The organism is Streptomyces avidinii, from assembly GCF_014650695.1.
GTDB lineage: Bacteria > Actinomycetota > Actinomycetes > Streptomycetales > Streptomycetaceae > Streptomyces > Streptomyces avidinii.
This window is the reverse complement of record NZ_BMVL01000011.1, coordinates 113,490-170,631: the sequence shown is the minus strand read 5'-3', so window position 1 is coordinate 170,631 and position 57,142 is coordinate 113,490. Positions and strand designations below refer to the sequence as shown.

Annotated in this window: 48 protein-coding genes and 1 pseudogene (2 of these 49 only partly in view); 21 read left to right on the top strand and 28 right to left on the bottom strand. The window is 70.9% G+C overall.

Features of this window, described 5'->3' with window-relative positions:
* The 3 genes from IE257_RS26935 to IE257_RS26925 form a co-directional block, all read right to left on the bottom strand.
* A protein-coding gene (locus IE257_RS26935) for a hypothetical protein (protein WP_189972495.1) crosses the window boundary here: on the bottom strand, positions 1-611 show its 5' portion. It extends 208 nt beyond the left edge of the window; the window shows 611 of its 819 coding nt (coding positions 1-611); its start codon is at positions 609-611; its stop codon lies off the left edge, out of view.
* 148 nt (positions 612-759) lie between these two features.
* A complete protein-coding gene (locus IE257_RS26930; protein WP_189972494.1) occupies positions 760-2,025 on the bottom strand; it encodes a metallophosphoesterase in 1,266 nt (421 codons plus the stop codon).
* Positions 2,026-2,289: 264 nt separating this feature from the next.
* The gene (locus IE257_RS26925) at positions 2,290-3,405 is read right to left on the bottom strand and encodes a LacI family DNA-binding transcriptional regulator (protein ID WP_189972493.1); all 1,116 of its coding nucleotides are present in this window, start codon (positions 3,403-3,405) and stop codon (positions 2,290-2,292) included.
* 361 nt (positions 3,406-3,766) lie between these two features.
* Between IE257_RS26925 and hisC the strand changes: the two genes are divergently transcribed.
* Positions 3,767-4,846, top strand: coding sequence for a histidinol-phosphate transaminase (gene hisC / locus IE257_RS26920; RefSeq protein WP_189972492.1), 1,080 nt, complete (start codon positions 3,767-3,769; stop codon positions 4,844-4,846).
* 154 nt (positions 4,847-5,000) lie between these two features.
* On the opposite strand, the gene IE257_RS26915 is transcribed toward hisC, so the two are convergent.
* Positions 5,001-5,369, bottom strand: coding sequence for a cyclophilin-like fold protein (locus IE257_RS26915; protein ID WP_229920678.1), 369 nt, complete (start codon positions 5,367-5,369; stop codon positions 5,001-5,003).
* Between the two features lie 191 nt (positions 5,370-5,560).
* Between IE257_RS26915 and IE257_RS26910 the strand changes: the two genes are divergently transcribed.
* The 4 genes from IE257_RS26910 to IE257_RS26895 are packed head-to-tail and all read left to right on the top strand — an operon-like array spanning position 5,561 to position 13,596.
* Positions 5,561-7,066 carry a cytochrome ubiquinol oxidase subunit I gene (locus tag IE257_RS26910; protein ID WP_189972490.1) on the top strand — a complete coding sequence of 502 codons (1,506 nt, stop codon included), beginning with the start codon at positions 5,561-5,563 and terminating at the stop codon, positions 7,064-7,066.
* An 18-nt stretch (positions 7,067-7,084) separates the two neighbouring features.
* Positions 7,085-8,086, top strand: coding sequence for a cytochrome d ubiquinol oxidase subunit II (gene cydB / locus IE257_RS26905; RefSeq protein WP_189972489.1), 1,002 nt, complete (start codon positions 7,085-7,087; stop codon positions 8,084-8,086).
* Between the two features lie 53 nt (positions 8,087-8,139).
* On the top strand, positions 8,140-11,775 hold the full coding sequence (gene cydD / locus IE257_RS26900) for a thiol reductant ABC exporter subunit CydD (RefSeq protein WP_189972488.1): 3,636 nt from the start codon (positions 8,140-8,142) through the stop codon (positions 11,773-11,775).
* 21 nt (positions 11,776-11,796) lie between these two features.
* Positions 11,797-13,596, top strand: coding sequence for a sensor histidine kinase (locus IE257_RS26895; RefSeq protein ID WP_229920677.1), 1,800 nt, complete (start codon positions 11,797-11,799; stop codon positions 13,594-13,596).
* Positions 13,597-13,617: 21 nt separating this feature from the next.
* On the opposite strand, the gene IE257_RS26890 is transcribed toward IE257_RS26895, so the two are convergent.
* Positions 13,618-14,505: a Cof-type HAD-IIB family hydrolase gene (locus tag IE257_RS26890; RefSeq protein WP_189972486.1), complete on the bottom strand. Its 888-nt coding sequence runs from the start codon at positions 14,503-14,505 to the stop codon at positions 13,618-13,620.
* A 106-nt stretch (positions 14,506-14,611) separates the two neighbouring features.
* Between IE257_RS26890 and IE257_RS26885 the strand changes: the two genes are divergently transcribed.
* Positions 14,612-15,517: an LLM class flavin-dependent oxidoreductase gene (locus tag IE257_RS26885; protein ID WP_189972485.1), complete on the top strand. Its 906-nt coding sequence runs from the start codon at positions 14,612-14,614 to the stop codon at positions 15,515-15,517.
* 52 nt (positions 15,518-15,569) lie between these two features.
* Here IE257_RS26885 and IE257_RS26880 read toward each other — a convergent pair whose 3' ends face one another.
* From IE257_RS26880 to IE257_RS26870, 3 genes are all read right to left on the bottom strand, one after another.
* Positions 15,570-18,578, bottom strand: coding sequence for a tetratricopeptide repeat protein (locus tag IE257_RS26880; protein ID WP_189972484.1), 3,009 nt, complete (start codon positions 18,576-18,578; stop codon positions 15,570-15,572).
* Positions 18,575-20,446 carry an HSP90 family protein gene (locus IE257_RS26875; RefSeq protein ID WP_189972483.1) on the bottom strand — a complete coding sequence of 624 codons (1,872 nt, stop codon included), beginning with the start codon at positions 20,444-20,446 and terminating at the stop codon, positions 18,575-18,577. Before IE257_RS26875 ends, IE257_RS26880 begins: the two co-directional genes overlap by 4 nt.
* A 185-nt stretch (positions 20,447-20,631) precedes the next feature.
* The gene (locus tag IE257_RS26870; RefSeq protein WP_189972482.1) at positions 20,632-21,171 is read right to left on the bottom strand and encodes an RNA 2'-phosphotransferase; all 540 of its coding nucleotides are present in this window, start codon (positions 21,169-21,171) and stop codon (positions 20,632-20,634) included.
* Positions 21,172-21,305: 134 nt separating this feature from the next.
* Between IE257_RS26870 and IE257_RS26865 the strand changes: the two genes are divergently transcribed.
* Complete coding sequence (locus IE257_RS26865; RefSeq protein WP_189972481.1) at positions 21,306-22,118, top strand: aquaporin; 813 nt, start codon at positions 21,306-21,308, stop codon at positions 22,116-22,118.
* Between the two features lie 153 nt (positions 22,119-22,271).
* On the opposite strand, the gene IE257_RS26860 is transcribed toward IE257_RS26865, so the two are convergent.
* Genes IE257_RS26860 through IE257_RS26845 form a run of 4 tightly spaced genes read right to left on the bottom strand, consistent with a single transcriptional unit; the run spans position 22,272 to position 26,788 of the window.
* Complete coding sequence (locus IE257_RS26860) at positions 22,272-23,186, bottom strand: MerR family transcriptional regulator (RefSeq protein WP_189972480.1); 915 nt, start codon at positions 23,184-23,186, stop codon at positions 22,272-22,274.
* 10 nt (positions 23,187-23,196) lie between these two features.
* Positions 23,197-24,132 (bottom strand): metal-dependent hydrolase, encoded by a 936-nt coding sequence (locus tag IE257_RS26855; protein WP_189972479.1) that lies wholly within the window; start codon positions 24,130-24,132, stop codon positions 23,197-23,199.
* The gene (locus IE257_RS26850; protein ID WP_229920676.1) at positions 24,129-25,919 is read right to left on the bottom strand and encodes an SDR family oxidoreductase; all 1,791 of its coding nucleotides are present in this window, start codon (positions 25,917-25,919) and stop codon (positions 24,129-24,131) included. The genes IE257_RS26855 and IE257_RS26850 overlap by 4 nt, the downstream gene beginning before the upstream one ends.
* Entirely contained in the window at positions 25,916-26,788 is an 873-nt protein-coding gene (locus tag IE257_RS26845; RefSeq protein WP_189972478.1) for a M24 family metallopeptidase, read from the bottom strand. Before IE257_RS26845 ends, IE257_RS26850 begins: the two co-directional genes overlap by 4 nt.
* Positions 26,789-27,005: 217 nt before the next feature.
* Between IE257_RS26845 and IE257_RS26840 the strand changes: the two genes are divergently transcribed.
* The 5 genes from IE257_RS26840 to IE257_RS26820 all read left to right on the top strand — a co-directional run bounded on the left by IE257_RS26840 (position 27,006) and on the right by IE257_RS26820 (position 31,232).
* Positions 27,006-27,995: an ABC transporter ATP-binding protein gene (locus IE257_RS26840; RefSeq protein WP_189972477.1), complete on the top strand. Its 990-nt coding sequence runs from the start codon at positions 27,006-27,008 to the stop codon at positions 27,993-27,995.
* On the top strand, positions 27,985-28,872 hold the full coding sequence (locus IE257_RS26835; protein ID WP_189972476.1) for an ABC transporter permease: 888 nt from the start codon (positions 27,985-27,987) through the stop codon (positions 28,870-28,872). Before IE257_RS26840 ends, IE257_RS26835 begins: the two co-directional genes overlap by 11 nt.
* Complete coding sequence (locus tag IE257_RS26830; RefSeq protein WP_189972475.1) at positions 28,869-29,780, top strand: ABC transporter ATP-binding protein; 912 nt, start codon at positions 28,869-28,871, stop codon at positions 29,778-29,780. Before IE257_RS26835 ends, IE257_RS26830 begins: the two co-directional genes overlap by 4 nt.
* Before the next feature lie 15 nt (positions 29,781-29,795).
* Positions 29,796-30,515 carry an ABC transporter permease gene (locus IE257_RS26825; protein ID WP_189972474.1) on the top strand — a complete coding sequence of 240 codons (720 nt, stop codon included), beginning with the start codon at positions 29,796-29,798 and terminating at the stop codon, positions 30,513-30,515.
* A gap of 81 nt (positions 30,516-30,596) precedes the next feature.
* Positions 30,597-31,232 carry a rhomboid-like protein gene (locus IE257_RS26820; RefSeq protein WP_189972473.1) on the top strand — a complete coding sequence of 212 codons (636 nt, stop codon included), beginning with the start codon at positions 30,597-30,599 and terminating at the stop codon, positions 31,230-31,232.
* Between the two features lie 34 nt (positions 31,233-31,266).
* Here IE257_RS26820 and IE257_RS26815 read toward each other — a convergent pair whose 3' ends face one another.
* On the bottom strand, positions 31,267-31,920 hold the full coding sequence (locus IE257_RS26815; protein ID WP_189972472.1) for a response regulator: 654 nt from the start codon (positions 31,918-31,920) through the stop codon (positions 31,267-31,269).
* Positions 31,921-31,930: 10 nt separating this feature from the next.
* Positions 31,931-32,923, bottom strand: a complete 993-nt coding sequence (locus tag IE257_RS26810; protein ID WP_189972471.1) for a sensor histidine kinase — start codon at positions 32,921-32,923, stop codon at positions 31,931-31,933.
* Positions 32,924-33,085: 162 nt separating this feature from the next.
* On the opposite strand from IE257_RS26810, the gene IE257_RS26805 reads away from it, so the two are divergent.
* Positions 33,086-33,631, top strand: coding sequence for a hypothetical protein (locus IE257_RS26805; RefSeq protein ID WP_229920675.1), 546 nt, complete (start codon positions 33,086-33,088; stop codon positions 33,629-33,631).
* Positions 33,632-33,768: 137 nt separating this feature from the next.
* Here IE257_RS26805 and IE257_RS26800 read toward each other — a convergent pair whose 3' ends face one another.
* The 9 genes from IE257_RS26800 to IE257_RS26760 all read right to left on the bottom strand — a co-directional run bounded on the left by IE257_RS26800 (position 33,769) and on the right by IE257_RS26760 (position 43,595).
* Positions 33,769-34,581 (bottom strand): HAD family hydrolase, encoded by an 813-nt coding sequence (locus IE257_RS26800; protein ID WP_189972470.1) that lies wholly within the window; start codon positions 34,579-34,581, stop codon positions 33,769-33,771.
* Entirely contained in the window at positions 34,578-35,855 is a 1,278-nt protein-coding gene (gene serS, locus IE257_RS26795; RefSeq protein ID WP_189972469.1) for a serine--tRNA ligase, read from the bottom strand. Before serS ends, IE257_RS26800 begins: the two co-directional genes overlap by 4 nt.
* A gap of 527 nt (positions 35,856-36,382) precedes the next feature.
* Entirely contained in the window at positions 36,383-37,318 is a 936-nt protein-coding gene (gene pheA, locus IE257_RS26790) for a prephenate dehydratase (protein ID WP_189972468.1), read from the bottom strand.
* Positions 37,319-37,360: 42 nt separating this feature from the next.
* The gene (efeB, locus tag IE257_RS26785; protein WP_245385562.1) at positions 37,361-38,647 is read right to left on the bottom strand and encodes an iron uptake transporter deferrochelatase/peroxidase subunit; all 1,287 of its coding nucleotides are present in this window, start codon (positions 38,645-38,647) and stop codon (positions 37,361-37,363) included.
* Positions 38,644-40,695, bottom strand: a complete 2,052-nt coding sequence (locus tag IE257_RS26780; protein ID WP_189972466.1) for a copper resistance CopC/CopD family protein — start codon at positions 40,693-40,695, stop codon at positions 38,644-38,646. Before IE257_RS26780 ends, efeB begins: the two co-directional genes overlap by 4 nt.
* A 22-nt stretch (positions 40,696-40,717) precedes the next feature.
* A complete protein-coding gene (locus tag IE257_RS26775) occupies positions 40,718-41,197 on the bottom strand; it encodes a copper chaperone PCu(A)C (protein ID WP_189972465.1) in 480 nt (159 codons plus the stop codon).
* Positions 41,194-41,847 carry an SCO family protein gene (locus tag IE257_RS26770; protein ID WP_189972464.1) on the bottom strand — a complete coding sequence of 218 codons (654 nt, stop codon included), beginning with the start codon at positions 41,845-41,847 and terminating at the stop codon, positions 41,194-41,196. Before IE257_RS26770 ends, IE257_RS26775 begins: the two co-directional genes overlap by 4 nt.
* A gap of 70 nt (positions 41,848-41,917) precedes the next feature.
* Complete coding sequence (locus tag IE257_RS26765) at positions 41,918-42,643, bottom strand: YcnI family copper-binding membrane protein (protein ID WP_189972463.1); 726 nt, start codon at positions 42,641-42,643, stop codon at positions 41,918-41,920.
* A gap of 109 nt (positions 42,644-42,752) precedes the next feature.
* Positions 42,753-43,595: a hypothetical protein gene (locus tag IE257_RS26760; protein WP_189972462.1), complete on the bottom strand. Its 843-nt coding sequence runs from the start codon at positions 43,593-43,595 to the stop codon at positions 42,753-42,755.
* 199 nt (positions 43,596-43,794) lie between these two features.
* On the opposite strand from IE257_RS26760, the gene IE257_RS26755 reads away from it, so the two are divergent.
* Positions 43,795-44,238 carry an ATP-binding protein gene (locus IE257_RS26755; protein WP_030383998.1) on the top strand — a complete coding sequence of 148 codons (444 nt, stop codon included), beginning with the start codon at positions 43,795-43,797 and terminating at the stop codon, positions 44,236-44,238.
* Positions 44,239-44,298: 60 nt separating this feature from the next.
* Here the strand turns inward: IE257_RS26755 and IE257_RS26750 are convergent, their stop codons facing one another.
* The gene (locus IE257_RS26750; protein ID WP_189972461.1) at positions 44,299-45,765 is read right to left on the bottom strand and encodes an aminopeptidase P family protein; all 1,467 of its coding nucleotides are present in this window, start codon (positions 45,763-45,765) and stop codon (positions 44,299-44,301) included.
* Between the two features lie 119 nt (positions 45,766-45,884).
* Complete coding sequence (locus tag IE257_RS26745) at positions 45,885-47,438, bottom strand: PP2C family protein-serine/threonine phosphatase (protein ID WP_189972460.1); 1,554 nt, start codon at positions 47,436-47,438, stop codon at positions 45,885-45,887.
* Between the two features lie 396 nt (positions 47,439-47,834).
* On the opposite strand from IE257_RS26745, the gene IE257_RS26740 reads away from it, so the two are divergent.
* Both IE257_RS26740 and IE257_RS26735 read left to right on the top strand, forming a co-directional pair.
* The gene (locus IE257_RS26740; protein WP_189972459.1) at positions 47,835-48,563 is read left to right on the top strand and encodes a bifunctional DNA primase/polymerase; all 729 of its coding nucleotides are present in this window, start codon (positions 47,835-47,837) and stop codon (positions 48,561-48,563) included.
* A 109-nt stretch (positions 48,564-48,672) separates the two neighbouring features.
* The gene (locus IE257_RS26735; protein ID WP_189972458.1) at positions 48,673-49,236 is read left to right on the top strand and encodes a hypothetical protein; all 564 of its coding nucleotides are present in this window, start codon (positions 48,673-48,675) and stop codon (positions 49,234-49,236) included.
* 180 nt (positions 49,237-49,416) lie between these two features.
* Here IE257_RS26735 and IE257_RS26730 read toward each other — a convergent pair whose 3' ends face one another.
* From IE257_RS26730 to IE257_RS26720, 3 genes and pseudogenes are all read right to left on the bottom strand, one after another.
* Complete coding sequence (locus tag IE257_RS26730) at positions 49,417-50,391, bottom strand: DUF5926 family protein (protein WP_189972457.1); 975 nt, start codon at positions 50,389-50,391, stop codon at positions 49,417-49,419.
* A gap of 222 nt (positions 50,392-50,613) precedes the next feature.
* Positions 50,614-51,251, bottom strand: a pseudogene (locus IE257_RS26725) (ATP-binding protein).
* 59 nt (positions 51,252-51,310) lie between these two features.
* Positions 51,311-52,099 carry a glycerophosphodiester phosphodiesterase gene (locus IE257_RS26720; RefSeq protein ID WP_189972563.1) on the bottom strand — a complete coding sequence of 263 codons (789 nt, stop codon included), beginning with the start codon at positions 52,097-52,099 and terminating at the stop codon, positions 51,311-51,313.
* A gap of 251 nt (positions 52,100-52,350) precedes the next feature.
* On the opposite strand from IE257_RS26720, the gene IE257_RS26715 reads away from it, so the two are divergent.
* The 5 genes from IE257_RS26715 to IE257_RS26695 form a co-directional block, all read left to right on the top strand.
* Positions 52,351-53,844 carry a S1C family serine protease gene (locus IE257_RS26715; protein WP_189972456.1) on the top strand — a complete coding sequence of 498 codons (1,494 nt, stop codon included), beginning with the start codon at positions 52,351-52,353 and terminating at the stop codon, positions 53,842-53,844.
* 88 nt (positions 53,845-53,932) lie between these two features.
* Entirely contained in the window at positions 53,933-54,838 is a 906-nt protein-coding gene (locus IE257_RS26710) for a LysR family transcriptional regulator (RefSeq protein ID WP_189972455.1), read from the top strand.
* Positions 54,839-54,917: 79 nt separating this feature from the next.
* On the top strand, positions 54,918-55,466 hold the full coding sequence (locus tag IE257_RS26705) for a cysteine dioxygenase family protein (RefSeq protein WP_189972454.1): 549 nt from the start codon (positions 54,918-54,920) through the stop codon (positions 55,464-55,466).
* Complete coding sequence (locus IE257_RS26700) at positions 55,466-56,512, top strand: YeiH family protein (RefSeq protein WP_189972453.1); 1,047 nt, start codon at positions 55,466-55,468, stop codon at positions 56,510-56,512. Before IE257_RS26705 ends, IE257_RS26700 begins: the two co-directional genes overlap by 1 nt.
* A gap of 212 nt (positions 56,513-56,724) precedes the next feature.
* Positions 56,725-57,142, top strand: partial view of a trypsin-like serine peptidase gene (locus tag IE257_RS26695; protein ID WP_189972452.1) — the beginning only. It continues 530 nt past the right edge of the window; the window shows 418 of its 948 coding nt (coding positions 1-418); its start codon is at positions 56,725-56,727; its stop codon lies off the right edge, out of view.

The window sequence follows — 57,142 nt, the reverse complement described above, 5'->3', positions numbered from 1 at the left end:
GGCATGATGCCGCGCTCCAGAAGGGCGTGCCGCCAGGCCTCACGGGCTCGTGCGACCTCGTCGGGTATCGCCTCGGTCTCGTCCGCGACCACCTCGGTCGCGGAGTTGCGCACAGCCGTCACCAACAGTCCGATCACGGCGAAGAGCAGCGCGGCCGCGGTGAGCCCGCCGAAGAGCCAACCCGCCGTCAGCATGGTTTCGGCGAAAGCCGGTTCGGGCTCGATCATCTTCAGGATGTAGCCGACGAGCAGGAAGATCAGCATGGCGGTGCCCGCGAGGACGGGTGCGAGGACCGCGACCACGGCGCTGACGCCCGCGCCGCCATCGCTGCCCTGCCCGCCGTCCTCGTCCGTCGCCGTGCTGGGCGCGGTCAGTACCTCGTCACGCCGTTCCTCACGGACCTTCACGTAGTGGCCGTACTCGGCGGCGGCTGCGGCCGCCAGCAGGGCGCTGGCCCCCTGGGCCATGGTGCGCAGCTGTTCGGCGTTCAGCCGTTCGCCGAGCGTGGCGAGTTCGGGCCGCTCGTGCGCGGCGCGCAGCGCCTCGTCGACGAGCCGTTCGAACTCCGGCCGGTCTTCGGTCAGCAGGTGCGGAGCGCTGGTCATGTGCATCCCCCGATGCTCCGTAGAAGCCGGTATGCCCGCGTAGACCCGGGCGCCGGCACAAACGGAGGAGAGCCTGCTACGGATAGAGCGATGGTAGAGCGCCCACGCCACGCCGTGACAGGGGCTTTCCGGAAATACCCCTCTCCGTAAGCTCTCAGTCGCTCAGGGGGAGTTGTACGACAAGTAGTTTGCCTGCCATTGTCACGCCGCCGTCCATGGCGATGGCGAGCCCTTCCGCGTACACGTGAGGGCCGTCCACGGCCTCGGGGCCGCGGGACTCGTCGCCGTCCTCCGTGCCCACTTCGCCGAGCAGGTGCGGGATGGGGCTGTGCCCGTGGACGACGCGGCTGCCGCCGTAGGTGTCGAGCAGTTCGCGGACGGCGGCCGGGCCGGTGCCCTCGTCGCGGAAGGCGAAGCGCTTGGTGAACTTCCGGAAGAGGTCCCAGGTGATGTCGGCGTCGCCGCGGTTGAGGAGCTCGTGGATGGTGTCGTTGACGTCCTCGATGGAGTCGCCGTAGTCGAGGTAGGCCGTGGTGTCGGAGTGCAGCAGCAGGTGGCCCTCCTCCAGGACGGCCGCGTCCAGGCGCGACATCCACTGCAGGTGGACGTCCTGCAGGCGCTCCATGTCGGTGCGCTGGCCGCCGTTGAGGAGCCAGGCGGCCTGGAAGGTGGCGGTGCCGGCACCGGAGACGACGGGGGTGTCGCCGAACCGCTTGGCGCCGATGAGCAGCAACTCGTGGTTGCCCATCAGGGCCTTGCAGTAGCCGCCGGCGGCCGCGGCCTCGGCGGACAGCCGCATGACGAGGTCGATGACGCCGATGCCGTCGGGGCCGCGGTCGGTGAAGTCGCCGAGGAACCAGAGCCGGGCGTTGCCCGCGGACCAGCGGCGCTCGGCGTCGATCAGGCTCTGGGCCTGGAGTTCGGTGACGAGCTCGTCGAGGTAGCCGTGGACGTCGCCGACGACGTAGAGCGGTCCGGGGCCGGCGGCCTGGTCCTGGGGCACGTACTGGACCTGGACGGTGTCGCCGGGGCCGCCGAGTGCGCCGCGGCCGATGACGGGCAGGTCCCGGTAGGTCGGTGTGTAGCCCTCCGGCTCCTCCTCGTCGGAGCCCTGGGTCGTCGCGTGCGCGGGTTCGACGTCGGGGCGCACGTGGAGATGCGTGTCGGGGTACGGAGCCTGCGGCGCGGCGGGCTGCTGCGGCGCAGGCAGGTGCGCGGGCGCCTGCGGCGGGTACCCCGGCTGCGGCGGCACGCTCGGCGTGGCGCCGTTCTCGTAGTACGCCGGATACTCGCCGTAGACGGGTGCCTCGCCGGGCAGCCCGGTGGACACGGCGTACACGGCGGGTTCGGTGACTGGAACCCGGAAGTCCCGCAGCGTGTCCGTCCGCATCGCGGGTCCCTGACCGGCCCCCTGAGTCATCGACCCCTCCACCACCGTCGCGCTGCCGTACACCTGCGGACCCTCCTGACCTCCGAGGAGGAGGGTCCGTGATGTCGTGCGCCCATCATAGGAATGCGGCTCGCGCTCTGTGACGCACCAGGGGTGGTGAATCCTGTGCGGAGCCGATCGTTCCTACCGCTTTCTCCCGATATCGGTGTTGCTGAAATCCTCGGCCGGTCCTTGGTCGGTGGTCGGACTGTCCTCGGTCGGCCCTTCGACAGGCCGACCGGACGGTCTGTCGGTCTAGTCCTGTGCTGGAGAACGGGGCGGGCTGACGGTCGTGCGCGGCTGCCTGCGCTGCGACGAGGTACGGATGATGAGTTCGGTCGGGACGACCTGTTCGACGGGATGCCCGGTGTTCACTCCCTCGATCGCGTCGATGAGCAGCTGCACGACGGCGGTGCCGATGCGGCGCGGTTTGAGGGACAGGGTGGTGATCGGCGGTTCGGTGTTGGCGTAGACGGTGGACTCGCTGCAGCACACGAGCAGCAGGTCCTCGGGGACGCGCAGGCCGTAGCGCCGGGCGGCGGCGAGCAGGTCGGTGCCGTTGGGGTCGAAGAGCCCGTAGACCGCGTCGGGCCGGTCGGGGCGGGCGAGGAGCCGGTCGGCGGCCACGGCGCCCGCGCACGGGTCGTGGGCGGGGTAGGACTCGTAGACGGGGTCCTGGCCGACGCGCTCGCACCAGTTGAGGTACGCGGTGGTGGAGAGCCGGGTGTAGGTGTCGGTGGTGGTCCCGGTCAGCAGCCCGATCCGGCGGGCGCCGGCGGCGGCGAGGTGGTCGAGGAGGCCGAGTACGGCGGCCTCGTGGTCGTTGTCGACCCAGGCGGTGACGGGGAGGGAGCCTGCGGGGCGGCCGTCGGAGACCACGGGCAGGCCTTGGCGGACCAGTTCGGTGACGACGGGATCGTGGTCGGAGGGATCGATGACGACGGTGCCGTCGAGGGCGACGTTGGACCACACGTCGTGGCGGGAGGTGGCGGGGAGGATGACCAGGGCGTAGCCGCGGGCGAGCGCGGCGGAGGTGGCGGCCCTGGCCATCTCGGCGAAGTAGGCGAATTCGGTAAAGGTGAAAGGTTCATCCCCGTATGTCGTCACGGTCAGGCCGATGAGGCCCGACTTGCCGGTACGGAGGGTGCGGGCGGCGGCCGACGGGCGGTAGCCCAGGCGATCGGCCACCTCGCGAACGTGGCGGCGGGTGGCGTCGGGCAGCCGTCCCTTGCCATTGAGCGCGTCGGAGACGGTTGTGATGGAGACGCCCGCCGCGGCGGCCACGTCCCTGATGCCGGCCCGGCCCTGTCGGCCGGCGGCCCGCCGGGTGGTCTCGGTCCGGCTCACCTGATGCTTCCCTGCTGCTGTCATGGCGAGCCGATAGTAGGGCTCGGTGGGGAGGGTGGTCCGGGTGCATATGCACGCGTTGACAGGCACGATTCTGCATGGTTCGCCACCCCCAATGACCTTGGAAATGAAGGCATTTGATCGCTCAGAGTGGGGGTGGGGCTTGTCGTCGGGTCCGGGCATGCCAAAACGATGGGATCTCGGGCCGGTCTCAACTCACCTGCACGAGGGATGCGCGCCACGGCGCAGGCCACCGGCGCGCGCATATATGCGCGCGCTCCCCCGCATTCCAGGCGCCCCCATTCTCGGAACGGCGGAATCCTCATAAGGTGAGCAGTATTGAGTCGACGGCGACGTCGTACGGGACGGTCGAGGAGGACCTGCGGTGAGCGAGAAGAGCCCGAAGCTGCGCGCCGAGCTGGACGGCATTCCGACATACAAGCCCGGCAAGCCGGCTGCCGCCGGGGGGCCTGTCGCGTACAAGCTGTCCTCGAACGAGAACCCGTACCCGCCGCTGCCGGGCGTGCTGGAGACCGCGGTCACGGCCGCCGGGAACTTCAACCGGTACCCCGACATGGCCTGCACCGGCCTCGTGAACGAGCTCGCCGAGCGCTTCGGGGTGCCGGTCGAGCACATCGCCACGGGCACCGGCTCGGTCGGTGTGGCGCAGTCGCTGATCCAGGCGACGGCCGGCCCCGGCGACGAGGTGATCTACGCCTGGCGCTCCTTCGAGGCGTACCCGATCCTCACGCAGATCACGGGCGCGACCTCGGTGCAGGTTCCGCTGACCGACGGCGATGTGCACGACCTCGACGCGATGGCCGCCGCGATCACCGACCGCACCCGACTGATCTTCGTCTGCAACCCGAACAACCCCACCGGCACGGCCGTGCGCCGCGCCGAGCTGGAGCGCTTCCTGGACCAGGTGCCCTCGGACGTCCTGGTGGTCCTGGACGAGGCCTACCGCGAGTTCGTGCGCGATGCGGACGTGCCGGACGGCATCGAGCTCTACCGCTCCCGCCCGAACGTCGCCGTGCTGCGTACGTTCTCCAAGGCGTACGGGCTCGCCGGTCTGCGGGTCGGCTTCGCGGTGGCCCACGAGCCGGTGGCGGCGGCCCTGCGCAAGACGGCGGTTCCCTTCGGCGTCAGCCAGCTCGCGCAGGACGCGGCGGTGGCCTCGCTGCGCGCCGAGGACGAGCTGATGGGCCGTGTCGGGGCACTGGTGAGCGAGCGCACTCGGGTCCACGAGACGCTGGTCGCCCAGGGCTGGACCGTGCCGGACACGCAGGCGAATTTCGTGTGGATGCGGCTGGGGGAGCGCACCGCCGAGTTCGCGGGGGCCTGCGAGAAGGCCGGTGTGGTGGTCCGGCCCTTCGCGGGCGAGGGCCTGCGGGTCACGATCGGTGAGACCGAGGCGAACGACCTCTTCCTGCACACGGCGCAGGCGTTCTTCAAGGAGCTCTAGGGGCTGCGTGGGCTCCTGGAGTCCTGCCGGCTCCGGGGGCTGCGCCGGCTCCGGGAGCCTCGGGGCGGGAGCTCCGGCGTGCTCGGAGCTCCGGGCGGTCGCGGAGCCGCTGGGTCCGCCGGGGATGTCCTGCCGGCCTGACCGTTCCGGTGGCTCAGACGAGTTCCACCCGGACGGGATCGCCGTCGCGGACGGTGGACAGCAGGCGGGGGTCGCCGTCGAAGGAGCCGAGCACGTTGCAGGGGCTCGCGAGGCGGCTCTCGCCGCCGCGCGAGATGGGAGTGGGGCCGTAGGGCAGCGCGAGGGCGTCGCCCTCGGTCCAGAACGCGACCGTGCCGGGATCGACGACCTGCCTCGCGTCGTCCTCCAGGGCGACGGAGACGCCGGTGTCGAAGTAGACCTCCTCGCCCCAGGTGTTCGCGGAGGCGGAAATCGGAAGGGCCTCGGCCAGCGCCTTGCTGGCCGGGGTCTCGTCGAGGGTTGCGGTGAGCTGGCCCGCAGGCCACGAGATTCGTATCTGCATGAGCCGCATTCAACAATCTGTTGAATGGATTGGCTAGAGGGGTACCCCGCCCGAAGGTGTCCGAGAGTGGTGCGACATAATGCTTGTGAATGTGAACGCGTTCACAAGCGTGTCCTACTTACTCCCGTATTGCGTGGGACACACCAGGCAGACTGCCGCTGTGACCACGGCGACCCGAAGGAGACGAGGACGTGGACCTAGCTTTGGCGCCGGAGACTCTGGCGCGATGGCAGTTCGGAATCACCACCGTCTATCACTTCCTCTTCGTGCCTTTGACGATCTCGCTCGCCGCGCTCACGGCCGGCCTGCAGACCGCATGGGTGCGTACCGAGAAGGAGAAGTACCTCAGGGCCACGAAGTTCTGGGGCAAGCTTTTCTTGATCAATATCGCGATGGGTGTCGTCACCGGCATCGTGCAGGAGTTCCAGTTCGGCATGAACTGGTCCGACTACTCGCGATTCGTCGGCGACATCTTCGGGGCCCCCCTCGCCTTCGAGGCACTGATCGCCTTCTTCTTCGAGTCGACCTTCATCGGCCTGTGGATCTTCGGCTGGGACAAGCTGCCGAAGAAGATCCACCTCGCCTGCATCTGGATGGTCTCCATCGGCACCGTCCTGTCCGCCTATTTCATCCTGGCGGCCAATTCCTGGATGCAGCACCCGGTCGGGTACCGCATCAACGAGGAGCGGGGTCGCGCCGAGCTCACCGACTTCTGGGTCGTCCTGACCCAGAACACGGCTCTCACCCAGTTCTTCCACACCATCACGGCCGCCTTCCTGGTCGGCGGCGCCTTCATGGCGGGAATCTCCGCCTATCACCTGGCGCGCAAGAAGCACGTGCCCGTGATGCGGAGCTCGCTGCGCCTCGGCCTGATCGTCATGATCATCGCCGGAATGGGCACGGCGATCAGCGGTGACCTGCTGGGCAAGGTGATGTACAAGCAGCAGCCGATGAAGATGGCCGCCGCGGAAGCGCTGTGGGACGGCGAGGCGCCCGCGCCCTTCTCCGTATTCGCCTACGGAGACGTCGACAAGGGCCACAACAAGGTGGCGATAGAGATCCCCGGCCTGCTCTCGTTCCTGGCCAACGACGACTTCACCTCTTTCGTCCCGGGCATCAACGACGTGAACAAGGCCGAGCAGGAGAAGTACGGCCCCGGCGACTACCGGCCCAACATCGCGGTCGCCTACTGGGGCTTCCGCTGGATGATCGGCTTCGGCATGGCCTCCGTCGGCGTCGGAGCACTGGGGTTGTGGCTGACCCGCAAGCGGCTCCTGCTGCCTGCGCAGCTGCGCACGGAGGAGGACGAGGTCCCGCACCTGGTGCTCTTCAAGAAGCCGCTGAGCCCGAAGTTCGCCAACCTGTACTGGATCGTCGCGCTCTGGACGATGGGCTTCCCGCTGATCGCCAACTCCTGGGGATGGATCTTCACCGAGATGGGCCGCCAGCCCTGGGTGGTCTACGGGGTCCTGCGCACCAGGGACGCCGTCTCGCCGCACGTCTCCCAGGGCGAGGTACTCACCTCGATGATCGGCTTCACGCTGCTGTACGCCGTGCTGGCCGTGATCGAGGTCAAGCTCCTCGTCAAGTACGTCAAGGCCGGACCGCCCGAACTCACCGAGGCAGACCTCAACCCGCCCACCAAGATCGGTGGGGACGACAAGAACCCCGACCGGCCGATGGCCTTCTCGTACTGAGGCCGAGGAGCGCACACCATGCAACTCCACGATGTCTGGTTCGTACTCATCGCCGTCCTGTGGACCGGCTACTTCTTCCTGGAGGGCTTCGACTTCGGAGTCGGCGTACTCACCAAGCTGCTCGCTCGCGACCGCACGGAGAAGCGGGTCCTGATCAACACGATCGGGCCCGTGTGGGACGGCAACGAGGTCTGGCTGCTCACCGCGGGCGGGGCCACCTTCGCCGCCTTCCCCGACTGGTACGCCACCCTCTTCTCCGGCTTCTACCTGCCGCTGCTGATCATTCTGATCTGCCTCATCATCCGTGGCGTCGCCTTCGAGTACCGCCACAAGCGCCCCGAGGACCGCTGGCAGACCAACTGGGAACACGCGATCTTCTGGACCTCGCTGATCCCCGCGTTCCTGTGGGGTGTCGCCTTCGCCAACATCGTGCGCGGCGTCAAGATCGACGAGAACATGGAGTACGTCGGCAGCTTCCTCGACCTGCTGAACGTCTACTCGATCCTCGGCGGACTGGTCACCCTCACCCTGTTCACCTTCCACGGCGCGGTCTTCGCCTCGCTCAAGACCGTCGGTGACATCCGGGATCGCTCGCGGAAGCTGGCGACCCGGCTGGGCGTCGTCACCGCCGTCCTGGCCCTGGTCTTCCTGGGCTGGACCCAGGTCTCGCGCGGCGACGGCACGAGTCTGATCGCGATGGTCGTCGCGGTGCTGGCGCTGGTCGCGGCACTCGGCTTCAACCTGGCCGGCCGCGAGGGCTGGTCGTTCGCACTCTCCGGGGTCACCATCGCGGCGGCCGTCGCGATGCTCTTCCTCACGCTCTTCCCGAACGTCATGCCGTCCTCGCTGAACGACGCCTGGAACCTCACGGTCACCAACGCCTCGTCCAGCCCGTACACCCTGAAGATCATGACCTGGTGTGCGGCCGTGGCCACCCCGCTCGTCCTGCTCTACCAGGGCTGGACGTACTGGGTGTTCCGCAAGCGGATCGGGACGCAGCACATCGTCGACGTGCACTGAGTTCCTGCGCATGACCCGCCTGTCCGGCTGACCTCCCCGAGGGGATGTTTCACGTGAAACCGATCGACCCGCGCCTGCTCCGGTACGCCCGTTCCACCCGCCTCTTCCTGGGGGCGGTGGTGGCCCTGGGTCTTGCCGGAGCGGGGTTGGTCGTCGGTCAGGCGATGCTGATCGCCGAGGTCGTGGTCGGTGCCTTCGAGCAGGGGCTCGACGGGCGGGCGCTGCGGACGCCCCTGCTGCTGCTCGCGGCGGTGGCGCTCGGGCGCGGGTTGATCGCCTGGCTGACGGAACTGGCCGCGCACCGGGCCGGCGCGGCGGTCAAGTCGGAGCTGCGGGGCAGGTTGCTGGACCGGGCCGCGGAGCTCGGACCCGGGTGGCTGACCGGGCAGCGCACCGGATCGCTGGTGTCACTGGCCACCCGCGGGGTGGACGCGCTCGACGACTACTTCTCCCGCTACCTGCCCCAGCTGGGGCTCGCGGTGGTCGTTCCGGTGGCAGTGCTCGCCCGCATCGTCACCGAGGACTGGGTGTCGGCGGCCATCATCGTGGTGACGCTGCCGCTGATCCCGGTGTTCATGATCCTCATCGGCATGGCCACCCAGTCCCGGATGGACCGCCAGTGGCGACTGCTGTCCCGGCTGTCGGGGCACTTCCTGGACGTGGTGGCCGGTCTTCCCACCCTGAAGGTCTTCGGCCGGGCCAAGGCGCAGGCCGAGTCGATCCGCAAGATCACCGACGATTACCGGCGCGCGACGATGCGGACCCTGCGCATCGCCTTCCTCTCCTCCTTCGCACTGGAGCTGTTGGCGACCCTGTCCGTGGCCCTGGTGGCCGTCACCATCGGCATGCGGCTGGTCCACGGCGAACTGGACCTCTACACCGGCCTGGTGATCCTGATCCTGGCTCCCGAGGCGTACCTGCCACTGCGCCAGGTCGGGGCCCAGTACCACGCCGCCGCCGAAGGGCTGGCGGCCGCCGAGGAGATCTTCGAGGTCCTGGAGACCCCCGCCACCGGTCCGGCCGGTACGGCCGAGCTGCCGGCCGGCGCTCCCCTGCGGATCGAGATCGACGGGATCGCCGTCCGCTACGAGGGCCGGGGCGAGGACTCCCCGAGGCCGGTCTCCCTGACGGTCGGGCCGGGGGAGTGCGTGGCCCTCACCGGCCCGAGCGGAGCGGGGAAGTCCACCCTCCTCCAAGTACTGCTGGGGTTCGTGACGCCGACCGCCGGGCGGGTACGGGTCGCGGGGGTGGACCTGGCCGAACTGTCTCAGGAGCACTGGCGGGACCGGATCGCCTGGGTGCCGCAGCGCCCGCACCTGTTCGCCGGGACGATCGCCGAGAACGTCCGGCTGGCCCGCCCGGGGGCCTGTGACGACGATGTGGCCGCGGCGTTGAAGGACGCCGGGGCCTGGGACTTCGTGAGCGCCCTGCCGAGGGGGGCGCAGACCCCGCTGGGTGAGGGCGGTGTGGGGCTGTCCGCCGGACAGCGGCAGCGGCTGGCCCTGGCGCGCGCGTTCCTGGCGGACCGGCCCGTGCTGCTGCTGGACGAGCCGACCGCGGCGCTCGACGGCGAGACCGAGGCGGGGATCGTGGACGCGGTCCGGCGGCTTTCCGCGGGACGGACCGTCCTGCTGGTCGTGCACCGGCCGGCACTGCTCGCCGTCGCGGACCGGGTGGTGACGATGGCTGCCGGTGACGGCCCCGGGGCGCTTTCGGGGCCGTCGGCCGGGCGGGCACTCCCCCGCCGCGCCGCGTCCCCGGTCGGCGCCGAGTTCCTGTCCTCCGGTGCGTCCGGCGATCACGCTTCGGATGCCGGCGATCACGCCCCGGACGCCGGGGAGTGGATCCTCGGTACCGCGCCCGAGCGGGCGTGGTCCGGCGGCCCCGGCCCGGTCCCGGCCGGTGTGGGGGCGGCCGGCTCTGTTGCGCCGCACGACCCGTTGCGCCGGGTACGGGCGGTCGCACGAGCCTGGCAAGGACGGTTCCGGCTAGGGCTGTTGCTGGGGGCGCTGGCCGTCGGATGCAGCGTCGGCCTGATGGCCGTGTCGGGCTGGCTGATCTCTCGCGCCTCGGAACAGCCGCCCGTGCTCTACCTGATGGTGGCCGTCACGGCCACCCGCGCCTTCGGCATGGGCCGCGCCGTCTTCCGATACGCCGAGCGGCTCGTCTCCCACGACGCCGTGCTGCGGATGCTCGCCGACCTGCGGGTCTCCGTGTACCGCCGACTGGAGCGCATCGCACCCGCCGGACTGCGCGAACACCGGCGCGGGGACCTGCTGGCCCGGCTGGTGGCCGACGCCGACGCACTTCAGGACTACTGGCTGCGCTGGCTGCTGCCCGTCGGCACCGCCGTGCTCGTCGGAACCGGCTCGGTCGCCTTCACCACCTGGCTGCTTCCCGAGGCCGGAGCCGTGCTCGCCGTCGGACTGCTCGCCGCCGGCATCGGGGTGCCGCTGGTGAGCGGAGCCTGCGCCCGGCACGCCGAGCGCAGGCTCGCGCCCGCCCGGGGCGAACTCGCCACCCAGGTGGCCGATCTGCTCACCGGCACCGCTGAGCTGACGGTGGCCGGCGCCCTGGAGGACCGCAAGGGACGGGCGCGGGAGAGCGACGGTCTGCTGACCCGCATCGCCGCCAGGGGCTCGGCCGCGGCCGGGCTGGGCAGCGGTCTGTCGGCCCTTCTGTGCGGGCTCACCGTCGTGGCCGCCGCGGCTGTCGCCTCCGACGCCGTGCACGACGGACGGCTTTCCGGCGTGGCCATGGCCGTCGCGGTCCTGACACCGCTGGCTGCCTTCGAGGCGGTGAACGGACTCCCGCTCGCCGTCCAGTACCGCCAGCGGGTGCGCCGCAGCGCGGAGCGGGTCTACGAGGTCATCGACGCGACGGTCCCGGTCGCCGAGCCCGAGCAGGCTGCCGCGGCCCCCGCCACGCCGTTCCCGCTGCGGCTGTCGGGACTCACCGCCCGCCACCCCGGCCAGGAACGTGCCGCGCTGCGCGACATGAACCTGACCCTGGAGGCCGGCCGTCGCATCGCCGTCGTCGGGCTCTCGGGGTCCGGCAAGACCACCCTGGCGCAGGTCCTCCTCCGGTTCCTGGATCCGGCCGAGGGCACGTACGACCTGGGCGGGAGCGACGTGCGGACCCTCGACGGCGACGACGTCCGCGCCCTCGTGGGCCTGTGCGCCCAGGACGCCCACATCTTCGACAGCTCGGTACGGGAGAACCTGCGCCTGGCCCGGACCGGTGCGAGCGAGGAGCAGTTGCGGGAAGCGCTCGCCGCGGCCCGGCTGCTGGAGTGGGCGGACGGCCTTCCGGACGGGCTGGACACGCTGGTCGGTGAGCACGGGGAGCGGATCTCGGGTGGCCAGCGCCAGCGGCTGGCCCTGGCGCGGGCGCTGCTCGCCGACTTCCCCGTACTGGTGCTGGACGAGCCGGCCGAGCATCTGGACCTGGCCACGGCGGATGCCCTGACGGCGGACCTGCTGGCCGCGACCGAGGGCCGGACCACCGTGCTGATCACGCACCGGCTGGCCGGCCTGGAGGCGGTCGACGAGGTTCTCGTGCTGGACCGCGGCGAGGTCGTGCAGCGCGGCCCGTACGCGGAGCTGGCCGTTGCCGAGGGACCGCTGCGGCGGCTGCTGGAGCGGGAAAGGGCAACGGACGGGACTTTGGCCAACTTTCCCCGCCAATAGGGACTAACTACTCTCAAGACCATGTCAGCGCAGCAGCCGCAGGAATCGCCGGATCCGTCAGCGGGTTCATCGACGGATCCCTCCACGGATCCGTCGGCGGGGACGGCCGCATCACCGGACCCGCTTGTGGCTGCCACCCGGGCCGCCAGGAGTCTGCACGGCCTGTCCACCGAGCTCACGGCCCGTGTCCCGCAGCTGCTGGAGGCCATGAGGTCGGTCGGGACCGGGCTCGAACTGCACTCCACGCTGGACCGGATCTGCGAGACCGCGGCCGAGCTCGCGGACGCCCGCTACGCGGCGATCGGCGTCGTCGACACGGAGGGCCGCGGGCTCTCGGACTTCGTCACCCACGGAATCAGCCCCGCGGACGCCCGGAAGATCGGACACCGTCCCGACGGGAAACGGGGACTGCTCGGAGCATTGATCTCCCACTCCGACACGGTGCGGCTGGCCGATCTGACGAAGGACCCGCGCTCGGCGGGGTTCCCGCCGCACCACCCGCCCATGAAGACCTTTCTCGGCGTGCCGATCCGGGTGCAGGGAGAGATCTTCGGCAATCTCTACCTCGCCGAGAAGAAGGGCGGCGGCGAGTTCAACGACTACGACCTCCACATGGTCCGCGTGCTGGCCACCGAGGCCGGCATCGCCATCGGCAACGCCCGGCTGTACGAGGCCGCCACCCAGCGCGAGCGGTGGATCGACGGATCGGTGGCCGTCACCACCGCCCTCCTGTCCGGCGGGGACGCCGACGACGCCCTCGCGGTGGTCGCCGAACAGGCCCGCCGACTGGCCGACTCCGCCGCCGGGATCGTCCTGCTGCCGGCCGAGGAGGGCGGGATGGAGATCGTCGCGGTCTCCGCCGAGAACCCGGCCACTTCGCTCGGTGTGGTGATCCCGGCCGAGAGCCCGGTGGTGGACCGGTTGCTGGAGGGCGAGCCGGTGTTCGTGGACGACGCGGCCGCCGACCCTCGCATGATCGGCAAGCTCACCAGCCAGTACGGCCCCTGCATGATGCTGCCCCTGCAGAGCGGCGGGCGGGTGCTGGGCGCGCTGGTCACCCCCCGGGCCCGCGGCGGGCGGCCCTTCACCGAGGCCGAGCGAACGCTGGCCACACAGTTCGCCTCCCAGGCGGCGCTCGCCCTGATGATGGCCGAGGCACAGCGCGACCGCGAACGGCTGGCGGTGTTCGAGGACCGCGACCGGATCGCCCGCGACCTTCACGACCTGGTCATCCAGCGGCTCTTCGCCACCGGGCTGATGCTGGAGGGCGCCCAGCGCCGGTCCATCGTCCCCGAGGTGCGCGACGGCGTGGGCAAGGCCGTGGACGAACTGGACGTGACGATCCAGGAGATCCGCACCGCGATCTTCGCCCTCCAGCAGGGACCGGCAGAGGCCCCCTCCGGGTTGCGCACCCGAGTGCTGCGCGAGATCAACATGGCCGCTGTGCCCCTGGGTTTCAAGCCCGCGCACCGCTTCCTCGGACCGATCGACGCGGCCGTCGGCGAGCTGGTCGGCAAGAACCTGATCGCCGCGCTCCGCGAGGCGCTGTCCAATGCCTTCCGCCATGCCGAGGCGACCCGGATCGAGGTGGTGCTCGACTCGACGGTCACGCTCGCCGACGGCCGGCCCGGGGTCCGGCTGGAGGTCGCCGACAACGGGGTGGGCATCGCCGAGGGCGGCCGCCGCAGCGGACTGCGGAACCTGCGTCGCCGGGCCGAGTCGCTGGGCGGTTCGAGTTCGTACGGCCCGGGCATCGGGGATGACGGCGGCGGGACCACCGTGGTGTGGGAGGCCCCGCTCCAGCCTGCCGTCCAGGCCTGATCCGGCCCGGTCGGCAGGTTCTCAGGCCTGCTGCTGCGCGGTCCGTTCGGCCAGGATGCGCTCGATGACGAGGGCGACCCCGTCCTCGTTGTTGGCGACCGTGCTGCCGGACGCTGCCGCGATCACATCCGGGTGGGCATTGCCCATCGCGTACGAGGTGCCTGCCCAGCTGAGCATTTCCACGTCGTTCGGCATGTCTCCGAAGGCGACGACCTCGGCGGGGGAAATGCCCCGCTCGGCGCAGCACAGGGCGAGGGTGCTGGCCTTGGACACGCCCGGTCCGCTGACTTCGAGCAGGGAGGTGGGACTGGAGCGAGTGATCGACGCATGCTCGCCCGCGGCGGAGCGTGCCAGCGCCAGGAACTCGTCCGGGGCCAGCTCGGCGTGGTGGGCCAGGAGCTTGAGCACGGGCGCGGCGTCTTCGTCCGTGTCCTCGTGGAGCAGCTTCTCGGCGGTCGCGACCCTGGCGCCCGGGTCCTTGAAGAAGGGCGGGTACGCGGGCTCGTAGTTGATGCCGGTGGTCAGTTCGACCGCGAAGGAAGTGCCGGGGGCGGCAGCCCGCAGGGCATCGACGACGGCGAGTGCGGCCACCCGCGGCAGGGCCCTCACCTGTACGAACTCTCGTCCGGCGTGCAGATCGACCACTGCCGCGCCGTTCGCGCAGATCGCGAGGCCATGGCCGTGGACATGGTCGCTGACCACATCCATCCAGCGGGCCGGGCGGCCGGTGACGAAGAAGACCTCGATTCCGGCCTCCTCGGCAGCGGCGAGCGCGGCGATGGTGCGCGGCGAGACGGACTTGTCGTCGCGCAGCAGGGTGCCGTCGAGGTCGGTGGCGATGAGCCGGGGAGTGGGGGTTGGCCCGTCCGGGCGCTGGGGAGCCGAGGTCACGGCTCCATCTTCGCCCATGGCCGATGGCGTCCCGACCATGGGCGGGAGGCCTGCCACCTCGGGCGATGTTTCACGTGAAACACCGTGTTTCACGTGAAACATAGGCTCGCCGTAGGCTCGGAGCATGAGTCTGCGTCTGAGCACGGTGATCCTTCCGGTACGTCGATGGCACGAGGGGGGTCGCGATCAGTGGCTCCGGGCTGAGCAGCTCGGATTCCACACCGCCTACACCTACGACCACCTGTCCTGGCGGACGTTCCGCGACGGCCCGTGGTTCGGTGCGGTACCCACCCTGACCGCGGCGGCCACCGCCACCGAGCGGATGCGCCTGGGCACCCTTGTCACATCGCCGAACTTCCGTCACCCGGTGACCCTCGCCAAGGACCTCATCAGCCTGGACGACATCTCCGGCGGACGCATCACCCTGGGCATCGGCGCAGGCGGCAACGGATTCGACGCGACCGCGCTGGGCCAGGATGCCTGGTCCCCGCGTGAGCGCGCCGACCGCTTCGCCGAGTTCGTACCCCTGCTGGACCAGCTGCTGAGCGAGGCCTCGGTGAGCCACGAGGGCACCTTCTACTCCGCCGAGGAGGCCCGCAACATCCCCGGGTGCGTGCAGCGGCCGCGGCTGCCGTTCGCAGTCGCCGCGAACGGGCCGCGCGGCATGCGGCTCGCCGCCCGGCACGGCCAGGCCTGGGTGACCACGGGCGACCCGAAGCTCTTCGAGGAGGGCACGCCCGAGCAGTCGCGGGAGGCCCTGCGCGGGCAGCTCGAACGACTCGGCAAGACCTTCTTGGAAATCGGGCGGGATCCCGAGTCCGTGGAGAAGATCCTGCTGACCGGCTTCACCCCCGAGGCCAACACCGTGCTGGCGTCGGTGGACGCGTTCGTCGACTTCGCCGGTCGGCACCGCGAGCTGGGCTTCACCGAGCTGGTGATCCACGCTCCGATCCCGGACTCCGACTTCGCCTCAGACGAGGCCGTGTTCGAGAAGATCGCCACCGAGGCCCTGGCCCAGCTCGGCAGCTGATCCACCGGTCGTCGCCACTCCCTTGCGGAAGTGGCGACGACCGGGACGGCGGCTACTCCCCTTCGTTCAACCGGGCGAGCAAACGCTCCGCGGACGGCAGGACCCAGTCGGGCACGTCGTCCTCCGGCAGCGCCCGGACCTCGTCGATCAACGCGGAGACGCGCGCGGCGCCCGCTTGCGCGTCGCCCCGCTCCTGTTCCGTCCAGGCCGCGTTGTTCAGGCACTGGAACCGGTCCCGCAGGTGGTCGGGGCCGAGCTCCGCGTAGCCACGGGCGGCCCGGTCCCACAGCTCGATCTCCTCCAGACGCAGGGCGTCGACCGCCGCCCCGTCCAGCCGTGTCGCCGGCTGGGATCCGCCGTCGCCGAGAGCCCCGACCTCGGCTTCGTCGGACTGCTCGTTCGCGTTGACGTACCGGTCGAGCACCTGCGCCAGCTGGTGCCAGGTCTGGGCGAGTTCGGAGCACAGCTCGGGCACGCCGGGTTGCGTCGCGAGCGCAGCCTCCAGCACCTCGGCCGCCTCCGCCATCCGCTTCCGTGCCCCCGACACCGTCTCGGCGGTGACCTCCTCGCGCAGCCCCAGCCAGGCCACGGAGCGCAGCACCCGTACCTCGGCGACCGGGGCGTCGCCCGTCAGCCGGTGCAGCTCCAGGGCCCGCTCGTACGCGGCGACCGATTCCAGGGCCAGTCCCGCGTCACTGAGGGTGTCGGCTGCCGACTGCGCGAGACCCGCCTGGGGCCGCGGATCCTCCCACCCCTTTGCGATCTCCGCCGCCAGCAGGTACTGCTCCGCCGCCGGCCGGGGCTCGTTCAACCGGCGCAGCAGATCGCCCAGGAACTCCCTTACGGACACCGCCTGCTGGTCGCCGTGCTCCAGCAGGTCCGCCAGCGCCGACTGCAGGACCTCCGCGGCCTCGGCGTTGCGGCCGTTCCCCGCGTAGGCCCGGGCCAGCAGCAGCCGGGCCTGCGCACCGCTGTCGGCCGTGAGGCCGGCCCGGTCGAACCAGTGGGAACTCGCCAGCGCGTGCTCCGCGCTCTCCGCCGCTGCGTCGCCCCGCCGCAGCAGGATGTCCGCGAGGGTCAGCCGTGCGACGCCCTGCACCTCGGCGTCGGTCACCTCTGCGGCGTGCTCCAGCGCGGAGCGCGCCGCTGCTTCCGCCTCCTCGGGGCGGTCCAGCGAGAGCAGCACCCCGGCCCGCAGTACCAGCGGGTCCACGGCCTGCCACGGCCGGCCCGCCGCGACCGCCCGCGACGCGGACGCCGCCAGCAGCGGCACGGCCCGTTCCGGGTCGCCCTGCGCCAGGGTCACCCGGCCCAGCATCTCCTCGGCCTCCGCCACCAGGTCCGCCAGTACGCCCTTGTGGGCGGAGACGAACTCGGTCAGCTCGGCGGCCAGCACCCCGTGATGGTCGTGGTGGTCGTCCCCGTCGGCCGTCTCCACCGAGCGCAGGTACGACTCGATCCGGATTGCCGACAGTTCGGCGAGCGCGATGCGCCGGGCCCGCAGCGGCTCGGACGTGTCGAGCGTCTCGGCGGCCCGCAGTGCGCCGCGCAGCAGTGCCCGGACCTCCACGGGTGCGGCTTCGGACTGCGCTGCCACCCCGGCCAGCCGCAGCTCCGCGAGTGCCGCGCGCTCGGCGCGGCCGAGGGCCCGGTAGTCGTCCCGGACCGCGGTCAGCAACTGCGGCGCCTCCCCGGCTCCGCTCCGCGCGGCGGCCAGCGCCCGCTGGTCCGCGAGGTCGGCGCGGACCAGGGGATCGACTTCCGGCAGTGCGTCCACCCGTACGGCCACCTCGGCCCACAGCGCGTCCGTAGCCGGATGGCTCAGGTCCCGGGCACGGCGCGCCCGCTCCACCAGTTCGGCGAACCCGTCCGGTGCCGATACCGGCCCGGACGCCACGGAAGCGGGCACGGAGGCGCGAACGCGAGCCGGAGCGGCGGTCTGCGGCAGCTTCGCACTGCGCACCCCCAGAGGCAGCTCCCCCACCAGCGGCTCCCGGCCGACCCGAGCGAGGAACCGGTCGGAGACCCGAGCCGTGCCGTTGCGCGCGTCGAACTGCCGGGCGATGTCAAGACAGCCCGGGTACAGCACCTCGTACAGCTCGGCGACGGTTCGAGGGCTCCCGTCGTAGGGCACGGCCGGGGTCTGCCCGTGCCCCAGTTCCTTCAGGCGGCGCAGCAGGACGAGGATGCCGCCGTGGAAGGCCAGCCGGTCGTCGAGGTTGGCGAGCGGAGCCACATGGGCGGAGTGTTCGACCAGGATCTCCAGGCCGCGCGGTTCGTTGCCGGTGAGTGCGCAGAACTCGATGTGCTTGCCGACCGAGGGCAGCAGGCTCTCGTTGCCGCGGGCCATGCGGTAGCCGCGCAGGTGGTGGGAGCGGGCCTCGTCGGTCCGGCCGAGCCGCAGTAGCGGCAGCAGCGAGGTGGCGAGCAGCCGGTGGGGCTCCTCGGCACAGGTCAGGTCACCGTAGAGCACCGGCCGCCAGAGCTCCAGGGCCTCGGCGTCGTTGCCGTGCAGGACGGCGTACTGGCCCTGACCGTTGAGCTCGCAGGCCCGGCAGTCGCTCATGTCGTCGCGATCGGCGGCCAACCAGCGCCGGAAGGCCCGTTCCGCGCGCTCGTCCTCGCCGATCGCGTCGGCGAACCACATCTCGGCCTCGCGCACGGGACGCTCGCTGTAGCCGGCGATCCGGTAGCGGCGTTCCATCTCGTCGAGCCAGCCGGTGGCCGACTCCAGCGGGATCCCGGGGGCGTCGGAGATGGCCGTGGCCACCCACTTGAACTGCCAGAACAGCGCGTGCGCCTCCCATTCGGAGAAGGCGCCCGGGTCCTTGTCGTACTCCTGGAGCAGCCGGGCGAAGGGCACCAGGATCTTCGGCGATTCGGCGCTGTAGAGGTAGGCGTTGATCAGGTTGTCCAGAGCCTCGCGGAACAGAGCCCGGTCACCGCTCGCCTCCGCCGCGCCGGCCAGGGCCTCGGCATGTGCGTTGCGCACCGCGCCGTTCGGAGTCTCGCGGTTCTCCGCCAGACCCCGCACGATCTCCTCGCGCGTCAGCGTCGTCACTTCTGGTCCTCCTGGGCGTCGCGGTCGTCGGTGGAGTGGGTCGCCCATTCCAGGAGGCCGAGGAAGGCCCGGTTGAGGAGGGTCGAGTCGGCGGGGCGCAGCGGCCGCTGGGACATCAGCAGGGCCTGACCGTAGAGCGATTCGACGGCGGTTCCGGTCAGTGCCTCGTCGGACAGGGCGGCGATCCGGCGGATGAGCGGGTTGTTGTGGTTGAGGACCAGCCGGGCGCGGGGCGCGGAGCCTCGCAGCGCGCCGAGGATGCCGCTCCACAGGGAGTCCGCAGTCTCCAGCGCCGCGGTGCGGTCGCGCTCCTGGCGGGCCTGGCGGTCGTCGAGGTAGAGCGCGGGCACGGCGACGGGCTGGAAGGCGCGCAGCACCACGTCACAGCTCTGGGGTTCCAGGCGGGTGCGCGCGGTGGCGAGGAAGGGGGCGAGGGCCAGCTCGGCGGCGGTCGGCACCGGGTCGAGCCGTTCGGTGACGGCCCCGGCGTCCAGCTCGGTGACCTTCAGCTCCGGCCGTACGGCCGGCAGCAGGGCGAGCAGGTCCGCGTCGTAGGTGTATCCGGCGTTGATGACGCCGAGCCCGTGGGCCGCGGCGATGGGCGCGATCTGGCGGAACTCCTCGACGGTGCGCGTGAAGTGGATGTCCGTGTGGGCGGCGGCGAACTCCTGGAGGCTCATCGAGCCGTCGCTCGTCTCGAACGGCAGCCACGGCAGCATCAGTCCGAGCAGCTCGGAGTCGTGCCGGGCCATGGACTTCACACCGAGGTGGTGGACCTGCAGAAAGGCGGCCAGGCGGTCCGGATCGCTCGCCGCGAGCTCGGCGAGCCAGCCGCGCACGCGGGAGCCGAGGGCTTCCCGGACAGCGGCGAGGGTCTCATCGTCGTAGAGGTTCTCGCGGGAGGCGGTGGGCCGCAACGTGTCCGTGTCGAGGACGGCGCGGACGAAGAACGCCCAGTCGGGCAGCAGGTTGTCGGCCCGCTCGGTGAGCAGCATGCCCTTGAGGTGGACGCGGTGTCCGGCCCGGTGGGCGGGGCTGGTCGGTTCGGGAAGGACGTACGCCACTCCGCGTACGCCGGCGACCGGCAGGTCGAGGTCGATGCTGTCGAGCGGGGTGAAACCGAAGAGCTGCGCGCAGTGCCCGGCGAGCGCGACGCGACGGGCGTCCGGGGTGGGGAAGGGCCGGTCCCACACGGCGGGCCGGTCGGTGACGGGGCGGGGCTCGCCGCCCTCGCCGTCGTCGAAGGTGATCTCGTACGGCAGCAGGGAGCCGTAGTCACGGGCCAGTTCCTCGACCTTGGCCGGGACGGCCCATTCGGCGGCGCCCGGGCGGGCCTCCAGGACGACGGTGGTACCGGGCTCCGGCCGCGCCTCGTGGGGCAGTTCGCGGACGGTGTAGGAGCCGTCGTCCGTGGCCAGCCATTCGACGGGCGCGGCGTGGGGGTCGCGGGCGGAGCGGGTGACGACCCGGATCTGACGGGCCACGACGAAGCACGCGAGCAGTCCGATGCCGAACTGGCCGAGGAACTCCTGGCGGGTGGCCTCCAGGCCCTGCTCGTTGAGATCACTGCCGCCGCCGGCGCGCTTGGAGCTGCGGCCGATGGTCGCGAGGAGGGAGTGGGCCTCGTCGGCGGTCAGACCGATTCCGCTGTCCTCGATGGTCACCCGGCCGCCGGCCGCCGACAGCCGGATGCGTATCTCGGCCGTCGGATCGAGGGCGTGGCGCGCGGTGATCGCGTCCACCGCGTTCTGCAGCAGCTCGCGGACGTAGACGCGCGGGCTGGAGTACAGGTGGTGGGAGAGCAGGTCCACCAAGCCGCGCAGATCGACCTGGAAGCTGTGGGGAGTGGACGGGGACGTGGACGTCATAGGGCGTCACCTCGCGTACATACAGGGATGGTTCGGTGATCGCGAGGCCCCCCTCACAGTTCCCGGAGTGGCTCACACATTAGGGGGATGGTCGGACAATCTCTGCGTGAATTCCGGCGGCCCGGACCGCTGGGCCCGGATGCCTCACCCCTGTAGGCCTCGGGCCCGAACGCCTCGGCCCGGAATCACTGGAAGCGGAGGAACTGCGGCGGTACGGCGTCCACCAGCCACACCCCGTTGGCGCTGACCCGGAAGACGTGCCCGGCCGCCCGCATCGCCCCGGCGTCCACGCTGAGCACGACGGGCCGGCCGCGCCGGGCGCCGACCCGGGTGGCGGTCTCCCGGTCGGGGGACAGGTGGACATGGTGGCGGGCCATCGGGCGCAGGCCCTCGGCGCGGATCGGGTCCAGGGCTGCGGCGACGGTGCCGTGGTAGAGGTGCGCGGGCGGTTCGGCCTCCGGCAGGTCCAGGTCCACTGCGACGGTGTGCCCCTGGTTGGCCCGGATCCGGGTGCCGTCGACGGCGAACCGCTGCTTGTCGTTGTCGGCGACGACGTGGTCGAGCTCGGCCCGGCTGACGTGGAAGCCGTGCGCGCCGGCCGCGCGCAGAAGATCGTCGATCTCCACCCAGCCCTGCGGATCGAGCACCAGTCCGATCCGTTCCGGCTGGTGTCGCAGGTGTTTCGAGACGTACTTCGACACCTTCACGGTGCGTCTTTCATCCATGGCTCCAGCGTGCCCGGTCGAGCGGGCCTGCGGCAGGGATTTTTCCGGGGGTGACCCGGCGTGGACGCCCCCTATCTTCATTCCAAGATGCGGAATATATTTTCCGCTGCCACTTCTGCTCAGGGGGAGAAACCATGACAGCCCAACCCTCACTGTCACGCCGCGCTGCTGCCGAGCTGGTCGGTACCGCCGGCCTGCTCGTGGTCGTGATCGGCTCCGGTATCAAAGCCGCCGAGCTCAGCCGAGACGCCGGCGTCGCCCTCATCGCCAACTCGTTCGCCTCCGCCATCGGCCTCGGGCTGATCATCACCCTTTTCGGGCCGCTGTCGGGAGCCCACCTCAATCCGGTGGTCACCCTCACCTCCTGGTGGTCCCGGCGCACCGGCGGCGAGGGCCTGGGGGGACGGGAGGCACTCGTCTACGCCGCTGCCCAGAGCGCCGGAGCCATCGGCGGCGCCCTCCTCGCGGAAGTCATGTTCGGCCGGACCCCGGGCACCTTCGCCACCCAGGTCCGCGACGGCGGGCACCTGCTCATCGGCGAGGTGGTCGCCACCGCCGGTCTCGTCCTGCTGATCCAGGGCCTCGGCCGCATCGGTCGCCCCCGGCTCGTCCCCGCGGCGGTCGCGGCGTACATCGCGGCCGCGATCTGGTTCACCTCCTCCGGCTCCTTCGCGAATCCGGCCGGCACCGTCGGGCGCAGCTTCAGCGATTCCTTCACCGGTATAGCCCCGGAGTCGCTGCCCGGATTTGTCGGCGCCCAGCTGGTCGGCGGGATCCTCGGGCTGGCCCTGGCCGCCCTGCTGTACGGGGCCGGGCCCGGCGGAGGCCGGACCGCGAAGCCGGGGGTGCCTGCACCGGTCGAGACCACGGTGCCGACGGCCCTGCCGGAGACCGGCCCGGCGGACGGAGCGAGTCCCGAGAAGGCGGAGTACGAGACCATCGGGTGAGACGACGTCTCAGTTGCCCACAGGAAAGAGGGGGTTGTCCACAGCCCTTTGGGAGGGTTTTGATGGCAAAACGCGTGATCCGCCCTGTGGAACCTGTGGACTAACCCCGACCCACCGTGACCGCTGTCGATGCCGCACCCGTTCTCGTCGGCGTCACGCTTCGCTCCGGCGGGCCAGATCGTTCATGGTCCGGGCCTGGAGCTCCCGCTCCGTCGCCGCCCGCACGAACTCCGCCACATGGTCGGCGCCCACCAGCTCCTGCACCGCCCGTACGGTCCCGGCCGGCAGTGCCACCGGCGAGGGCCCCGTCGGCCCCGGTGCGCCGGCCGTCCCCAGGTGCCGCTGCAGGTGCCGGGTCGCGAAGAGCCGCATCGCCCGGGCCAGCTCCGCGTCCACGGTCTGCTGGGCCAGCGGCCGCAGCCGCCGGACCATCGTCGCCGCCTCGGCCGCGTCCGCGTCCGTCGGCGGCACCTGCCCGAGGTACCGCGCGAAGACGTGCTCGGTGGTGAACTCCAGGAACCGCGAGGCGATGTGCTCCACCTGCCCGCGCAGTTCCCGCAGGTGCCCGGTGATCGCCGGCAGCGGCACCCCGGCCGCGTACAGCTCGGCGGCCACCGCCAGCTCCTGCGGGGAGGGCACCAGGAACTGGTCGGGGCGCCCCGGGATCCGCTCCAGCACCCCGAGGTCGCACGCCTCGTCCACCGCGTCGTCGTCCGGCCGCCCGCCGAACCGCTCGTTCAGCTCCTCCCGGCTGATCCGGGCCGCCTCCTCGTCGGTCCACGGCCCGTGCACCTCGGCGACCAGCCCCAGTACGCCACCCAGACCGCGTCCCGCGTCCCAGGCCTCCAGCAGTTCCTTGATGGAGGCCAGGGTGTAGCCGCGGTCCAGCAGGTCCGCGATCTGGTGCAGCCGCGCCAGATGCGTGTCCCGGTAGACATTGGAACGACCGCGCCGTTCCGGTTTCGGCAGCAGACCACGGTCCTGGTACGCCCGGATCGTGCGCACCGTCGCCCCGCTGTGATGCGCCAGATCCTCGATCCGGTACTCGGCTACCGCCTGATCGGTCAATCCCGGCTCCCTACGACATCGCGGCTCGGCCGACCGCGCCCGCCGCGGCGCGGGCGGCAGGTGAAGCCGCAAGGTACTCGACCGCCCTGCGCAGCGAGCCCTCCTGCGAGGGATGGTACGACCGCCGGAAGTAGCGGGGTATGGCCGCGGCGAGCTCTCTCCACGTGGGCAGCAGACCCTTGGCCACCGCGCGGTTGTGCGCGCGGAGCGAGTAGCGCAGCCGGCCACCCAGTTCGGGGTCGTTGCGTATGAGGTACGAGGCCCCCCACACCCACAGCCACGCCAGCACGGGCGCGACCACGACCATCCCCTCGATGCGCCGCGCGTAGCGGGGCAGGCCCGCTCCCCCGCAGTGCTGGTACATGTCGAAGGCGACGGAGCGGTGCTCGACCTCCTCCGCGCCGTGCCAGCGCAGCAGATCCAGCATGATCTCGTCCGCCCCGGCCCGGTCGAGCCCCTCGGCACGCAGCACCCAGTCCCCGAGCACCGCCGTGAACTGCTCGATCGCGGCCACCACGGCCAGCCGGAAGCGAAGCCACTCGCGGGGCGGGACGGGCACCCCGAACGGCGGTGTCTCTCCGAGCAGCTTCTCGAAGAGGAGGTCCACGTGCCGTGTGTACGCCTCCGTCGGCAGCCGCTGCTCGGCGAGGTGGTCCAGTACGTAGGAGTGCTGGACGCTGTGGGTGGCCTCCTGGCCCATGAACCCCTTGACGTCACCGCGCAGCTCGGGGTCGGTGACCAGGGGGAGGCCCTCCTTGAGGACCTTCACGAACCACCGCTCCCCGGCGGGCAGCAGCAGGTGCAGCACGTTGATGACGTGGGTGGCGGTGGGCTCGTCCGGTATCCAGTGCAGCGGGGTGGTCGTCCAGTCGAAGGCCACCCGGCGCGCCTTGATCGGGTGCGGACCGGTCGGTTGCTCACCGACCCGGTGCGCCGCCCCGCTCACAGTTTCGGCTCCAGCCTCGCGATGCGCCGCAGCGCGCGCGGGGCGAAACGGGACATCCACAGGGCGCCCTTGGACTCCGGAGTCACGGGCACGACGGCCTCGTTGCGCACCACGGCCCGCAGGATCGCGTCGGCGACCTTCTCCGGCGGGAAGTTGCGCAGCCCGTACAGCCGCGAGGAGCGTTCCTGGCGGCGCTTCTCCTCGGCCTCGTCCACTCCGGCGAAGCGCGAGGTGGAGGTGATGTTGGTGTTGACGATGCCCGGGCAGATCGCGGAGACGCCGATCGACCGGGAGGCCAGCTCGGCGCGCAGGCACTCCGACAGCATCAGCACCGCCGCCTTCGAGGTGCTGTAGGCGGGCAGGGTCCTGGAGGGCAGATAGGCGGCGGCGGAGGCGGTGTTGACGATGTGCCCGCCCTGGCCGCGCTCGGCCATCTGCTTCCCGAAGATCCGGCAGCCGTGGATGACGCCCCAGAGGTTGACGTCCAGGACCTTCTTCCAGTCCTCGGCAGTGGTGTCGAGGAAGGACCCGGACAGACCGATCCCGGCGTTGTTGACCAGGACGTCGACGATGCCGTACTCGGTGGCGACCTTCGCCGCGAGCTTCTCCATCGCCTGCTCGTCGCTGACGTCCACGCACTCGGCCCAGGCCTCCGCGGCGCCGACGAGCCGGGCCATGTCGGCGGTGCGCGCCGCACCTTCGGCATCGCGGTCGACGGCCACCACCCGGGCCCCGGCCTCGGCGAAGGCGAAGGCGGTGGCCCGGCCGATGCCGCTGGCCGCGCCGGTGACCAGGACCAGCTGGCCCCCGAAGCGATCGGCATACTTGCCCGGGGCCTTCTGCTCCGGTGCCCGCGTCGCGGGCTCCTCCCGATCGGTGACGAACTCGGTGATCCAGGCGGCCAGCTGGTCGGGCCGGGTCCGGGGCACCCAGTGCTTGGCGGGCAGGGTTCGCCGCAGCAGGTCCGGCGCCCACTGCTCCAGACCGTCGTAGAGCCGCTCGGACAGGAACGCGTCCCCGGTCGGGGTGATCAGCTGCACCGGTACGTGGGCGTACGCGTCGGGGCGCGGTCGGCGCAGTCGCGGGCGCACGTTGTCGCGGTAGAGCCAGGCGCCGTGCGCCGCGTCCGAGGGCAGCGAGGCCGTCGGGTAGGAGCCGGCCGGAACCTTCTCTATGCGCTGGAGCATCGCGGGCCACCGCTTGCCGAGCGGTCCGCGCCAGGCGAGTTCCGGCAGCACGGGGGTGTGCAGCATGTAGACGTACCAGGACTTGGCGCCCTGGCCGAGGAGCTGCGCCGCCGCCCGCGGGGTGGGCCGCGTCATCCGCTTCTTGATCCAGTGCCCGAAGTGGTCGAGGGAGGGCCCCGACATGGAGGTGAAGGAGGCGATCCGGCCCTCGGTGCGGCCGACCGTCGCGAACTCCCAGCCCTGTACGGAGCCCCAGTCGTGGCCGACCAGGTGCACCGGCCGGTCCGGGCTGACCGCGTCCGCCACGGCCAGGAAGTCGTCGGTCAGCTTCTCCAGGGTGAAACCGCCGCGCAGCGGCTGCGGCGCGGTGGAGCGCCCGTGGCCGCGTACGTCGTAGAGCACCACGTGGAAGCGCGTCGCGAGGCGCTCGGCGACCTCGGACCAGACCTCCTTGCTGTCCGGGTAGCCGTGCACCAGCACCACCGTCGGACGGTCCGTCTCGCCGAGCTCGACGACGCACAGCTCGATCCCGCCGGTGCTCACCCGGCGCTCGCGCGCATCCGCCGGAACCGCCGCTCCTGCTCCGTTCATGCCGCTCATGCTGCCTTCTCCTCGGCCCAGCGCCGCACGTGCGGCAGATCGTCGTCCAGCCAGAACGCGCTCTCCTCGGGGTCCCGGGAGTCGGTGACGACCAGGATCTCCTCGAACTTCGCGCCGGTACCCCGGAATCCGAGGTGCGGTTCCACCGCCCACAGCCCGGGCTGCGGCGGATGGTCGGAGAAGTGGTACGGGCTCCACAGCGGGGACCAGCCCTCGCGGTGCCCGTGCAGAACATCACTGGCCAGCCCCTTGAGGGACTGCGTGCCGAATCCGAACGCGGTCGGCGACCAGCGGCGCTCCTTGACCCGGTCGATCTTGTGTGCGATCACGCCGAAGGGATAGGCCCGGTGCCGGTTGGCGTACCCCTGCCGGGTCATCAGCCGTTCGACGTTCTCGTAGATCTCGCGCAGCGAGCGGCCCTCGCGTACCTGTTCCAGGATCAGCACGCGGTGCGCCTGGAGGTCGGCCATGAGCCGGTCCTGCACCGGATTGAGCCCGAGGCTTCCGGAATACCCGATATCGGCCGAGTAGCCCTTGTAGACCGGTGCCATGTCGAGGATGAACGGCATCCCCGGCTCCAGCTTCCGGTTGGTCGGGAAGAATTGCAGCGGGATCCTGAAGTTCGCGAAGGCGGTGCGGTCCCCGAACCAGGCGAAGGGCAGGTGGAACCAGTCCCGGACCCCGCGCTCGCGCAGCCACTCGCGCTGCATGCGCGCGGCTTCGCGTTCGGTCACCCCGGGCCGCAGCTGGGCCGCGACGGCCTCGGCGCACTCGTACGAGAGGCGCTGCACCTCTCTGAACCCGGCCAGGTCTGCGTCGGGTCGTGCGGAGAGTCGTCGCGCGGTGCGTTGCCTGGTGTCCCCAGCCATGTCAGCCCGTCCATCCGTGTAGCCGTACGCGCCCGTAAGTTGACACTGATGAATGTGACAATGACCGGAGATCACGTCAAGGGGCGCGCACGGACCTGTGGACAAAGTTGTCGGGTCCACATCAGCCTCCAGTACGGGCGTGTACGCCTGAAGGCTGAGACGGGATCCAGCTCCAGGTCTGACGTTTCACGAGAGCCGCGCCACTAACGTCGAACCCGTGACTGTCATTGCGACCGAAAGCCTGAGCAAGCGGTACCCCCGAGTGACCGCCCTCGACCGGCTCTCCCTGGACATCGGGCCCGGTGTGACCGGCCTCGTTGGTGCCAACGGAGCCGGCAAGTCCACGCTGATCAAGATTCTGCTGGGACTGTCCCCCGCCACCGAGGGCAGCGCCGCCGTGCTCGGCCTCGACGTCCGCACGCATGGCAGCGCCATCCGTGAACGCGTCGGGTACATGCCCGAGCACGACTGCCTGCCACCCGACGTCTCGGCCACCGAGTTCGTCGTCCACATGGCGCGCATGTCCGGGCTGCCGCCGACCGCGGCCCGTGAGCGCACCGCCGACACCCTGCGCCACGTCGGGCTGTACGAGGAGCGCTACCGTCCCATCGGCGGCTATTCCACCGGCATGAAGCAGCGCGTCAAGCTCGCCCAGGCCCTCGTCCACGACCCCCAGCTGGTCCTCCTCGACGAGCCGACCAACGGCCTGGACCCGGTCGGCCGCGACGAGATGCTCGGCCTGATCCGCCGCATCCACACGGACTTCGGCATCTCCGTCCTGGTCACCTCCCATCTCCTCGGTGAGCTGGAGCGGACCTGCGACCACGTCGTGGTCGTCGACGGCGGCAAGCTGCTGCGCTCCAGCTCCACCAGCGACTTCACCCAGATCACCACGACCCTCGCGGTCGAGGTCACCGACTCCGACACCCACCCGGACGGCACCGCCGCCCTGCGCAAGGCGCTCACCGAAGCAGGCATCTCCCTGCACGTCGGAGAGGAGCAGGGCCTGCCCGGAGCCGGCCACATCCTCCTCGTCGAGGCCACGGGCGAGGAGACGTACGACACCGTCCGCGACACCGTCGCAGACCTGGGCATCGGCCTGGTCCGCATGGAGCAGCGCCGTCACCACATCGCGGAGGTCTTCCGCGACAACGACCAGCCCTCGCCCACCGTCCAGCAGAAGGGAGCCGGTTCCGATGGCGCCTGACACCTCGACCCAGATCCACAACATCGGCTACCGGTCCTACGACGGACCCCGGCTCGGCCGCGCCTACGCCCGTAAGTCGCTGTTCTCGCAGTCCCTGCGCGGCGCCTACGGACTCGGCCGCTCCGCCAAGTCCAAGGTTCTCCCGATGCTCCTCTTCGCGGTGATGTGCGTGCCCGCGCTGATCATCGTCGCGGTCGCCATCGCGGTGCCCGGCTCCACCGACCTGCCGATCAAGTACACGACGTACGCCCTGACCACCCAGGTGATCATCGGACTCTTCCTCGCGTCCCAGGCGCCGCAGTCGGTCTCGCGCGACCTGCGCTTCAAGACGGTGCCGCTCTACTTCTCGCGGCCCATCGAGCGCGTGGACTACGTCGTGGCCAAGTACGCGGCCATGGCCTCGGCCCTGTTCATCCTCACCGCGACCCCGCTGGTGATCATGTGGATCGGCTCGCTCCTCGCGAAGTTCGACTTCGCCCACCAGACCAAGGGATTCGGGCAGGGACTCGTGTCGGTTCTGCTGCTGTCGCTGCTCTTCGCGGGCCTCGGCCTGGTCATGGCCGCCCTCACCCCGCGCCGCGGGTTCGGCGTTGCCGCGATCATCGCGGTGCTGCTGATCCCGTTCGGCGCGGTGACCGCGGTCCAGGGGATCGCCTACAGCACCGGGAACACCGGAGCCATCGAGTGGATGGGCCTGTTCTCCCCGATCACCCTCATCGACGGCGTACAGACCGCGTTCCTGGGCGCGACCTCCGCCTTCCCCGGCGGCGAGGGTCCCTCGGCCGGCGTCGGCGTCGTCTACCTGCTCGTCGCCCTCGGCCTCATCGTCGGCTCCTACGCCGCCCTGATGGCCCGCTACCGGAAGGCCGGGCTGTGACCACCATCGACATCGACCACACCTCCCGCTGGTTCGGGAACGTCGTCGCCGTCAACGACGTGACCATGCGCATCGGACCCGGTGTCACCGGGCTCCTGGGCCCCAACGGCGCCGGGAAGTCCACCCTCATCAACATGATGGGCGGCTTCCTCTCCCCTTCCACGGGCACCGTCACCCTCGACGGCGCGCCGATCTGGCAGAACGAGCAGGTCTACAAGCAGATCGGTGTCGTGCCCGAGCGCGAGGCCATGTACGACTTCCTCACGGGCCGGGAGTTCGTCGTCGCCAACGCCGAACTCCACGGCCTCGACGACGCGGCCGCCCAGCGGGCACTGGCCACCGTCGAGATGGAGTACGCCCAGGACCGCAAGATCTCCACGTACTCCAAGGGCATGCGCCAGCGCGTGAAGATGGCCTCGGCCCTCGTCCACGACCCGGCCGTCCTGCTCCTCGACGAGCCGTTCAACGGCATGGACCCGCGCCAGCGCATGCAGCTCATGGACCTGCTGCGGCGCATGGGCAGCGAGGGACGCACCGTCCTGTTCTCCTCGCACATCCTGGAGGAGGTCGAGCAGCTCGCCTCGCACATCGAGGTGGTCGTGGCCGGCCGGCACGCCGCTTCCGGCGACTTCCGCAAGATCCGCCGCCTGATGACGGACCGCCCGCACCGCTACCTCATCCGCTCCTCCGACGACCGGGCGCTCGCCGCGGCCCTGATCGCCGACCCTTCCACCGCCGGCATCGAGGTCGACCTCAAGGAAGGCGCGCTGCGCATCCAGGCCGTCGACTTCGGCCGCTTCACCGAGCTGCTGCCCCGCGTGGCCCGGGCACACGGCATCCGGCTGCTGACGGTCTCACCCTCCGACGAGTCCCTCGAGTCGGTCTTCTCCTACCTCGTCGCGGCCTGAAAGGAGCTGGCACCCATGTACGAACCCACCGTTGCCCGGCTCACCTACCGGGCCCTGCTCGGCCGGCGCCGCGCGCTGATCCTCTTCGCGCTGCCCGCCCTGCTGGTCGTCATCGCCCTCGTCGTCCGCGCCTTCGTCGGCGTGGACGACAAGGTCGCGGCCGATCTCCTCGGGGGCTTCGCCCTCGCCACCATGGTTCCGCTGATCGGTGTCATCGCCGGCACCGGAGCCATCGGGCCCGAGATCGACGACGGCTCCATCGTCTACCTGCTCGCCAAGCCGGTGAAGCGCCCGAAGATCATCATGACGAAGCTGATCGTGGCGATCGCCGTCACGATGGTCTTCTCCGCGATCCCCACCCTGATCGCCGGATTCATCCTCAACGGGAACGGCCAGCAGATCGCCGTCGCCTACACGATCGCCGCCCTCGTGGCCTCGATCGCCTACAGCGCGCTGTTCCTGCTGCTCGGCACCGTCAGCCGGCACGCGGTCGTCTTCGGCCTGGTCTACGCCCTGATCTGGGAGTCGCTCTTCGGCAGCCTGGTCTCCGGAGCCAAGACCCTCAGCGTCCAGCAGTGGGCCCTGTCCGTCGCCGAGAAGGTCGCCGGAAACGGGTACGTCGATGCCACCGTCGGCCTTCCCACCGCCGTGATCCTGCTCTGCGCGGTCACCGTGGGAGCCACCGTCTACGCAGGACAGAAGCTCCGCCGCCTCACCCTGGCCGGCGAGGAGTAGGCCCGCCGCGGCATCCTGAACCTGTGCCCCGCCCGGCCCACCGGCCGGGCGGGGCACAGGTTCACGCGTCATCATCGGTGCATGGTCGAGCACACCGAGCCGGAGCCGTCCAGGCCAGTGCGGTCCTGGATACGCTCCTCGCCCGGAACGCACATCTGGTTGCTGATCATCGCCATCACCAGCGTCATCGTCGCGATCGCGCCCGACCAGGTCGACCGGGTCCTGCTGCACCGCAACAGCAGCAACATCACCCAGCTCGTCAAATACCCCGTCCGGGCACTCATCAGCAGTGGGTTCTGGATCACCAACCCGGCCTCGCTGGCCCTCTACGCCGTGCTCTTCGAGCTGTTCCACGCCCCCGTCGAACGCTGGCTCGGCACCCCGCGCTGGTTCCTGATCGTCGCGACCGCCCATGTCGTCGCCACCCTGGTCAGCCAGAAGGTCCTCCTGACGGCCATCCAGGACCACCGGGCCCCGCACAGCATGACCCACGTCGTCGACATCGGCGTCAGCTACGGTCTCGCAGCCTCCATCGGTGTCCTCACCTACCGGATCCCCGGTCCCTGGAAATGGCTCTACCTGGCGGGAGCGCTCGCCTTCTTCGGGATCCCTCTGGTCACCGGCGGCACCTTCACGGACCTCGGACACGCCATCGCGCTCTCCGTCGGCCTCCTCGCCTGGCCGCTCACCCGCAACGTTGTTTCACGTGAAACATGACGAGCCCCGGGGTTCCACGGCGCCGCCCGGACCTCTAGAGGGTGTCCGTCTCCGCCTTTGCGATGCCGTGCTCCCACGCCCAGGCAGCGATGCCCACCCGGTTGCGGGCGCCCAGCTTGGCCTGGACGTTCGCGATGTGGGTCTTGGCCGTTCCCGCACTGATGAACAGCTCCGCGCCGATCTCCGCGTTGGTCAGACCCCGCGCCACCAGCTGCACGATGTCCACCTCCCGCTCCGTCAGCGGATGCGCAGCAGGCCGGGCGGCGACCGGACCCGCCTGCGTCAGCCTGCTCAGCAGCCGCACCGTGATCTGCGGACTGATCAGCGTGTCCCCGGCCATCGCCGCCCGCACGCCCTCGATCAGCAACGCCGGCCCGGACCGCTTGAGCAGAAAGCCGCAGGCGCCGTTGCGCAGCGCGGTGTGCACGTACTCGTCCAGGTCGAAGGTGGTCACCACCACCACCCGCGTCTGCGGCGCCAGCAGCCGGGTCACCTCCAGACCGTCGAGCCGTGGCATCCGGATGTCCGCCAGCACCACGTCCGGTCGCAGCTCCCGGGCCCGCGCCACCGCGGTCTCCCCGTCCGCCGCCTCCCCCACCACGGTCATGTCCGGCTGCGAATCGAGGATCAGTCGGAAACCGCTGCGGATGTCCTCTTGGTCGTCGGCTATCAGGATGCGAGTGGTCACGTCGCCATGATCACCCGAGGGTGTGCCCCTGCGCCGGGAAAACGGCGCATACCCGCCACCCGCCGTCTGAGCTCGCGCCGGCCCGCAGTGTCCCGCCCGCCGCCTCCACCCTGCCGCGCAGACCCGCCAGCCCGGTTCCTCCGCCCCGCCTGCGCAGCCCCAGCAGGGTGCTCGCGCCCCGGACCGGTGCCGAGTTGGCCACGCTGAGCTCGATCCCCTCCGCAGCCCGATGCAGGCGCACCCGTACTACGGCCGCTCCCGGCGCGTGCCGGCGTACGTTCGTCAGAGCCTCCACCGCGACCCGGTAGGCGGTCGTGTCCGCCTCTCGGGACAACCCCCGGACCGCCGCCGGATCGGTCTCCAGCACCCCGCCCTCGAACCGCTCCACCAAGACCGCCAGCTCCGAGGTCCCCGGGACCGAGGCGGACCGGGCGCCTGCTGCCTCCCGCAGGGCGTGCACCGTACGGTCCATGGAGGCGAGCGCGCCGAGCCCGGCCGCCTCGATCCGCTCCAGCGCACGGATCGCCTGCTCGGGTGCCTTGTCCGCCACGAACCTGGCCGCTTGGGCCTGCACCACGATGGCGCTCACATCGTGCGCCACGAAGTCGTGCAGATCCCGGGCCAGTTCCAGCTGCTGGTCGCGTCGGCCGTCCCGGACGGCCTGCCGCATCCGGCTCGCCTGCCGGCGCAGGTGTCCGCCGGCGGCCAAGGCCGCGATCGCGGGCAATGCCCAGAACGCCGCCGCTCCGCAGGCCTCCAGCCACGATGCCGTCCCCCACATCAGCGGGACCGGCCACAGTGCGACGGCCGCAACCCCCAGCGAGGCAGCGAGGGCCCCCGAACGCACCGGAGACCAGCGGGCCACCAGGGCCAGCAGTGGCAGCAGGAGACCGGCCCAGAGCAGCACCCACCCTGCCGGCGCCCCCAGGAACGCGCCCAGGAGGCCGCCGACAGCGGCAACAGCCAGCAACGGCGCATATATGGCACGCGTGTTCACGGTCATGAGCCCGAGCCTACGAGCGCACATGGGGCCGGGGCATCTGCCGTTCGGGAGAGCCGGCCCACGCGGCGCCGCCACGAGCCTGCTGATCGGCCGATGGTCCCGGCAGGCCCGCCCGACCAGGCTTGAGTCATAACTGACCGCCCCATGAAAGGCATTTGGACGATGGCCACGCTCACCGCGACCCCCACCGCCGCCACCTCGACCGCACCCGCTGCCAGCCGGCCGATCCGCTGGGCCGCACACGCGGCCGCACTGACCCTCGCCCCCAGCGGCCTGTGGAGGCTGGCCATCGCGGTCGGCATACCCGTCGGCTGGGGCGCCGGCAGCGGACTGGAAGCCGAACTCTTTCCGGGCAGGTGGTCCTTCTACCTGGTGGCTCTCAGTCTCTTCGCCGAAGGCCTCGGCCTCCTCAGCATCGGGCTCGTGCAGCGCTGGGGCGAGGTGGTGCCACGCTGGATCCCCCGGCTGCGCGGACGCCGGATCCCACCCCTCGTGGCGGTTGTACCGGCCGCTCTCGGAGCCGTCGCCGTCACCATGATCACCGTCTCGTCCTCCTTCCACTGGAGCACGAGCATGGCGGCACCGGGAGCACCCACCGGGGCCGGCTGGTGGCTCATGACCCTCTGCTACGCCCCGCTGGTGCTCTGGGGCCCACTCCTCGGGGTCGTCACCGTCGCCTACTGGCGCCGCCGCCGGGTACACGGCTGACACACGGAAATTCGCTGGTAAGCGACCTGCGCCAGGTGCAGAGTGAGTGGTGCGGGGAGCAACAAAAGGTCCGGGTCAGCCACTTCGAGCGCGCCGTCCGGCGCGGGCTGGCCCGGACCTCTCTCACGTCGTACGCGCTACGCGGCGCCCAGCAGACGCTCCAGCACCACCGCGATGCCGTCCTCCTCGTTGGAGGTCGTCACCTCGTCGGCCACGGCCTTGAGCTCGGCATGGGCATTGGCCATCGCCACCCCGTGCGCGGCCCAGCCGAACATCGGGATGTCGTTGGGCATGTCACCGAAGGCGATCGTCTCCGCCGCCTTCACTCCCAGCCGGCGCGCGGCCAGCGACAGGCCCGTGGCCTTGGTCAGACCCAGCGGCAGGATCTCGACGATGCCGGGACCCGCCATGACGATGTCGACCAGGCTGCCCACGGTCGTCCGGGCCGCCTTGACGAGCGTGTCGTCGTCCAGCTCCGGGTGCTGGATGTAGAGCTTGTTCAGCGGAGCCGTCCAGACCGCCGTGGTGTCGTCCAGGTATATGGCCGGAAGGCCTTCCTGCACCTGGTACCCCGGCCCGAACAGCACATCGCCGTCCACCCCGTCCCGGCTGGCCGCAAGGGCCAGCGGACCGATCTCGGCCTCCAGCTTCGACAGCGCCAGACCGGCCAGCTGCCGGTCCAGCGTCACCGAGGTCAGGAGCCGGTGCGCACCTGCGTCGTAGACCTGCGCGCCCTGCCCGCAGACGGCGATCCCCTGGTAGCCGAGATCATCCAGTACGTGCCGGGTCCAGGGCACGGCCCGACCGGTGACGATGATGTGTGCCGCGCCCGCCGCGGTGGCCGCGACGAGCGCTTCACGGGTGCGTTCCGAGACGGTGTCGTCGCCACGCAGCAGCGTGCCGTCGAGATCGGTCGCGACGAGCTTGTACGGGAACGGGGCCGGGCTCACTTGGTGATCGGCTCCAGGACCTCGCGGCCGCCGAGGTAGGGGCGCAGCGCCTGGGGCACACGCACCGAACCGTCGGCCTGCTGGTGGTTCTCGAGGATCGCGACGATCGTGCGCGGTACGGCGCACAGCGTGCCGTTCAGCGTGGACAGCGGCTGCGTCTTCTTGCCGTCGCGGTAGCGGATCGACAGACGGCGGGCCTGGAAGCTGTTGCAGTTCGAGGCCGAGGTCAGCTCGCGGTACTTGCCCTGGGTGGGGATCCACGCCTCGCAGTCGAACTTGCGGGAGGCGGAGGCGCCCAGGTCACCCGTGGCGACGTCGATCACCTGGAAGGGCAGCTCCAGGCTGGTCAGCCACTGCTTCTCCCATTCCAGGAGCCGCTGGTGCTCGGCCTCGGCCTCCTCCGGCGCGACGTACGAGAACATCTCGACCTTGTCGAACTGGTGGACGCGGAAGATGCCGCGGGTGTCCTTGCCGTACGTACCGGCCTCGCGGCGGAAGCACGGGGAGAAGCCGGCGTACCGCAGCGGCAGCTTGTCGCCGTCGATGATCTCGTCCATGTGGTACGCGGCGAGCGGGACCTCGGAGGTGCCGACCAGGTAGTAGTCGTCCTTCTCCAGGTGGTACACGTTCTCGGCGGCCTGGCCGAGGAAGCCGGTGCCCTCCATGGCGCGCGGGCGGACCAGGGCGGGGGTCAGCATCGGGATGAAGCCGGCCTCGGTGGCCTGGGCGATGGCCGCGTTGACCAGGGCCAGCTCCAGCAGGGCGCCGACACCGGTCAGGTAGTAGAAGCGCGAACCGGAGACCTTGGCGCCGCGCTCGACGTCGATGGCGCCCAGCAGCTCGCCGAGCTCCAGGTGGTCCTTGGGCTCGAAGCCCTCGGCGGCGAAGTCGCGGATGGTGCCGTGCGTCTCCAGGACGGTGAAGTCCTCCTCGCCGCCGACCGGGACGTCCTCGTGCACGATGTTGCCGAGCTGGAGGAGGAGCTGCTTCGCGGCCTCGTCGGCCTCGTTCTGCTCGGCCTCGGCCGCCTTCACGTCCTGCTTGAGCTGCTCGGCCTTCTTCAGCAGCTCGGCCCGCTCCTCCGGAGAGGCCTTGGGGATGAGCTTGCCGAGGGACTTCTGCTCATTGCGCAGTTCGTCGAAGCGCACGCCCGAGGACCTGCGGCGCTCGTCGGCGGAGAGCAGTGCGTCGACGAGTTCGACGTCCTCTCCACGGGCGCGCTGCGAGGCGCGGACACGGTCAGGGTCTTCACGGAGCAGCCGGAGGTCAATCACCCCTCCAGGCTACCGGGCTGGGGTTCCGGGGATCACACCGATATCACGCTGCGTGTCGCTATGTCCTAATTGCAACGAATGGATAAGTCTTGACGACTGACCGGAAGCAGTCCTTCTCGGAGCGTCAATAAAAGCGGTCCCATTCCCCGAAAAGGGGCAGAATGCCGACGGCCGGGCGGGCGGCTGAGCAGGGGCGGAGGGGGTTCTTGTCCACAGGAATTGCCCCCAGCTCGATCTTATCCACAGGCTGTGCGCTGCATCTGTGGACACAGGAATAGATCATTCCTGATCGGTGGATGGGCGGGACGAATCAGGGCTCAAACCACCCTCACACACTCATTCGGGTGGGAATGGCTCGCCCCAAAGAGTTGATCGGCGATGCAGAGGTGACACCGTTCACCTCCCGCTCCCCAGAGCGAAACCTGGGCCACCCGGACGATTTGTCGACCTTGTCGGGCTGTTCTGTCGACTTGTCCCCAGGTCCCCATCTCGGCCTGTGGATAACTCTGTGGACAGTGGACGACCGACTACGCGCGCCCGTCGAGGCAACGCCCCAGCCAGTCGGAAGCGGCCGTGAAGTCACCGTCGGACGTGCCGGCCCGAGGGGCACGCACGTCACTCTGAGCAACGCCGGCGCGCGGGTAGGACCCCAGGAAGCGGACCTGCGGGCAGGTCCGCTTGAGACCCATGAGCGCCTCGCTGACCCGTCGGTCGGAGATGTGGCCCTCGGCGTCCACGGCGAAGCAGTAGTTGCCGATGCCTTGTCCGGTCGGACGGGACTGGATCAGCATCAGGTTCACCCCGCGGACCGCGAACTCCTGGAGGAGTTCCAGCAGGGCGCCGGGGTGGTCGTCGCCGAGCCAGAGCACGACGGAGGTCTTGTCCGCGCCGGTCGGTGCGGCCGGCCGTGCGGGGCGTCCCACCAGTACGAAGCGGGTCTCGGCGTTCTCCGCGTCGTGGATCTCGGTCACCAGCGGAACGAGCCCGTAGGTGGTGGCGGCGAACTCGCCCGCGAAGGCGGCGTCGAAGCGGCCCTCCTGCACCAGCCGGGCGCCGTCGGCGTTCGAGGCGGCCGACTCCCACACCGCATCGGGCAGGTTCGCCCGCAGCCAGTTGCGCACCTGCGGCTGGGCGACCGGGTGTCCCGTGACGGTCTTGACCTCCGACAGGGCGGTCCCGGGTCGCACGAGCAGCGCGAAGGCGATCGGCAGCAGCACCTCGCGGTAGATCATCAGCGGTTCACCCGAGGCCAGCTCGTCGAGGGTGGCGGTGACTCCGCCCTCCACCGAGTTCTCGATCGGGACCAGGGCCGCGGCCGCCTCGCCGTTGCGCACGGCGTCCAGGGCGGCCGGTACCGACACCATCGGGACGAGTTCCCGGGTCGCGGCTTCCGGCAGGGTGCGCAGGGCGGCCTCGGTGAAGGTGCCCTCGGGACCGAGATACGTGAAGCGGGTGGCTGACATGCGATCAGCCTAGTGCCGGGGTGCCGCCCACCGGGTTCCTGTTCATCCTTCGAGCAGCCGCTGCCCCACGTACTCGTCGCTGCGGGGGCCGGGCGGAACCGCGTACAGGCCGCTGGACTCGTGCCGGATGAACTCCGACAGTGCGTCGCCGCGGTCGAGCTTGCGCTGTACGGGTACGAATCCGCGCAACGGGTCGGCCTGCCAGCAGATGAAGAGCAGTCCGGCGTCCGGAGCGCCATCGGCACCGATTCCGTCGTGGAAGGAGAAGGGGCGCCGCAGCATGGCGGCCCCGCCGTTCTGCTCGGGGGCGGAAATTCGGGCGTGGGCGTTGGAGGGGATGACGGGCTTCCCGTCGGCTCCTAGCTTGTCGAGCGCCATTTCGGTGGTCTCACCGCCGCCCGTCAGGGGAGCGCCGGTGGCCTTGGTTCGGCCGATGACCTGCTCCTGCTGGGCGAGGGACTGCTTGTCCCAGTCGTCGAGGAGCATGCGGATGCGCCGGACCACGGCGTACGAGCCCCCGCCCATCCAGGCGTGCTCGGCGGGACCGGGTCCCGCAGCGGGCACGAAGATCCGCTTGTCGAAGTCGGGCTCCGAGGGCTTCGGGTTGCCCGTGCCGTCGATCTGGCCCATCAGGTTCCGGGCGGTCATCGGGGTGCCGGTGGCACCGGGAGACCGGTTGAAGCCGTTCATCTGCCAGCGGACGCGCACGGCTTCCCCGGCGTCCTTCTGCAGGGCACGCAGCGCGTGGAAGGCGACGAGCCCGTCGTTGGCGCCGATCTGGACCCACAGGTCCCCGTTGCTGCGCCGGTCGTCGAGCCGGTCCGAGGAGAAGTTCGGGAGCGGGTCGAGGGCGGCTGGACGGCGGGCGGTGAGGCCCGTGCGCTCGAAGAAGGAGCGGCCGAAGCCGAAGGTGACGGTGAGGGACGACGGACCGGCGTCGAGGGCGATCCCGCTGTCGGAGGTCGCGGCCGGCTCGCCCGCCATCAGCCGCCGAGCCGTCTCGGACCAGCGGCGCAGCAGCGCGGCGGCTTCCGTACGGCCCGCCCCGGCGGCGAGGTCGAAGGCGGCGAGGTGGCCCTTGGCCTGCAGCGGCGTGGTGATACCGGCCTGGTGGTCCCCGTGGAAGGCCACCCGGGTGGCACCGAGGGAGGTCAGGCTTCCGGCCGCGCCCGGGGCGGAGCCGCTCCCGGAGCCCGCGAGCGCGGAGTGCGCGAGGGCGCCGCCGGTGCCTCCCAGGGCGATTCCGACGGCGCCTGCGGCGCCGACGGTGCCCAGCAGCCTGCGCCGGGAGATCTCGATGTCGGGGTTGCTCTCGGTCACGCTGGTCAGCCGATCTTCACGGTCTTCTGGACGGTGGTCTGGTCGATCTCAGAGGTGCGCACGGTCACGTCGATGCGCCACTCACCGGCGAGCGGCAGCTGGACACCGGACGCGGTCCAGTGCCCGGACGCCGCCTGCTCGGGGACGAGCGGCAGAGGACCGATGTCCTTGGCGGGAAGCGTGAAAGCGACCTTGATCTCGGGAAGGTCGAGCGGGGCGCCGTCCGGGGAGTCGGACCAGAGGTGCAGGGTGTTGGCGCCCACCCGGCCGGGGTCGAGTTCGAGCCGGACGGATCCCTTGCCGTTCGGGCCGCCGGTGTCGAAAGGCAGGGTGATCTTGACGGCGCGGTCGGGGACGGCGGTGGCAGTGGAGCCCCGGCCCGTCTCCTGCTCCACAGCCCGTCCGGGCTCGGTGCTGGTGAGCACGGTGGTGACGGCGAGCAGGATCACGGCGATGGCCGCCTCGGCGAGGACGGAGCGGCGCAGGCCGGCACGGTCCGGGTCCGCGTCGCGTACCTGCTTCTCCCGGGCGCTCTCACGGGCGGCACGCTGCCGGGCGAGCTGGGCGGCGCGCTGCGGGTCCGCCGGGACGGTGACGGCCTCTGTTTCACGTGAAACATCGGCGGGGGCGGTGTCGCCGGAACCGTCGGCCGAAGCTGTTTCACGTGAAACAGCGCCCGAGGTCTGCTCCGCGGCCGCCACGCGGGCAACGGGAGCATCGGCGAGCCGCGCGGTCCACTTGCGGGAGGCATAGGCGATGCCGAGGAGTACGGCGACCAGGGCGACCTTCAGCAGCAGCAGCTGCCCGTAGTCGGTCCCGGTGAGGGCGGACCAGCTGCCGAGCTGGCGCCAGGACTGGTAGATGCCGGTGACGGCGAGTACCAGGACGCTGACGAAGGCGACGGTGGAGAACCGCCGGACCGCCGCGCGCTCGATCCCGGGAACCTTGTGGAGGGCGACGAGCAGCGCGGCGAGGCCGCCGAGCCAGGTCGCGACGGCCATCAGGTGCAGAATGTCGGCCGGCATGGCTATGCCGGGCTGGATACCGGTGGAGGCGTGCTCGGAGAGGGCCCAGGTGGCGGCGATACCGCCGGCCACGACGGCACCGCCCATGGCCAGGCCGAAGGTGAGATCGCTGGTGTCGTCCGGCTTTCCGGGATCGTCGGTTCCGTCGTTCGCGTCGGCCTTGTCCATCTCCTCCGCCCCGTCCGCCCCATCGGGTCCGGCACCGGCCACGCGGCGCGCGTAGACGCCGAAGAGGACGGCCACGAAGAGGGCGGCCGCACCCAGCAGGAGCAGCCGGGAGACCAGCGAGGCTCCGGTCTTGGTCTCCAGGACGGCCCTGAGCCCATCGAGGTCGAACACGTCGGAGAAGTTGCCGGACCCCGTGTACGGGGTCCGGAGAACCAGCATCGCGAGGGTGGCCACGGTCAGAGTGACCCAGGCGCGCACGACCAGCGTCTGCAGCGGCCGCTCGGCAGCCCCCCGGCGCCAGCACAGCAGGATGAAGGCGGCGCCGCCCACGAGCACGGTGAACCCGGCGTAGGAGAGGTACCGGGCGATCCCGTAGGCGATCCCGACGGGTCCACCGCCCGCCTGCGCGGTGGGCAGGGAGACATCCGTGGCCGAGGGCGCCCCGATGGAGAAGGTGAAGGCGCCCGAGATCGGATGGCTGTCGGCCGAGACGGCCTGCCAGGCGACCGTATAGGTGCCGTTCGGCAGTCCGGCGTGCAACGCGGTGCCGTACCGGACGGTGTTGCCGCTGCACATGTCGCGCAGCTCGCCGGTGTCCACACGTTTGCCCTGGGGGTCCAGGACACGGATGGAGTCGTCACCCATCGCCACCTGCTCCGAGAAGGAGAGCGTGACCTGGGCGGGTGCCGTGGCGACCACCGCCCCGTCCTTGGGGTCGCTCGCGGTGAGTGCGGCGTGCGCCGTGGCCGGGGAGGCCGCGGTGAACAGGGTTGCCAGCAGAGCTGCGAGGACCAGCGCGAGCCGCGGCAGGAGTGCCGTGGCACGGGCGCGGGCCGTGGAGGGGGCGGGGGCGGTGGCCGTCATGGCGTGTCAGTTCCTCGGTCCGTCAGTGGCCGTTGCCGGCCGTAGAGGTCGGAGCCTGCGCTTTGTACGTCCGGTCCTTCACGTCCAGCTCGACCTTGATTGGGCCGGCCTTCTCGAAGCGGAGCTCGACGGTGACCTTGTCACCGACCTTGGGGGTGCTCTTCAGCCCCATGAACATGATGTGGTTGCCGCCGCGCTCCAGCCGGAGCTCGCCGTTCGCCGGCACGTCCATCGACTGGACCTGCTGCATCTTCTGGTCTTTGGTCTCGTGGATCTGGAGATCGTCGGAGAGCGGGGACGTGGCGCCGGTGAGCTTGTCGGCGGCCCCGGAGCCGTTCTTGATGACCAGGAACCCGCCGGCCATCTTGTCGTTCACGGGCTGGGGCATGAAGGCGCCGCTGACGGTCATCTTCGGCTCGGCTTCGCCGGAGCAGCCGGATATGGCGAGCGCTGCCGTCAGGGAGAGGGCGACAGCGAGGGTACGGGTGGTGCGGGCGGTCACGGGTTCTCTCCCTTGACGAGCTTCGGCAGGTCCTTGGTGTAGTCGTCGACGGTGGTGCCCTCGCCGTAGAGGACGTATCCCTCGTCGGTCTTGGGCGAGAACGCGATGACCTGGGCGCCGTGCATGGAGATGACGTCGCCGTTGGCCTCCTTCTTCGCGGCCTCGATACCGATGCCGAGCGTGCGGGCGGCGGCCTGGATGGTCGCGAAGTCCCCGGTGAGTCCGACGAAGGCGGGGTCCTGCCCCTTGAGCCACGCGCCGAGGACCTCGGGAGTGTCCCTCTCGGGGTCCGTGGTGACGAAGACGACCCGGAGGTTGTCCTGGTCGGCCTGGGGGAGTGCCTTCTTGGCGACGGCGATGTTGCTCATCGTCAGCGGGCACACGTCGGGGCAGCTGGTGTAGCCGAAGTAGATGAGGGTGGGCTTGCCCTTGGTCTGCTCGCGCAGGTTCCACGGCTTGCCCGTGGTGTCCGTGAGGACGAGCTCGGGCTTGCCGAAAGGGCGGTCCAGCACGGTCGCGGCCTTGGTGTTGCTCTGGCCGCCGGAGATCTGGGTGACCCCGCTGGTCTTGGCGGGTTCACCGCCGCAGGCGGTGAGGGTGAGTGCGGCCGCCGCGAGCAGAGCGGCGACCGTCACACGTGTGGTGCGCATGGAGAAATATCCCTGGGATCGGGGGTGCTACGGACGTATCGGAGTGGCAGCGCCCATCGGGCGCGGCAGGTCAGGCGGAGCGGCGGCGCGAGGCGATGCCGAAGGCGACACCGCCGAGTCCGACGACGATGCCGGCGATGCCGAGGGCGCGCGCGGTGGTGTCGGAGCCGTGCTCGGAGGCGGCCTTGTCGTGGCCGTGCTCGGCGCCCTTGTCGGCGTTCTTCGCCTCGTCGGCCTTGGCCCCGCTGTCGTGGTGGTCGTCGCCCTTGGGAGCGGCCAGCTTCAGGACGGGCGCGGGGTTCTGCGGCTCCGCGGCACCTTCCTTGGCCTCCTCGATCCAGCGGACGACCTCACCGTTGTCGTACGTCTGGATGGACTTGAAGACCATCTGGTCGACGCTCTCGGGCAGCTTGCCCACGGAGAGCGGGAACTGCTGGAACTTCCCGGGCTCGATCTTGCCGCCGGTCCAGGTCACCTTGGTGACGGCCTCGTTGATCTGCTTGCCGTGGACCGTCAGCGGCTTGTCGAGCTTGCTCTTCTCGACCGTCACGGTCCAGCCGGGAACGTCCTGCGGCATCACGGAGGTGAGCGGCTGGTCGATCGGGAAGTTGACCTCCAGCTGGGTGGTCGACGCATTGTCCCGCTCGTTGGGGACCTTGAAGTTGATCGTCGCGTAGCCACCCTTGGCGGCCTCGCCGACGGGCTGCACGCCGACGTGGGCGAAGGCAGGTCCGGAGAGGACGAAGACGGAACCGGCGGCGATGGCGGCGGCGATGGAGACGCGAGAGGTCTTCATGGCAGGAACACTCCACGGAAGCAGTGATGGCGGTGCTCCGCGCACGGGCGCGCGCGGAGATTCGCGGCGCCGGTGCTCCCGCTCTGTGTCCGGGAAGGTGGGTGCCGCGTCAGGCTGCGAGGGCGAGCGCCGCGGGCGGCCCGCGCCGGATGACCGTGTGCTGGAGTGCTTCCCGGCCGGTCGACAGGGCCGGGTCGAACCCGGTCCGCAGGACCCGCGGGGTGCGGGCGGCCGCCCCCGGGAGCCCGGAACCGAGGGCGCGTACGAACGCCAGCGCGGCGCGCAGCGGACGGATCGGGGCGGCTTCGGCGGAACGCCGGGACAGTTCGACGAGTCGAAAGAGTGCGGCGTCGCCGCGACCGAGCAGCCAGCCCGCGGCGAGTGCGGCCAGCAGGTGACCGGCCAGCATGGCCGGGCTCAACAGGCCGGTCGCGGGTGCGGTGGTGATTGCCTGGGCCACGTGGGCGTGCGCGCCGTGGCCCTGCGCCACGACCTGCGCGGCCTGTCCGGCCTGTCCCGCCTGCTCGGCAAGAGCGGCCGGGTCCAGGCCGGCGGCCTCCAGGATCTGCCGGGCATCGGCCGGGCTGAGCGGTACGGAGTTGCCCCCGCACACCAGCCGGGCGGCGAGCTCCGCGAGCGGGACGTCGGCGGCGCCGGCCGGTGCCTGCGCGGCCGTGGCGCCGTGCTGGCCGAGGCCGAACAGCGCGTGCAGGCCGAGCTGACCGGCCGTGAGCGCGGTGGCGAGGCCGGGAAGGGTCCGCCGGCGGCCGGCGAGCGGGGCCGCGACGGCGAAGACTGCGAGCACGCCGAAGCAGAGGGACCACCAGGGCACGCTGGCGCAGGACGCCAGGGCGTGCCCGGTCGCGGACAGCACGACACAGACCGCGGTGAACACCGCGGCCCGGATCAGCCGGAGGCCGGCTCCGGCGTGCGTCGCGTGGGGGTCAGACATGGCCGGGTCATCATCGCACTGCCCTCGGGCCCTTCATACGGCAGGTCCGGAAGGTCCGCATGAGTCCTCTCTGTGCGGACCATCCGGACTGCCGCATACACCGCTCCCCGGGAGAGTCACATCGGCCGAACGGGCGTATTGAGGTCTCGGACGGTCGCAGGGCGCTTACGCCCCCTCGCGGACGGCAATAGGTAACCGTATGAGCATCTGGTGGTCTCTCCACTTGAGGCGCGAAGCCGCGAGCGTGCCGCTCGCCAGGCGACTGCTGCTGGGGACTATGGAGACCGCGGGGGTGGATCCGGACATCTCCTTCGATCTCTCGGTGGCGCTGAGCGAGGCGTGTGCGAACGCGGTGGAGCACGGCGGAGGTGGCGAAATCCCGGACGATGCCGAGGCGTACCACGTCACGGCCTATCTGGACGGGGACCGCTGCCGCATCGAGGTGACCGACTCCGGTCCGGGTTTCCCGCCCGCGACGGTGGCCCGCCGCAGACCCTCCCTGGCCGAACACGGTCGGGGCCTGCACCTGATCGCCGAGCTCGCCGACCACGTCCGCTTCCGCAACCGGCCTGGCCGCGGGGCCGTGGTGAGCTTCGACAAGATGCTGAAGTGGCGCGACGACGCGCTGCTGAAGGTGTCCTAGGAACGCAGGTGGGCGGGATCCCGTAGGGGATCCCGCCCACCGATGCGCGACGCGCAGACGTCAGCCCTTCAGGCCGGCCATCCAGGCCTCGACGTCGCTCGAGGTACGGGGCAGCCCGGCCGACAGGTTCCGGTTGCCGTCCTCGGTGACGAGGATGTCGTCCTCGATCCGGACGCCGATGCCGCGGTACTCCTCCGGCACGGTCAGGTCGTCGGCCTGGAAGTACAGACCCGGCTCGACGGTCAGGCACATGCCCGGCTCCAGCGTCCCGTCGACATATGCCTCGCGGCGGGCTGCGGCGCAGTCGTGGACGTCCATGCCGAGCATGTGACCGGTGCCGTGCAGGGTCCAGCGGCGCTGCAGACCCAGCTCCAGGACCCGCTCGACCGGACCCTCCAGCACGCCCCACTCGACGAGCTTCTCGGCCAGTACGTGCTGGGAGGCGTCGTGGAAGTCGCGGAACTTCGCACCCGGCTTCACGGCGGCGATGCCGGCTTCCTGGGACTCGTACACGGCGTCGTAGATCTTGCGCTGGATGTCGCTGTACGTGCCGTTGATCGGCAGCGTGCGCGTGACGTCGGCGGTGTAGAGGCTGTGGGTCTCCACACCGGCGTCGAGCAGCAGCAGGTCACCGGAGCGGACGTCGCCGTCGTTGCGGACCCAGTGCAGGGTGCAGGCGTGCGGGCCGGCGGCGCAGATGGAGCCGTAGCCGATGTCGTTGCCCTCGACGCGGGCGCGCAGGAAGAAGGTGCCCTCGATGTAGCGCTCGGACGTGGCCTCGGCCTTGTCCAGGACCTTCACGACGTCCTCGAAGCCGCGGACGGTCGAGTCCACGGCCTTCTGCAGCTCGCCGATCTCGAAGGAGTCCTTCACCGCACGGGCCTCGGAGAGGTAGACGCGCAGTTCCTCGTCGCGCTCCTTGGTCACCTTGTCGGTGAGGGCGGACTCGATGACCGCGTCGTGGCCGCGCACGACGCGGACCGGGCCCTCGGCCTCGGTGAGGGCCTCGGCGAGCTCGCGGACGTCCTTCGCGGGGACGCCCAGGAGCTGCTCCGCCTCGGCGAGGGAGTGCCGGCGGCCGACCCACAGTTCGCCCTGGCCGGACAGCCAGAACTCGCCGTTCTCGCGGTCGGAGCGCGGCAGCAGGTAAATGGTGGCGGTGTGCCCGGTCGGCCCCGTCGGCTCCAGGACCAGGACGCCGTTCTCGGTCTGGTCGCCCGTGAGGTAGGCGTACTCGGTCGAGGCGCGGAAGGGGTACTCGGTGTCGTTCGAGCGGGTCTTAAGGCGGCCCGCGGGGATGACGAGGCGCTCGCCCGGGAAGCGCCGGGACAGTGCGTCGCGGCGGGCGAGGGTGTGCGTGGCCTGGGCGATGGGCTCCAGCCCGTGCAGCTCGGTGTCGGCCCAGCCGGTGCGCATGTTCTCTCCGAGTTCGTCGCTGACGCCCGGGTACAGACCGTTCTTGCGCTGCTTGTGCGTCTTCTTGGGCTGCTCTTCTTCCGGGGTCTCCGGGGTGAGCTCGTCAGCCACGTCTTCTCCTCAGCTACGACGGTACGGACCTGGGTGTGGACCGTATCCATCGTATGCGTGTACGGAGAGGGCTGTTCCGAATCATGCCGTCCGTCACGATTCGGAACATGCTCCGGGCATCATTCGAAGCGGGCGGCGAGCAGCACGATGTCCTCGGGCGCCTCGGTCGGCTCCCCGCCGGGCAGCACGGTCCGCAGGATGTGCTCGCACAGGGCCGCCGGGTCGTCGCGGGCGCTGCGGGGTACGCCCGCGGCCGCGGCGTGCAGCCGGGCGTAGGCCCGGTCCATCGGGTCGCCCGTGTGGTGGAGCAGCCCGTCGGTGTAGAGAAGCACCGTTTCTCCGGGAGCGGGTTCGATCTCCACGCTCGGTGCCTCCCAGCAGGACAGCATGCCCAGCGGGGCGGAGAGCGAGGTCTCCACGTACTCGGTGCGGTGCTCGCCGATCAGCAACGGCGGGGTGTGCCCGGCGCCGGCCAGGATGATCTTGCTGCCCCGGCCTCCCGACTGCGACCCACCGGCGGGCTCGCAGTAGGCGAAGAGCGCGGTGGCGGAGCGGGCGGGCTCGGTGAGGCGCAGCAACAGCTCCAGGTCGGACAGGACCGCCACGGGGTCCTCGCCCTCCATGACGGCGTAGGCGCGCAGCGATGCGCGCAGCCGGCCCATCGCGGCGACGGCGCTCGGTCCGGATCCCGTGACGGAGCCGACGGCCAGGCCCAGGGCTCCCTCGGGCAGCGGCAGGGCGTCGTACCAGTCGCCCCCGCCACGGGGCCCGGCGTGGTGGCGGGCCGCCAGCTGCACCCCGGGGAGCCGCGGGAGCCGGCTCGGCAGCAGTTCCTCGGCGACGGTGGCCAGGTGCGAGCGGGAGCGCTCCACCTCCAGCATCCGGGCCAGATGCTCGGCGGCGTGCCTCACGTACAGCCCGGCGAGGTCGCGCTGGCGGTCGCTCGGCTCGGCCTGCTCGTCGTAGAGCCAGACGGCCGCGCCGAGCCGGCCGGTGGCCTCGGCAGTGAGGGGGAGGGCGTAACTGGCGGCGTAGCCGAGGCGGGCGGCGACCTCCCGGTGGCGGGGGTCGACGGGGGCGGCGAACCCCCCGGTGCCGGGGGGCGCGTCCGGTTCGGGGAGGACCTCGGAGCCGCCCTGGGCGTCGGGCAGACCGTCGAGGATCCGCCCGTAGGAGGTGGCGCTGCGCGGCACGGTCTCGATGTGGCCGAGCTCTGCGTGGCCGAGCCCGAGGCCGATCGTGCTGGTCGGGCCGAGTCCGTCGGAGGGCTCCAGGACGATCAGACCGCGGCGCGCTCCGACGAGTGCGGCGCCGGCGCGCAGGAACTCGCGCAGGGAAGTGTCGAGGTCAGTGGCGCGGGCGAGGCGCTCGGTGAGCTCGTGCAGGGTGGTGAGATCCGAGACCATGCCCGCCAGGCGGTCCTGGATGACACTGCCCGGGCCGGGCGGAGGGGCCGGTGCGGGGGTGGTCCGGGCGGGCGTGGGCGCCGCAGTGTGCGGCGACACAGTGACTGCTGGATCGATTCCAGCCACTTTCGGCAGATGCGGGGCGCTCACGGCGTCCGCCTTTCCACCTGGTGCGATTCGCCAAATAGCATCGCAAACCCCCAGATCGTGCTGCACCGCCATCAAGGAATCCACATCTACACGCAGACGTGGATGCATGTCCAGCATTGCCCAGGTGGGAATCCTGGTGTCCGTGGGACGGCAACTCACTGTCGAGCCAAGGCTAGAACTTGGCCGGAAAAAGCTGGAAGCAGTCGGTTTTTGCGATCGACTGAGCGGGCTCCTCAGGGGGTCGGGTACGTACTCGTAGAGGCCCGGGGCCAGTTGGCGCCACCGGGAACCGCCCGGCACGGGCCGTCGTCCTTAGCGGCGGCAGCCGGTCCCGGCGGCCGACGCGGGTCGCGCTCCACCCCCGCGGGACGTTTGATGGACCCGTAAGAAATCTGCACGAACCGTGTGAACCTGCTTCTGGCGGACAGTGACGCGAAACCTGTACGTGTGGTGAGACACCGGTTACATGGTGTGATGTGGCCCTCGGCGTTCAACGGAAAGGAACGAGCGCACATGCGCGAGATCCTCGGAAGGCGTCTCCAGCGGCTCCGCGATCGCTTTCAATCCCTGCGCCCCGACCCGGGACAGAGCGGCGGCACGTCCGCCCTGCTCGACGCGGCGCTCGTCTGCGCCATCACCTGGCAATGGCCCGTCCTGCCCGGCGTCGGCCGATCGGGCCCCGACGGAGCCGGATGCGCCTGCCCCGACCCCGACTGCGTCGTCCCCGGCGCACACCCCTTCGACCCCGGCCTGCTCGCCGCCACCACCGATCCCCGGATGGTGGCCTGGTGGTGGACCAACCGGCCCACCGCTCCCGTCCTGATGGCCACCGGAGGCGCCGCGCCGTGCGCGGTCAGCCTGCCGGCCGGCGCGGCCGCACGCGCCCTCGTACGACTGGACGCACTGGGCATGCGGCTCGGGCCGGTCGTGGCAACGCCCACCCGTTGGGCGCTGATGGTGGCGCCCTACTCGCTGGAGCGGCTCGGCGAACTCCTGTACGCGAAGGACCACGTGCCCTCCTCACTGCGCTTCCACGGCGAGGGCGGCTACCTGTTGCTGCCGCCTTCCGCAGCCTCCAGCGGCGGCCAGGTGCGCTGGGAACGGGAGCCGCGCGCGGACCGGCGCCCGTCGGGGGCGCGAGGTGCGGGAAGTCTCTGGCTGCCCGAGGTCGAGGCGGTCGTGGACGCACTGGTCGAGGCCAGCAGTGGTGCGCCCGGCGGTGGCAGCAGGCTCGCGTACTGACCTGCAAGCCACCCGAGGATCACTCGTAAGGGTGCCAGCGGGACGAGTTTCCAAGGGAATTGGGCGCGGGGATCTCTGTGCCCCATTCCCGCCTCGCTATCTTCGGCGAATGAATCTCCGCCTGATCGGTATCGGTGCCGGTGTGCTGATCATCTTGTCGCTCCCGCTCGCCGGAGCGATCGCCAGGCCGGATTTCGCCGGTCAGGATGACGGAAAGGGTGGCGGCCTGTTCTCGGTGCTCGGGCTTTCGGACCGCTCCCGCACGTCTCCCGCGGACTCGGCGCCGGCGACCGGCCCGCAGCAGCCCGGCCCGGCCGAGCAGCCCCGTACGGATTCCCGCTGCGGCCCCGAACTGTCCTCGCCGCACGGGGTGGAGGCGCAGACCTGCGTGCTGGTGGGTGACGGCCGGACGTGGGGCCGGAGTTACTACCGAAACACAAGCGGTCGCGCACTGGATGCGGTGCTGACGATGATGGGGCCGGCCGGGCGCACGGTCCAGATCAGGTGCGCGGTGGGAGCGGGCGACGAACCGGGCCTGTGCGAGACGCCGAAGGAGGCCTCGGTCGGGGAGCCGGAGAGTTACTCGGCCGTAGCGGAATTTGCAGTTCCGGATGATGAAGGGGAACTGCTCTTGAGGTCCGGGAGCAACTCACCGGCACCAGGTGATGGTTGACCACACCCTGAAAATCAAGGGCCCGGTCGCTGGCGACGGGGGATGCACCAGCGACCGGGCTACAAGAACGGTAACAAGAGATCGCCTGTTCGCAAATTCGATCTCCGATATTCAGACACCGATTTGCAGACGATTAGCGGGAGTTGTGACTCCGGTCACCGACTCCACGCGTGCGCTCGGTCAGCTGAGGGTCACCTGGCGGTTGGTGAGTCCGCCACGCGCCCGGCGCTCCTCCGTGGTCAGCGGGGCGTCCGTGGCCAGGGCTCCGGCCAGCCGCTCCGCGAACTCTGCCGCGGGCTTTTCGACGTCGTCGGCCGTGACCCCGGTGGGCAGGTCCCAGACGGGGACCATCAGGCCGTGCGCGCGGAAGGAGCCGACGAGCTTCGTGCCCTCTCCGAGCGAGGAGGTGCCGGCCGCGTGCAGCCGCGCGAGGGCGTCGAGCAGCTTCTCCTCCGGGTGCGGCATGACCCAGCGCAGGTGGTTCTTGTCCGGGGTCTCGCACCAGTAGGCGGCGTCCACGCCGGTCAGCTTGACGGTGGGAATGGCGGCGGCGTTGGCCCGCTCCAGCGAAGCGGCGATCTCCGGCGAGGCGTTCTGGGCGCTCTCGGATTCCGGAATCCAGAATTCGAACCCGCTGTGCACAACCGGCTCGAAACCGCCGTCGGTGTCCAGGAGATCCTGAAGTCGGGGACCCTCGGCCGGAACCCGGCGGGCGGCAACCGGCGTACCCGGCTCCGCCGCGAGGGCACGCTCCAGGGTGTCGGCCATGTCGCGGCCGAGGTCGCCGGAGGAGGACTCGTTCTGCAGGCCGAGGAGGACGGACCCGTCCTCGCGGCGCAGTGCCGGCCACGCCATGGGCAGTACGGTCACCAGCGTCACGGAGGGCACGCCCTCGGGCAGACCGCCCTTGAGGGACAGCGGGACGGTGGCCGCGGGCACGAGCTCGCGCAGGGCGACCCAGTCGCACTCGCCCGGCAGGCCCTCGAACGGGCGCTGCACGTGCTCGGTGACGGCGTGCGCGGCGGCCGCGCCGTGGCAGGCCTTGTAGCGGCGGCCGGACCCGCAGGGGCAGGGCTCGCGGGCGCCCACAACGGGGATCTCACCGTTGTTGAGCTGCGGCTTTGCAGTCTTGGCTGCGGGGCGCTTCTTGGCCATCGTGCGTGTCTCCCGGTTGCGGCGGTACGGCGTCGTGTCTGGGCGCGAGCCTAGCCGTTCGTACCGCCGGAACCGGTTGGGTGCGGCCGGGAGCACGGTCGGCGTGCGCTCCCGGACGGCCGCCTGTGCGGATGACCGGTACTGCTGTCGTGCTGTCGTGCTGTCGTGCTGTGTAGCTCGTTGCCGTGCTGCTGTGTCCGTCGTGCGGTCGGCGATCCCGGCTCAGGGATCGAGGTCGTCGAAGGCCGTACTGAAGTCGATCGCCGGGGGCGCAACGCGCGTAGCGAAATCCTCGTGCCGGGGCCCACAGGCAACGATCACCCACACGGTGACCTCACCCGCCGCTCCGTCCCGGACACCCCAGTCCTGGGCCAGGGCGCTGATGATGTTCAGCCCCCGGCCGCCCCGTGCGGTGACCGAGGGCGTGGCCGGGACCGGGCGGGTGGGCCCGCCGCCGTCCGTGACCTCGACCGTCAGTCGTCCCGCTCTGTCGACGCGCCATGCGGCGCGTATCTCCCCGTCCCCGACTTCCCGAGAGCCCAGGGGCCTGCCGTGTCGACAGGCGTTGCTGAGCAGTTCGGAAAGGATCAGTACGGCATCGTCCACGACCGATTCGGGCACACCGCTGATACGCAGTTGTTCGCGCATTCGGTGTCTCGCCTCGCCCACGCCCGCAGGACCATGGCGTACGTCCATGCACGACGACGTGGGCACTTCTTGTGCCACCACCAACGCCACCCCCGGAACCTCCTTAGCCCCACGCATGGTCTGGATGCCCCAATGGCCTGGACCGGAAACCGCCGAAGGAGTCCGAAGCGCGCCCCTCTGACGCATTCATGCCGACCAAATGCGGAGCGGATGCGCCGGAGCACACCCTGTTACGGACGTGCCGCGGGTGACGGGTGTGCAAATCGGGATGTCAGCGTCCGAGTTGGGACAGAACTTGGCGGGGTCTGTTCGTGATGATGGCCTCCACGCCCAGATCAGCGCAGAGCTGAACGTCTTCCGGTTCGTTCACTGTCCATACGTGCACGGAGTGGCCCGCGCCCTGGAGCTTGTGGATGAAGCCGGGATGGTTGCGCACGATCCGCATCCCGGGACCGGCGATCGTCACTCCGGCCGGCAGCCGCCCGTCCCGCATCCGCGGCGAGATGAACTGCATCAGGTACACGGTCGGGATCGTCGGCGCGGAAGCCCGGATCCGGTGCAGGGAGCGTGCCGAGAAGCTCATGACGCGCACCGGGTGCGGCCCCTCGGCGGGCGGGGCGTCCAGATCGAAGCGCTTGAGGAGGGCGAGGAGGCGTTCCTCCACCTGTCCGGCCCAGCGGGTCGGATGCTTCGTCTCGATCGCGAGCTGCACCGGCCGTCCGGCGTCGGAGACCAGCTCCAGCAGGCGCTCCAGGGTGAGGACCGAGGTGCGCTCGGGGTCCGCGTCCCAGTCGGGGGACTCCTCGCGGTCCTTCCAGGAGCCGAAGTCGAGGGCGGCGAGATCGGCCAGTTCCAGGGCGGAGACCGCGCCGCGGCCGTTCGAGGTGCGGTTCACCCGGCGGTCGTGGACCAGGACCAGATGGCCGTCCGCGGTGAGCCGGACATCGCATTCGAGGCCGTCGGCGCCGTCCTCGATGGCCTTGCGGTAGGCGGCCAGCGTGTGCTCTGGGGCATCCTCCGAGGCGCCGCGGTGGGCGACGACCTGGATGGTGCGCGGCATTGCGTGGGTCACCGGGTCATGGTGCCACCGAGAGGTCCCCGGGCGCCGGGCGCGGGCGCGTATCGGCCCCATGAGCGCATCCGTAATGTCGGATATAAAGAATGGGGAGAGATGCACAGGTCCGGCTTACAGTGCTCTGACGGGTCATGGGAAAGGCTTTGCCCAGGAACTTGTGCGGCACGTCGAACGTTCAGTCGGACCGATATCGCCAGAGAATTTTCCGAAGCCGTGTGTGACGAGGAGAGAGCGCTGTGAGCACCGAGAACGAGGGCACCGCGGCCCCGACACCCCCCGCGGCCCCGTCCGTACCCCCTGCTCCGGCCTCCGAGACGCAGGATGCGGCCCCCGCGCCCGCCGTCCCCGAGCCGGTGACCCAGCAGCTGCCGCCCACTCCGGCCCCCGGTACCGAGCCCACCCAGCAGATCCCGCCCACAGCGGCGCCCGCGGCCGCCCCGGCCTATGGCGAGGGCCACGCCCCGGCGTACGGCGGGCCCCAGGCCCAGGCGGCGCACGGCGCCGAGGGCTGGCCGCCCCCGCCGCCCACCGTTCCGGCGTACGGAGCGGGCGGCCACGGCGGCGGTGCCTGGGGTGCTCCCCTGACGGCCGACGGCGCCCCCGCGCCGAAGCAGAAGGGCAAGGGCGGCCTCGTCGCGGCTGTGCTGGTGGCGGCCCTCCTCGCGGGCGGCATCGGCGGTGGCGTCGGCTACTGGGCTGCCGAGCGCAGCAACAACGGCACCGGCTCCACCACGATCAGCGCCGCGAACACCCCCAAGGACCTCAAGCGCGAGGCCGGCTCCATCGCCGGTCTGGCCGCGGGGGCCCTGCCCAGCGTGGTCACCATCGAGGCCTCGGCCGGCGACGGCGAGGGCGGCACCGGCACCGGCTTCGTCTACGACCAGCAGGGCCACATCCTCACCAACAACCACGTCGTGGCCTCGGCCGCGAACGGCGGCAAGCTCTTCGCGACGTTCTCCGACGGCAAGCGGTACGACGCCGAGGTCGTGGGCCGCGCCCAGGGCTACGACGTCGCCGTCCTCAAGCTGAAGAACCCGCCGGCCGGCCTCAAGCCGCTGCCGCTCGGCGACTCCGACAAGGTCGCGGTCGGCGACTCGACCATCGCGATCGGCGCCCCCTTCGGCCTGTCGAACACGGTCACCACCGGCATCGTGAGCGCCAAGAACCGCCCGGTCGCCTCCGGCGACGGCACCGGCAGCAAGAACTCGTACATGAGTGCCCTCCAGACGGACGCCTCGATCAACCCGGGCAACTCCGGCGGCCCGCTGCTCGACGGACGCGGCGCGGTCATCGGTATCAACTCCGCGATCCAGTCGGCGGGCAACGGCGGCTTCGGCGGCGGCCAGGCCGGCTCCATCGGCCTCGGCTTCGCCATCCCGGTCAACCAGGCGAAGAACGTCGCCGAATCGCTGATCAAGACGGGCAAGCCCGTCTACCCGGTGATCTCGGTCTCCGTGGACCTGCAGGCCAAGTCCGAGGGCGCCAAGATCTCCGAACAGGGCGCGGCCGCCAACGAGCTGGTGGACCCGAACGGCCCCGCCGGCAAGGCGGGCCTCAAGCCGGGCGACGTCATCACCGAGTTCGGCGGCAAGCCGGTCGACAGCGGCCCGACCCTTATCAGCATGATCTGGACGTACAAGCCCGGCGACACCGTGAAGCTGACCTACCTGCGTGGCGGCAAGCCGACCACGGTCGACATCACGCTCGGCTCCCGGGTCGGCGACAAGTAGCACCACCGGTCGCGGCGGCGACCCGACGAGGAGGGGCCGTAGGCGGGAATCGCCTACGGCCCCTCCAACGTCCGCTTATGCTTCCCTCGTGTTCGATTCTCGGCACATACGGACCTTTCACGCGGTGGTCGCCTCCGGGTCGTACTCGGCCGCCGCCCGCGTGCTGGGCTACACCCAGCCCGCCATCACCCAGCAGATGAAGGCACTCGAACGTGCCGTCGGCACCCCGCTGTTCACCCGCGTGGGCCGCAGGATGCAGCTCACCGAGGCAGGTGAGTCCCTCTCCCGGCACGCCGAGACCATCCTCGGCAACCTCTCCGCGGCCGAGGCCCAGCTGAGGGCGTACGCCCGGCTGCGCACCGGCCGCGTGAGGCTGTGCGGCTTCCCCAGCGCCAACGTCACCCTCGTCCCCGAGGCCCTGAGCGGCCTGGCCAAGGACCATCCCGGCATACAGGTGGAACTGCTGGAGGGGGAGCCCCCCGAGTCGCTGCGCCGGCTGGAGCGCGGCGAGTGCGACATCACCCTGGCCTTCACCTATCCCGGCCTGCACGAGGCGATTCCGGAGGAGGTCGCCGAGGTCAGGCTGCTGGAGGACCAGCTGACGGTGCTGCTGCCGACCGGGCATCCGCTGGCCCGGCGCCGCGCCGTGCAGTTGGCAGACCTCGCCGAGGAACGGTGGATCGCAGGCTGTCCGCGCTGCCGTGCGAACCTGCTGCACGAGTGCGCGGAGCTGGGGTTCGTGCCCGACATCCGCTTCGCCACCGACGACAACCTGGTGGTGCAGAGCCTGGTCGCTCAGGGCCTGGGCGTGGCGATGATGCCCGCGCTGGTACTGCCCTCACTCTCGCTGAGCCGGGTCTGCGGGCGGGCCCTCCAGCCTGCCGCACGCCGGCACATCGCGGCCTACGTCTACCGGGACCACCTGCGGATCCCGGCGACGGCCGTGGTGCTCGACGCGCTGAAACAGGTGGCCGGGAACCGGGTCGGCTGCTGACCAACCCATAAGCGCTGCTAGGGATTTCAGGTCATAACTGTCGTTGGACGTGATGGAACGGCGGCAGCACGCTGCCAGTATGACCACCACCACACCGGCCCGTACCACCACGAGGATGGCCGCCCTCGTCAGTGAGATCCGCACGGTCGTGGAGCGGGGGCTGGCTCCCGACCTCACCGCGTACCTGGTGGGCGAACGGCTCGCCCCGCACCTGGGCGCGCCCGACCTGCTGACCCCGGCCCAGCAGGAAGGCGACCCGGAGCGGTACCGGCAGCACATCCTGCACGCCGAGTCCGACGGCAGCTTCTCGGTCGTGGCCCTGGTCTGGCTGCCAGGGCAGGAGACCTGTATCCACGACCACGTGTCGTGGTGCGTGGCGGGGGTGCACCAGGGGGAGGAGAGCGAACGCCGTTTCCGCCTCGCGCCCGGCGCCGGCCCCGCCCGGCTCGTGGCGACCGAGGACGTGGTCAACGCCCAGGGCGAGGTCTGCGGGTTCGCCCCGCCCGGCGACATCCACAAGGTGCGCAACTCCTGCACGAGCAAGGCGATATCGGTGCATGTCTACGGCGCCGACGTCTCCCGGCTGGGCACCAGCATCCGTCGCGTCTACACGCTCCCCGTCGACTGATGGCCCTCCTTCACCGTCCTCAGGGCGCGGCGGTCCGGCATGTTTCACGTGAAACATCCACTCCCTGGCCCGGGTTGGCGATGGCCGCCGGTGGCGCGCTGACGGCATGGTGCATCCATCGCCTCGTGCCCGCCGTGCCGATGCTGACCGCATCCGTGGTGCTGGGCATCGCTGCGGCCCACCTGCCGGGTCTCAGGACGTTCGTACGCGCGGCCGCGCGGCCCGGGCTCTCCCTGGCCGGACGGCGGCTGATGCGGATGGGTATCGTCCTGCTGGGCCTCGGCCTGGGGCTGGACCAGGTCCTCCGGCTGGGATGGGCCACCGTGGCGATGGTGGTCGGTGTCGTCGCGGCCACCTTCTTCGGCACCCTCTGGCTGGGCCGTCGGCTGCGGCTCCCGGGCGACCAGCCGCTGTTGATCGCCACCGGCTACTCGATCTGCGGCGCTTCGGCGATCGGAGCGGTGAGTGAGGTGTCCGGCAGCGACGAGGAGGACGTGGCCGCTTCGGTGGCGCTGGTCACCCTGTGCGGAACGCTCGCCATAGCGGTACTCCCGCTTCTCCAAGGGCCGTTGGGACTCTCCGACCCCGCCTTCGGGCGGTGGGTCGGCGCCGGTGTCCACGATGTCGGCCAGGTCGTGGCCACCGCGCAGACCGCGGGCCCTGATGCCCTGGGCGAGGCGGTACTGGTCAAGCTGATGCGGGTGGCGCTGCTCGCCCCGCTCGTGGCGGCCGTGGCCTTCTCGGTACGGGCACGCCGTCGCGGGGTGCGCACCGCCTCGGGCCGCCGGCCGGCGCCGGTGCCGCTTTTCGTCCTCGGGTTCCTGGCCGCGGCCGTGCTGCGCGCCACCGGCGTACTGCCCGACGTAGCGCTGGAGTGGGCGCACACCGCCCAGGAGGCACTGCTCGCCGCAGCCCTGTTCGGCCTGGGGAGCGCGGTGCACCTGCCGACGCTGGCCCGGACCGGCGGGCGGGCCGCGGCGCTGGGCCTCGGGGCCTGGGTGGTGGTGGCGGGGGTTTCGTACGCGGGCGTGATGCTCACCGTATGACGGTGCAACGGCGGGGAGTTGGCCATTTCCTGGCCGGAACCGACCGAACGTTCCGACTGCCCGCTGACATTGCGACCCTCCCGTGCCACTCTGCCCCCGGAAATCCGCACCACGCACGACGCACCGCGCACAGCCGATCCGCACCGACCGCTCTTCACCCCCACCCTGCCCGGTGTCGTCACCCGGCCCGGGCACGGCAGAAGGAGTCATGCGTGAATCGTCATCGCACGGCCTTGTCCGTCCTGCTCGCGGCGAGCGCCCTGGTCGCGGGCGCCCTGACGGCGGCCACCCCCTCGCTCGCCGCGGATGCCCCCGCGTCCTTCCGGCAACAGCACACCCAGGGCTTCTGGACAGCGGAGCGGATGCGCAGCGCCACTCCGCTCGACGTGACGGCGGCTCCCGGCAGGGCACGTACCCCGGTCGCCACGGCGGCCACCCCCACGGCCATCGCCCCGACGGCTGCCGCCTCCCCCACGGCGTTCCCGCAGGCGGGCGGTGCCTGGACGGGCGCTGGCGCCGTGGTGAAGACCTCGGGCCGGGTCTTCTTCACGATGGGCGACCGGACCGCCTCCTGCTCCGGAGACTCGATCACCAGCGCCAACGGCAGCACGGTCATCACGGCTGGTCACT

Excerpts from the sequence above, each read along its gene's own strand:
- IE257_RS26780 (WP_189972466.1), bottom strand. The coding sequence starts at position 40,695 with ATGACGGCCACCGCCCCCGCCCCCTCCACGGCCCGCGCCCGTGCCACG.
- IE257_RS26745 (WP_189972460.1), bottom strand. The coding sequence starts at position 47,438 with ATGCTGGACATGCATCCACGTCTGCGTGTAGATGTGGATTCCTTGATG.
- IE257_RS26820 (WP_189972473.1), top strand. The coding sequence starts at position 30,597 with ATGGTCGAGCACACCGAGCCGGAGCCGTCCAGGCCAGTGCGGTCCTGG.
- IE257_RS26885 (WP_189972485.1), top strand. The coding sequence starts at position 14,612 with ATGAGTCTGCGTCTGAGCACGGTGATCCTTCCGGTACGTCGATGGCAC.
- IE257_RS26895 (WP_229920677.1), top strand. The coding sequence starts at position 11,797 with ATGTCAGCGCAGCAGCCGCAGGAATCGCCGGATCCGTCAGCGGGTTCA.
- IE257_RS26850 (WP_229920676.1), bottom strand. The coding sequence starts at position 25,919 with ATGAGCGGCATGAACGGAGCAGGAGCGGCGGTTCCGGCGGATGCGCGC.
- IE257_RS26760 (WP_189972462.1), bottom strand. The coding sequence starts at position 43,595 with ATGTCTGACCCCCACGCGACGCACGCCGGAGCCGGCCTCCGGCTGATC.
- IE257_RS26835 (WP_189972476.1), top strand. The coding sequence starts at position 27,985 with ATGGCGCCTGACACCTCGACCCAGATCCACAACATCGGCTACCGGTCC.
- IE257_RS26720 (WP_189972563.1), bottom strand. The coding sequence starts at position 52,099 with ATGCCGCGCACCATCCAGGTCGTCGCCCACCGCGGCGCCTCGGAGGAT.
- IE257_RS26700 (WP_189972453.1), top strand. The coding sequence starts at position 55,466 with ATGGCCCTCCTTCACCGTCCTCAGGGCGCGGCGGTCCGGCATGTTTCA.
- IE257_RS26770 (WP_189972464.1), bottom strand. The coding sequence starts at position 41,847 with ATGCGCACCACACGTGTGACGGTCGCCGCTCTGCTCGCGGCGGCCGCA.
- IE257_RS26915 (WP_229920678.1), bottom strand. The coding sequence starts at position 5,369 with ATGCAGATACGAATCTCGTGGCCTGCGGGCCAGCTCACCGCAACCCTC.
- IE257_RS26705 (WP_189972454.1), top strand. The coding sequence starts at position 54,918 with ATGACCACCACCACACCGGCCCGTACCACCACGAGGATGGCCGCCCTC.
- pheA (WP_189972468.1), bottom strand. The coding sequence starts at position 37,318 with ATGTCAGCCACCCGCTTCACGTATCTCGGTCCCGAGGGCACCTTCACC.
- IE257_RS26890 (WP_189972486.1), bottom strand. The coding sequence starts at position 14,505 with ATGGGCGAAGATGGAGCCGTGACCTCGGCTCCCCAGCGCCCGGACGGG.
- IE257_RS26825 (WP_189972474.1), top strand. The coding sequence starts at position 29,796 with ATGTACGAACCCACCGTTGCCCGGCTCACCTACCGGGCCCTGCTCGGC.
- IE257_RS26740 (WP_189972459.1), top strand. The coding sequence starts at position 47,835 with ATGCGCGAGATCCTCGGAAGGCGTCTCCAGCGGCTCCGCGATCGCTTT.
- IE257_RS26735 (WP_189972458.1), top strand. The coding sequence starts at position 48,673 with ATGAATCTCCGCCTGATCGGTATCGGTGCCGGTGTGCTGATCATCTTG.
- IE257_RS26865 (WP_189972481.1), top strand. The coding sequence starts at position 21,306 with ATGACAGCCCAACCCTCACTGTCACGCCGCGCTGCTGCCGAGCTGGTC.
- IE257_RS26765 (WP_189972463.1), bottom strand. The coding sequence starts at position 42,643 with ATGAAGACCTCTCGCGTCTCCATCGCCGCCGCCATCGCCGCCGGTTCC.
- cydB (WP_189972489.1), top strand. The coding sequence starts at position 7,085 with ATGCAACTCCACGATGTCTGGTTCGTACTCATCGCCGTCCTGTGGACC.
- IE257_RS26930 (WP_189972494.1), bottom strand. The coding sequence starts at position 2,025 with ATGACTCAGGGGGCCGGTCAGGGACCCGCGATGCGGACGGACACGCTG.
- IE257_RS26875 (WP_189972483.1), bottom strand. The coding sequence starts at position 20,446 with ATGACGTCCACGTCCCCGTCCACTCCCCACAGCTTCCAGGTCGATCTG.
- IE257_RS26730 (WP_189972457.1), bottom strand. The coding sequence starts at position 50,391 with ATGGCCAAGAAGCGCCCCGCAGCCAAGACTGCAAAGCCGCAGCTCAAC.
- IE257_RS26870 (WP_189972482.1), bottom strand. The coding sequence starts at position 21,171 with ATGGATGAAAGACGCACCGTGAAGGTGTCGAAGTACGTCTCGAAACAC.
- IE257_RS26810 (WP_189972471.1), bottom strand. The coding sequence starts at position 32,923 with ATGACCGTGAACACGCGTGCCATATATGCGCCGTTGCTGGCTGTTGCC.
- IE257_RS26845 (WP_189972478.1), bottom strand. The coding sequence starts at position 26,788 with ATGGCTGGGGACACCAGGCAACGCACCGCGCGACGACTCTCCGCACGA.
- IE257_RS26925 (WP_189972493.1), bottom strand. The coding sequence starts at position 3,405 with ATGACAGCAGCAGGGAAGCATCAGGTGAGCCGGACCGAGACCACCCGG.
- IE257_RS26755 (WP_030383998.1), top strand. The coding sequence starts at position 43,795 with ATGAGCATCTGGTGGTCTCTCCACTTGAGGCGCGAAGCCGCGAGCGTG.
- IE257_RS26805 (WP_229920675.1), top strand. The coding sequence starts at position 33,086 with ATGGCCACGCTCACCGCGACCCCCACCGCCGCCACCTCGACCGCACCC.